Here is a 52,207-nt window from a genome sequence, read left to right as displayed (position 1 = left end):
CGGGGTACTGGGAGGAAGAGTATCCTAGAAATGAAGCTGTAAAGGCTTTAAAATAGGACAAACTGGCGGAGTAAAAAAGGACAGGGGTTATCACAAACTCTCATTAGCAGAGACAGCAATGTTTCGCTATAAATAATTGCTCAGCCCTAAACTTACTCTTCATAATTATAATGCACAAGTTAGTGAATCGCTGGCAAATGTGAAAGCTATGAACAAAGTTATAAGACTCAGTATGCCTGTTCGCCAGCAGATAAATTAAAACTGTAAATAATATTGGGCTTAGTGCGTTATAGGCCTGATTTAATCAATAACACTATTACGACCCTAACACATTCTTGATTGAGGATGGAAAAGGTTTGGAGTGCCGTCATGAGGAAGACTACTACAACAACATTATTTCACGCTGAAAGACACGAAATTTCCATACAATTTGGACGTTACAACCTACTATCGATTGTCACTTGTTACACCTCAGATTGTGCAATCATCTTCCCCTCCTATTGGTTTGACTACTGTTATGAAGACACATCTGTTAAAATTGGTATCACCCCTGAATACCGATATCAAGACTCTTCATTGCCCTCAAATATCTTGTCACTGATGAGAGTTTAATTTGTCATGATTTACGATGAATTAGGGGCTTTACTCTCTACTAGACAAGATCGTTTTACTTGGTTGCCACTAATGAACGTCGATTCAGGTAGGATGATGGCAGACAGTGACGGTTTTGTCAAAACCCGTATAGGTGCTAGAATCGATGTAAGATCCATCAAGGCCTTTATAGTTCATCTGCTGTTTTTGGGTCTTATAAACCTTAGATCAGTCAAGACCACAGTGCGATTGATCAGAAGAATTGAGTGCAAGCTGATTGAGTATTCGCTGCCGTCACAACACGTAATGGCTGCCGTAGCCAAGAAACTTGAAGGAGTCGGATCCATAACACAATCATTTGTTTCATCCGAATATATACTTATAGTGATTATTACCGCTCCCTGCACCTTGCAGGTGCATAGCAGATCAAATCTTCGAAAGAGTACTACACATAATCCTAAGATTAGTAACCATAAAGGAATTAAACCGGAAAAAATGCATATTGTACATGGACTTAAAACACCAAATACATATCCTGTCTTTCGGTATTTACTCTACACTGTTCCACTACAATTTCTCGCTTATGACATTATCTTCATGAAGATAGCTATTCAAACCAAACACATAGTTTTACAAAATTTGTAATGGTGGAATAATTTAATGGCCATTCAATCAATCAGACACTGGCTAAAAAACAGTCAAAACCCTCTAGCTCAATGGCTTTTTCACGCACTAAATGCACTCATACTCATGAGTATACCCGCCCCGAAAGTTATTTTTTTACCACTGTACTATATCACCACATTCTTGATGGTTACATGGACAAACTTAACCAGAACTTTATGGTGGACACCCTTATTTAAAGGCCGTCTACAACATGTCGGGCGAGGTTTGTACCTCTATGGAGGTATACCCTATATCAGTGGTCCATTACACATTTCAATTGGAGAACGATGCCGAATCTCGGGTCAATCCACTTTTTCAGGACGTGCCTATCCCAAGTCAGGGGTCGACGGTGGTAACAAACAACCTAAATTGCTCATCGGCAACAATATCGATATTGGTTGGCAAACCACCATCGCTGTCGGACAAAAAATCGTTATTGGTGACAACGTACGAATCTCTGGTCGTGCTTTCCTTACAGGATACCCAGGTCATCCCATCAATGCGGAAGACCGCGCCGCTGGACTGCCAGAATTAGACTGTCAGATCGGGGATATTATCCTTGAAAAAGATGTCTGGTTAGCAACAGGGGTATCTGTTATGGCGGGAGTTACCATTGGTCATGGAACCATTGTAGCGACAGGTAGTGTGGTAACATCAGATTTACCACCCAATGTACTCGCGGGAGGAATGCCTGCAAAGATAATCCGACGTTTAACCGATGCAGAGATCGAAACTTATGTGGATAAGGTTATTAATACAAGAGGAGTCGATAACACAGAAATAGCAACTAATACAGAGAGGGAAAAATGAGCAGAGACCTTATCGTGTTTGGAGAAGATTGGGGTGGATTACCATCAAGCACCCAACACCTAATCCGTCACCTTGCTGTTAAACGTAAGATTATTTGGATTAACTCTATTGGTCTCCGTCAACCTCACCTGTCAGTACATGACATCATGCGTGTATTGAAAAAGTTATCAGCCAAGACGATCTGTAATAAACCTGCTCAAGAAAAACTAGCACTTCACAATATAACGATCGTTAATCCAATCACTCTCCCAGCACCACGCACATGTTTTAGTCGCGAACTGGCTTCAAACTGGTTAAGCAGACAATTGCTCCCTATAATCAAGAGAGCGAAGTTACGTGATCCAATCATGTGGACATCCTTACCTACAGCCGTTGATGTAGCTGACAAGCTAGGAACGACCTCTTTAGTTTATTATTGTTGTGATGATTTTTCCTCGTTGGCAGGAGTCGATCATAACACTGTCGTGCGCCGCGAAGCAGAATTGGTCGAAAAAGCTGATCTTATTTTAGCCTCTAGCGAAACTCTGGTTTCTCGCTTCCCCCACCAACGTACTAAATTTCTACCACATGGTGTTGATTATACATTATTTTCCATACCAGTATTGAGAGCTCCTGATTTGCCTGACAACCAGCGCCCTATTGCAGGCTTTTATGGTTCCTTATCTGAATGGTTGGATTACAATTTGTTAGATACTATTATTTCAGTGTTACCTTACTGGGATTTCGTTTTCATTGGTTCAGCGTGTAAACGCGCATTACTACTAAAATCGTATAGTAATGTGACGTTACTCGCTCATCGCCCACATCACTTACTACCTAGCTACAGTCAACATTGGACGGTGAGCATGCTTCCCTTCACAAGTAACGCACAAATTAAATCCTGCAACCCATTAAAATTAAGAGAATATCTTGCCACTGGTACTCCTATTATCAGTACCCCTTTCCCTGCCATCACAAGTTATTCCTCATTCGTCTCGATAGTGCAAACTGCCTACGAAATGGTAAGCGCGCTTGAGCAAGTTCGTTTCCAACAGATCCATGAGAAACGCTATGAATCATGCAATAGATTGCGCCGGAAACAGCAGCAAAACGCAGTTAAACTACATACTTGGGAATCCCGTGCGAAAGATTTAGAAAGATGGTTAGATGCCCTATGAACACACTGACGTATAAACTGCTGGTTCTGCTAGATGGAGCTTGGCGGAGACGGTACGTAATTATGTTGCCCATTATCATTTTTCCTCTCATAGGTACGATAATTGGATTGTTAACCCCGAAAGCATTTAATTCACATACCAGTATGTTGATTCAAGAGACATCTAAAATGAATCCATTTCTTGAAGATTTAGCCGTCTCAGCAAAAATGGATGAACGTTTTAGCAGCTTACAAACACTATTACACAGTCGGCACATCCTAGGTAAGGTAGCTTTACAACAAGGGTTTATTACCGAAAAGTCTGAACCAAGACTTATCAATGATACCATAGAAATTCTATCAAATGGCTTAACTATGAGCACCATAGGTAAAGATGTTATTCGGATAGATTATCATTCAAACCAATCTGAGGGTATGAAGGAAACGTTGGAGGACGTAAGCCGTTATGTTATTGATGAACTTTTAGCACCTGAACGTTCATCAATGAAAGATTCCAGTTATTTCTTGTCAGAACACATTAAACTCCGTCGTAAAGACCTCGACAAGGCAGAGGTTGCACTCACAGATTTCAAAAGTAAGCATCCAGAAGGGTTACCAGAACTTCAGATCGCAAACTATTCGCGTATTGAGCAATTGAAGCAACGTCTCTCTGAAAAAGAAGCCGAAATGGCAGGTGCCAAGAAAGGTTTGGGTGGGTTTGATCAACAACTTTCTAGTACCAACCCAGTTATCGGCAGAATTGAAGAGCAGATTGTCAAAATTCGAAGTAAGTTGGCCTTACTCAAAGCACGTTATACCGATCAACACAGTATGGTTAAAGGTGCCATACGTAATCTCAACCATTTAGAGAAGCAAAGAACCAAGCTCCTTGCAAACACTATACTTACGGTAGATAGCAACCAACTCTGGGATATCGCTAGCAGCTCCCACCTTAACACGGAGAATGGATCTCAACCTATGTTGATTTTTCAACTTGAAAACCTCCAACTTGCACGAAGCAGGGTTGACATGCTGCAGGAGGAGACGTCTAGCTTGAGGGGAATAATTAAGGCGTTGGAGTTAAAGACTAATCAATCAGGTGAAAAAGAGCGTAAGATACAAACACTTCAACATGATTTAGGAATAAAACGTAAATTGTTTCACGAATTACTTGAGCGTTATGAAATGGCAAGATTAACCAGTTCACTCGGGGTGTTCGAACAAGATAAACGCATCAAAATAATTGACCGTCCATTTTCTCCTAGTACACCTAGCAATATTTCTTTGATCGTTTTCACGATTTCTGGCCTAATCGGAGGTGTATTACTGGGGTTCAGCACGGCTGTATTACTTGAACTTACCAATACAACAATCCGCCATATTTCAACATTGGAGGCTATTACTAGTTCCCCCGTAATCACCCGTATTCCCCCACTAAAAGATAAATTCACACTTATTGATAGCAATCATTTAGTTATCGAAGGGCATATAAAAGTATTATCTAGTCCAAAAAAGTAAAATGGTATTTCCAAAATGACTTGGATTCCTACTAGGCGATAAATAGGAGAATAAAATGAGAATTCTTCTTATACAAGTGAAGAAAGGAATAAATAATGTTTTTTTTTTACTGTTCACCTTATTATTGATAATTTGCACACCTGCAGTATCTAAAATTCTACTAGAAGAATCTAAATTAAATTCCGTATCTGAAACCACGCTACTACTGATTAAAGGCACCAACCTGTCGGATGCTAACATCACCTTGGTTATTCGAGCAGATGATACTCAGAATCCTAGCTACGCCGATCGCGCCAACTTAGAACGTGTGATCCCTTTTGGTGAGTTTGAATTACATATATCTTTTGCCAGCCTAAGAACCCCGAACGGTCGTCAGCTTAATCTCTCAACACTCCAACAGATCATACTTTTCCCTAGTGAACCTCGACAGGGATTTTCCATAATTTCCGCCAATATTGTAATACCGAAACCCATTGGAGAAAACATTTATGCATGGGATTTAGGGCCTGTCGACAGCGCTATTTGGCCTGGTTTTAAGCCTTTAACCGTCCATACCGGCATGCTAACAGGAAAAATGTTAGATTCCATTGATCGAAGTACGAGAATGCAACTTTCGGATAGCCTGACTATTGATGGAATTCGAGGAATTGATACCGTAGAATTACCCTTACCTGTCGGAAAGTGGCAAATTACACTGTGGTTAAGGGATGCAGGTGAGTGGGAATATCTCCCACACCCTTTACAAAGGGAAATTTACGCCAATGGTCGACGTGTATATGTGCAGAACCGTTCTCCGATGGAGTGGATTGAACATGTTTACCTTGGTCGGCGAGATATCCAAGTGTCACCAGAGAGTAACAGTTGGGAACACTTTGGAAAAAGAATAGATGACCGCATAACTTTCAATGTTGTAAGTGATGGAAAGCCAGTGATACTGCGTTTACGTGGTGATTCAATCGACGCGCAATTTGTTAGTGCCATTTTAGCTGTACCAAGTACCAATCCTATGATCCTTGATATGCTCACTCGCCAACGTAAAGTGTGGTGGAAAAGAAACTGGCCAGTTGAAGATTGGCGTCAATCTTCAACGGGACAACCCAGTCTCAAGGCGACGGCATCGATGCTTTACGCCGTACCTGGCATATCTGTCATTGCAGAGTTTTTATTTCAACAAGGAAATATCCTAGGTGCTCCTTTCATTATGGTGAAAAAACCAAAAAAAAACGGCATTACGATTCCCACCACTGTACATTGGAGCCAATGGCACCTGATTCGCACACACCTGTCATCGACCTTACTTGAAGTCAAAGATACCTACTTACGACATGGACTAATGCCAGAAAATACTGATTTGGCCATGCCAAGACAATTGATGGTTCGCGTGGATGTGCCGCAAGGAATACCTGCAGGAAAATACCAAGGGGAACTGCATATCATGATGCAGGGGAAAAGCTTAAGCGCTCCGTTCAGTGTCAAAATTATACCTGTTACATTGCCAGATCTAACGAAACCCGTCGGTATTTATTTGGAAAAACCTGTTTACTTTGGCTGGTTCGAGACATTATCTTCATTTGGAGAACAAGCGATGATCTGTGATCTTAAGTACCTTAGGAAGCTGGGTTTAACTGGCATTTCTCCCCCATACCCAACACCACACAATGACGAATTGAATGAAGAGTTTGAAACACTTTCTATTTTGTTAAACAAAATGGGATTTTACGCTCCGCTAGCATATGCTCCGGCTAAGCGATTAAGTCAGATACTTGGTTCAAGCAATGCCGCCAATGTGATTGCAAGGCTGGAGATGCAACACAAACAACGTCTTCATAACTCCCCATATTGGTCAATTGCAGATGAACCAAGTAATCCTGGAAATGTTGATCTTTTCAAAGAAATGTACCGAAACTTTTCGTTATTGGCGCCCAGTGCAAAATTAGCCGGACACCTTAACCATGAGGAAGACAAAAAATACCTTCCCATGTTCGATATGATCCTCATCAATGATGGGTTTGGTGCCGACAAAAAGGAAATACAGGATGCACAACAAGATGATCGTAAAGTTTGGCTTTACAACCTGCCTAATCCACGTGCCGCAGCTGGGTTTTATCTCTGGAAATCCGGAGCGGATGGATTCTTAAAATGGCACGGACGCATGCCCACCGCCGACCCCTTCGACCCTACTGATGGTCGAGAAATTGATGTACAATTCCTGTATCCTTCAAAATACCCTTGCCCTAAAGAGCCTGATATTAACATTGTGCTTTATGAAATGATGGAGGGTATCATCGATCACCGTTGGTTACTCTGGTTAGTTAACCAAGCACAATACGACAGCACCGCCAAGTCACTCTTGAATCAATTACGCCGAGAGATCCCTGATGAATGGCAAGTCATGAAGAATGTGGGGAAATATCAACTTAGCACGTGGCGTCAACAAATCATTAACCTCACCCAGTGATTCTCATATAACCTCCTAGAATACAAATAATAGGCAACTACACCCGTTGGATTTATTTTAAACCCAAAATTATCAATTAATTATATATAGGGTATGAATCTTGCTTGAATATAAAACCTGTTTCATCCTAACAAATGTTTATTCATTGTATTTGAGGTAATCTTGAAAACAATCATTCAAGTCGTACAGCATTTAAAAGTCGGTGGGCTTGAAACCATGGTTCTTGGATTATTGCGATTCTCGAACTACAGCCAACAAATGACAATCATCAGCCTAGAAGGGGACAAAGAGTCTGCGATTGAGGCATGGCCTCAATTAGAATATTTTCAAGAACAATTAATTTTTCTCAACAAGCCAGCTGGTTTTTCTCTGGTATTAATTTTTCAATTGCTGCGCATTTTTATTCAACTTCACGCCGATGTCGTACACACACATCATATTGGTCCTTATTTTTACGCTGGGCTGGCCTCTCGCTTAGCACGTATATCACTTATCCATACAGAACATGATGCTTGGCATTACAAAAATAAACGCCATCAATTACTGCAAAGAATTATTAATTTCCTAACAACACCAACAGTAATTGCGGATGCCGATACCGTCGCTAACACATTGAACACCTTAGTCGGAATGAAAAATATTCAAGTCATAAAAAATGGTATAGACATTGACAAGTATATTCCTGGTAACCAAAATAGTGCACGGGAAGAATTGAACTTACTAAAGGACATTAAACTTATCGGTGTTAGTGGCCGATTAGAGGGTGTAAAAGGCCACCATGTTTTAATTGAGGCTATGTCTATATTACCGTCTGATGTTCATCTTGCCATCGCAGGAATCGGTTCGCTTAAGGATGAACTCATCGCGTTATCCACGTCTTTGAAAATCACTGATCGAGTGCATTTTCTGGGATATGTCAACAACATGACCTGCTTTTACCAAGCGTTAGACCTTTTTTGTTTGCCCTCCTATAATGAAGGTTTTCCACTTGCTTCACTCGAAGCACAGGCATGTGATATTCCGACTGCTCTAACGAATGTTGGTGGTGCCATCGAAACGCTTTGTCCAAAAAGTGGCATAGTTCTCAAGGTAGGAGATGCAAAAGACATGGCAGAAAAGATCTTGACATACCTTTACGAAGGCATAGTTACAAGTCCTCGCCAATTTGTTGTATTAAACGCAAACATCCGTACCATGGTAAGCGCCTATGATGCGCTTACGGAAATATCACAATATGGATAACACTTGGATTATTTGGGTTACAGCCGTTAGCACCTACTTGGTGATTTATCATCATCTCGGCTATCCCCTACTACTACGTGTGCTGGTGCGTTACTTTCCTCCTAAGTTGATACCATCACCAACACGCAGTTACAACAATACCGAATCGGATAACCAGCTTTCCAGTATGGTAGTACTGATGCCAGCATATAACGAAGCTAAATGGATTGCAGATAAGATCCGTAATCTCTCATCACTCGATTATCCGAGCAATAAATTGTGCGTGATATTAGCATGTGATGGCTGTACGGATAACACAGCTTACATTGCAAGTGAAACCCTTCGAGAAGTGACTTGTCAACATTTAAAGATGACTATTATCGAGTATGAAGAGAACGAAGGTAAGGTTGCCGTGATTAATAAAATTATGCCTTCGATCGGAGATGATATTGTTGTGATGAGTGATGTATCTGCACTTATTTCTGTTGATGCATTATTGATTGCAGCAACATATTTCATTGACCCTCTTGTCGGTGTAGTGAATGGTCGTTACCAATTACTTTATCCTTCAAAAGGGGAGAAAAAATACTGGGAATATCAGAGTACTCTTCAATACCAAGAAGCCCAACTGGGTTCGACACTTGGGGCACATGGCGCTTTATATTTATTTCGCCGCAGTCTGTTTTCACCTCTTGAAGAAGATACTATTAATGATGACTTTGTACTTCCGACGAAGATCGTAGCACGCGGATACCGTTCAAGTGTTGATAAAGCAATTTGTGCTATTGAACTCGAGCCGACAAATGCTAACCAAAATTTCAAACGTCGTCTTCGAATCGGAGCGGGTAATTATCAGCAATTACTCCGTTTGATGAACTTGCTTCACCCTCAGCACGGTGGCATTGCATTTACCTTCATCTCAGGCAAAGCACTTCGTGTCGTCATGCCTTTCCTAATGTTAACTGCATTACTCGCATGGTTATGGCTAGCACAATACCACATTTTATTTGCTGTCGGAGCTGCGCTACAATCAGTAACCTACATCGTCGTCACATTTTTCGTTGTTTGCAATATCACCCCAAAAAATTCGCTGCTGGCAACACTGTGTTATCTGGTGTCAAGTCATACCGCCAATATGCTTGGTGCTCTTCGATACATTGTTGGTCTTGAAAAAGGTCGCTGGCAGCGGGTCTGTTTACCTACATACAATTCTATTGAGAAAAAAAGATGAATATGCATATTGAGATACCTGAAAATGATCATCACATCTCGTCGCCTCAAAGAAAGATGTAGCAACTATGTATCATAAAAACAGGGTAGACACGCAGCATACATACAGAAAAAGTGACATTAATCCTACCACTGCAACAATAAAACGTGTCTTTGATATTCTGTTTTCAGTTATCGGATTGTGGTTAACACTCCCCCTGTACCCACTTATTTTTATTGCAATAAAACTCGACAGTCCGGGTCCAATCCTTTTTCGTCAAATACGAATTGGACGTGCACTACCCGACCGAAGTTTAATTTTCCATATGATGAAGTTTCGCACCATGCATATCGATGCTGAAAGGGTAACTGGGGCAACATGGGCAACCGAAAGTGATCCGCGTGTAACCAGAATTGGCCGTTTTTTGAGAAAATCTCGATTGGACGAACTACCTCAATTTATCAATGTAATAGTTGGTGACATGTCAATTATTGGCCCACGCCCTGAGCGTCCTAGTTTTTATCAAGAACTAGAAAATGCCATTCCCTACTTTGCTGACCGCACCTATGGAGTTAGACCTGGAATTACAGGTCTAGCCCAAATTAACCAAGGTTATGATACCTGCATTGAAGATGTACGTTCGAAGGTAGGGTTTGACCATTCCTATGCATTATCCCTCTCCTCACTGAGGATGTGGTTCAAAATGGATTGCTACATTATATTTAAAACCATAATGGTCATGGTAAGGGGTCACGGTCAGTGACATAAGCTATGTTCATGAGCCTGCGCTCATAGATCTAGTTCATTTTCCGGCGAGCTACAAACCAGATTATTAATAGAGGTCACCTACAATAATATCTTTCCTTTATCTACTGATCATGAGTGTCTAGCTTGCATAATTCGTTCTCTATTCCTTTTAAAATATTTTAGATGTTACCAAAAGTGTTTTTTCTTACCACGAAACAATGTTATATCCATTATCATATCCCCCTGAATTCAGATAATAACTGCCACAATTATGCGCCTTCCTTAATCTAAAATGCACAGATGTTATATTTTAAACCGCTAGCAAGTACTCTAAAAAACATCGTTAGGAGAGCGATACCCAAGACTCGCTCTAGCACGTGTTCTATCTTGGCAATTTATTCATTACTTATTTCATTGAAGTCAGTTCCCTTGAGTAAACTCTCTTTATCAAACTTTTGGTATGTTCATTCATTCCCTGATCACGTGACCGATAAGGGCTGGCAAAATAAAAATCAACGTCTATGCTTTCAGCAACCTCTTCATGACCTGAGAACGCTGTATAGTTGTTGGACGTGAGGGTTTTTAAGTCATGGAAGGTGGAATTTACAATATCAACCTCAGATCTGTATAAGCAAGCGTTCATGCAGATCTGAGGTTACCTATGTATTAGGTGCTACAGTCTGTTGGTATTTGACACGTTCATGAAAGGGCTAACGCTGAAACAATTAATTGACCAAGCAATGCTCCAGTCACGGATGTTCCTAGCGGACATGGCAGCAGCAGTGGTAGGCACACCTAAAATCTATATATCTCGCAATTATCAGAAAATCTGACTGAGGGTAGAAGCTATGACATAATAATCAACGGTCAGGAAGAGAGAATTATAGGAGAATAACCGACAATCACAGTATCAATACTACGAGAAACTACATTAAAATTTCTGACTGTTAAATTATTCATACCAAAATCATTATGCGACTGATAGTTTTATTTAACCTATCAAATCTCGACTTGGATATTTAATTCATTTCCTATGCGCAATTTGGATTAACTATATTGGACGTTAGCTCATCGATACTGTCAATTGATTAACAGGGTCAATCCAATTTGCACAGGAAATCAGGCTTACACAGAGAGTAATAGAAACTCTCGTTCCCATGAACTTATCACTCGTTTAAAATTTTCCTGTTCGACACGTTTAACGGCGATAAATCCCTTTGCAAATGATTCGCCGAAGTACTCGGCGACTTCATCACAACGCTCCATACGATCTAACGCACTCTCTAAGGTATGTGGCAATGAAGAACTTCTTGGTTCATAACCACGTCCTTGCACTGGAGGTGTCGGTATCAATTTCTTCACCATACCGATGTAACCACAAAGTAAGCTTGTAGCGATGGCTAGATAACAGTTAGCATCCGCACCTGCCAGTCTATTTTCCACACGACGGTTTTGCGGTGAACAACTCGGGACTCGAAGACCACAAGTGCGGTTTTCTTCACCCCATTCCACATTCACTGGTGCTGAAGTACTCGGAAGGAAGCGACGGAAAGAATTAGTGTTAGGTGCAAACATAGGCAACATTTCAGGGATATATGTTTGTAGCCCTGCTATATGACTGAAAAACAGATCTGAACTGGTACCGTCTGCATTAGTAAATACGTTCTTACCTGTTTCTACATCCAAAATACTCTGGTGTAAATGCATGGCGCTACCAGGTTCATTGGTGATAGGTTTCGCCATAAATGTGGCAACAACGTTGTGTTTGAGTGCTGCTTCTCTGAGAGTACGTTTAAAAATAAAAACCTGATCTGCCAATACCAGAGGAGCACCATGGCGAAAATTAATTTCCATCTGTGCCACACCTTCTTCATGGATCAAGGTATCAATAGCTAGACCTTGAGTTTCACACCAGTCATACATATCTTCAAACAAGGGATCAAATTCATTAGCAGCATCAATAGAAAATGACTGACGTCCCGTTTCTGTTCTACCTGAACGACCCACTGGGGGTTTTAAGGGAAGATCTGGATTGTCACTGCATGCAGTGAGATAAAATTCCATTTCCGGTGCGACAATAGGCTTCCAGTTCCGTTCTGCATACAGATTCAGTACTGTTCTCAGTAGATTTCTCGGTGAAAGTTCCAGAGGGTTTCCCATTTTATCGAACGTATTGTGAATAATCTGTGCCGTTTTCTTGATAGTCCAAGGTAATTTATACACTGCTTCGTCATCAGGTCTACAGATAAAATCAATATCGGCTTCGTCAAGCAATGAATAATAAATATCAGCGTCGACATAATCACCAGTAACTGTTTGTAATAAAACACTTTCAGGTAGCCGCATCTCCCAGTCATGAAGAAACTTATCGACGGGAGCAATCTTGCCCCGAGCAATCCCTGATAAATCACTAACAACGCATTCAACTTCTGTTATTTCATTATCCTTCAACCATTTCTTGAGTTTAATCATGTTTTTTCCTCATACATCTTGGATCTATGTCTTCAGGTACTCCCGAATACTTCGAAGATAGCTGAATAAGGAGGATTTTTCGTGATTTCCCACTCAAAATATCTTTATACCTCTAATACAAATCACTTAACTATAGATCTGTATAAGCACGGCTCTTTCAAGCTGTATAATTTTAAGGCTAGATTTCTTTGATTGGAACATATGAGCAATGACTATCTCGATGATAAATAATTTTCTCAATACAAGACGATCCCAAAGCTTCCTCACCTTTTCTTTTGTGTTATAGCTAAATAATTAACCCAAGCTGCGTACTAAGAAATGAACTAAATGCCCAAGTCGCTACCTGATCGTTTGAAATAAACTATTGACTGCACAAGGACTTGGGCAGGAATAATTTAGACGCTGTTTTCGTCGATGTCGCCGACTTCTTCCAGACTTTCCTTCTTGTATGGAAAAAATAACTAATTTCTTCCGGTATCAAATAAAGAAACAAGTCTTTTTGCCTCTCTTGTTAGCGAAGTGATGATGATAGTGATAGCTTTCCATCAATTGGGGTATCGAGACTTTAAAACCTATTACACCCACTTTGCTTGCCGCTACCTCACTAACGAATTGCCTGAAAGAGTTAGTTACATGAGGATACTCAAGCTCATGCAAGGTATTCTGGTTCCGCTTTGTTTATACCTCACTCACCGTCAGGCAAGGACGACAGAAATTGCCTTCGTTGATTCGTCCAAGTTATAGGTTTATCATAACCTACGCATTCTCAGACATTAGGTTTTTAAAGGTACCGCGAAGCGAGGGAAAGGAACGATGGGGTGGTTCTACGGTTTTAAATTACACCTCATTATCAATGACCAAGGTGGCATTATCTCAGTTAAAGTAACGATGGTTAACGTGCAGGATAAAAATCCTGTGTCGGCAATGTCTGACGAGATTTGGGGGTGTTTATACGGAGACAAAGGTTATTTTTATGATCCATTAGAGCGAGAACTTGCAGACAAGGGAGTGACACTGATAACGGGTGTAAAAAACATGAAATCTAAAGTGATTAAACTTTGGAACCACCTAATACTCCGAAAATGATTTATTATTTAACCGTTTTTGACTAACTAAGATATATATCCCAAATCGAGCATTCTCGGTACCGTAATTATATCATCTTTGTGGTCAACTTGCTGTTGGGGTTTATCGCGTATTCATTTCAACTAAAAAAGACGAGCATCAAGAAGACAAGGTTTGATAAGCAAGCGCTTAAGTAGATCTGAGGTTAATTAAACCGATAAGCGAAGAATCTTCAGCAATCAATAATGGTGGATTAAAAATCAGTATTTAATCCACAAACCTAAACTAAAATCTAATATTAATGATATGCTACAAGCATGCTTTTTCATCCTGAAACCACGTGGGTTATCCTCGCTGGCGGACAAGGCCGTCGCATGGGAGGTCGAGATAAAGGACTCATGACCTTTGACGGTAAACCGTTCGTTGAATATGTTTATGAGCGTCTGACAGCTCAAGATGCGACAATTGCCATTAACGCTAACCGGAATCACTCCACGTATGAAAAATACGGTCCTGTATTTGGAGATGTGTTAAAAGGTTTCTTGGGGCCTCTTGGAGGAATACACGCTGCCATGTCATATTGCGACACTGAATGGTTGGGGTTCGTACCCTGTGATTGCCTTAATCTGCCACATAAGATGCTTAAAAAAATGTATCAGTCTATTGGAGAAAGTACTGAAATTGTTGTCGCTCATGATGGTCAATCAGTTCAACCCGTCATAACCATGATGAAGCGCAACCTACTTCAAAGGCTTGAAGCCTTTCTCGAAAACGGTAATCGTAAAATCATATTGATGTATGACTTATGCGATACTAAATTTGTTGATTTCAGCTCAAATTATGATGCCTTTATTAATTTAAACACCCCTGATGAGATAAAGAAATATGGTGAGGCCTGCCTTCAAAGAGGACGTATTGATTTTTAATGCTTTAATGAGTGTTTTCTGAACAGAATGGTGAAGCGTTATAATCACTTCACTAAAAATAACCTAACCTGAACTGCGCATAATAAATGAACTAAATGCCTGAGTCTCGATCTGATCGTTTGAAAAAAACTATTAAATGCATAAGGACTTGGCGTGAAGAACTTAGACGCTGTTTACGTCGATATCAACGCCTTCTGCTAGATTTTTCTCCCTACATGGAAAAAACAACTCATTTCTTCCAGTGTCAAACAAAGAAACAAGCCTTTTGCCTCTTAATTAGCGAAGTGATGAAGATAGTGATAGTTTTACATCAATCGGGGTATCGAGACTTTACAACCTATTACATCCACTTTGTTTGCTGCTACCTCACCAACGAATTTCCTGAATTAGTCAGCTACACACGAATGCTCAATCTTATGCAAGGTGTTTTGGTTCCGCTATGCTCTTACCTCACTCACTGTCAGGCAAGGCCTTCGTTGATTAGTCCAAGCTACCGGTTTGTCATAACTGATGCATTTTCAGACATCAGATTTTAAAGATACCGCGAAGTGAGGAAAAGGAACAATGGAGTGGTTCTACGGCTTCAAATTACACCTTATTATCAATGACTAAGGTAATATTATCTCAGTCAGAGTGACGACGGCTAACGTGGATGATAGAAAGCCTGTATCAGAAATGGTTGACGAACTGTGGGGGTATTTATACGGAGATCAAGTTTATATCTCTGGTCCATTGTAGCGGGAACTTGCAGACAAGAGAGTGACACTCATAACGGGTGTAAAAAAACATGAAACCCAAAGTGATGAAACTTTGGAACTTCCTGATACTCCGGAAACGATTTATTATTGAAACCATTTTTAACCAACTAAAACCTATATCCCAAATCCAGCATTCTCAGCACCGCTGTTGTACCATATTTATGGTTAACTTGTTGGCGGGGCTCATCGAGTATTAATTTTAATCAAAGAAGCCGAGCATTAAGATAACTCGGCTTACTAAAAGCACTTATGCAGATCTGAGGTTGTTTATGAGTCATACACCTCTCCAAACCAAGAGAGGATGCGGAAAGTGTACTTTAGTCTGGCTGACTCTCCGTTATATTGTGCATTTTACCTGACGGAGCGCGCTATTCGACCTATGGTCAACTCCTGATAATTCAGGGTAGTAACGCTTGTTTACTTGGAGAAGAAGAACGTACTACTTTTGCTAATTAGTTTTTTCCACTTTAGACCCTAAGTATCAAAGTTATTATCCGCATTCAGGGGGAGAGTTGATAATTAAATTTTAATGTGACGTTTTCATTTGGAGTCGAGCAACAAGAAAGGATCTCGCCTGTGGCAACGTACGCCACAGTGTTTTTTTGTGACACGGAACCTTTGTTAAGTTTACATCGGCATGCACCACAAACGCCATTGCGACATTGGAATTCTGGTTGTAAGTTAGCAATCTCGAGCTGATCAAGTATAGTCTGGTGGGTATTTCCCACCAGCCTTTTTGTATTCACTGTAATATGGATTTGGCTCATAGTTTAAAATCACCCAGATCGTCAATGTTGACGTCATTGTCGATTTGACCAACCAGATACGAGCTAATTTCTGTTTCTTGCGGTGCTACTTGGACGTTGTCCGAAGAAAGCCAAGCATTGATCCATGGAATAGGGTTTTGAGATGCATCCTTGTAAGCCAGTTTTAAACCAACTGCAGACATACGCAAATTAGTTATGTATTGCACATACTGACACAGTATATCTTTATTTAGACCGATCATTGAACCATCTTTGAATAAGTATCCAGCCCATTCTTTTTCCTGCTCCGCAGCGACTGTGAAAAGGTCAAAACATTTCTGTTCACATTCTTTGGCAATGTCTGCCATTTCCGGATCGTCGTCTCCACTACGCAAAATGTTCAACATGTGCTGTGTACTTGTGAGGTGAAGGGCTTCGTCACGGGCGATAAGCTTGATGATTTTAGCATTACCTTCCATCAACTCTCGTTCTGCGAATGCAAACGAACAAGCAAAGCTGACGTAAAAGCGGATTGCTTCTAGTGCATTTATTGACATTAAGCATACGTAAAGTTTTTTTTTCAGCTTTCGCAATGATACCACCACAGTTTCACCGTTCACTGTGTGTATACCTTCACCCAACCGATGATAATCATTGGTAGCTTGGATTAGTGTGTCATAGTACTGTGCAATGTCGTTCGCACGTTTTATTATATGCTCATTTACCATTATGTCGTCAAAAACGATAGCAGGGTTGTTCACAATGTTACGGATGATGTGGGTGTATGATCGTGAATGAATGGTCTCAGAAAACGACCACGTTTCAATCCACGTTTCTAGCTCAGGGATAGATACTAAGGGTAGTAGTGCAATGTTCGGACTACGCCCTTGGATCGAGTCCAACAAGGTTTGATACTTTAAGTTACTGATAAAAATGTGCTTTTCATGTTCTGGTAATCTGTTATAGTCAATAGAATCTCCTGATAAGTCCACCTCTTCTGGACGCCAAAAGAAGGAAAGTTGCTTTTCTATTAGCTTTTCGAAAATCTCGTATTTCTGCTGATCGTAGCGAGCTATGTTAACTGGTTGGCCAAAGAACATTGGTTCTTCGAGTGCGTTGTTATTTTTTTTCGGAAAAATGCTGTAATCCATTACCGTATATACCGTTTCTAATTAAGCTTCATAGAAGGAGCGAAAAGCTCCCTTTCAAACTCACCCTTAGATTTTACAAGCGCCACCAGCGCAGTCATCATCCTTCGTGGCAAGATCCTTTTGCATATCATCAGCACCGTCACGTGTGTTGTGATAATATAATGTTTTCACACCAAGTTTATAAGCAGTAAGCAGATCCTTGAGAAGGAGTTTCATCGGCACTCTGCCACCTAATTGCTTACTTGGGTCGTAATTAGTGTTGGCAGAAATTGCTTGGTCGATAAACTTCTGCATAATTCCAACTAATTGAAGATAGCCGTCGTTTGAAGGAATACTCCACAATAACTCGTAATTGTCTTTATATTTGTCGTATTCAGGTACAACTTGTTTCAAGATACCATCTTTAGAGGCTTTTATTGAGACATAACCACGAGGTGGTTCGATACCATTAGTCGCATTAGATATTTGTGATGATGTTTCTGATGGCATGAGTGCGGACAGTGTGGAGTTGCGTAATCCGTGCTCAACAATTTCCTTACGAAGTGTCTCCCAATCATAGTGAAGAGGTTCATCACAAATGTCGTCAAGATCACTTTTATAGCTATCAATTGGTAAAATACCTTGCGAATAGGTAGTTTCATTGAACAACGGGCATGGACCTATTTCTTTTGCCAGTCCGACAGATGCTTTCAGTAAGTAGTATTGCATCGCCTCGAAGGTGCGGTGAGTTAGGCTATTCGCACTGCCATCTGAATAGCGAACACCATTTTTAGCGAGATAGTAGGAGAAGTTAATCACACCAATACCTAGTGTACGACGGTTCATGGTTGCTTTACGCGCTGCAGGCAAAGGATAGTCTTGATAATCTAAAAGGGAATCCAATGCACGGATAGTTAGGTCTGCCAATTCTTCTAGTTCATCCAAATTGTTCAGTGCACCCAAGTTGAATGCAGACAATGTGCACAAGGCTATCTCACCGTGGTCGTCTTCAACGTTGGTCAACGGCTTAGTAGGCAATACAATTTCAAGACAAAGGTTTGATTGACGAATCGGTGCTACCTTTGGATCAAATGGGCTATGTGTATTGCAGTGGTCAACGTGCTGAATATAAATACGGCCAGTAGAAGCACGTTCTTGCATAATCAAGGAAAATAACTCAAGGGCCTTTACAGTCTCACGTTGGATAGCACTGTCTTGTTCGTACTGAACGTAGAGACGTTCGAACTCTTCTTGGTTTTGAAAAAATGCGTCATAAAGCTTAGGAACGTCAGATGGTGAAAAGAGCGATACATTCTTTCCTTTTATCAATCGAGTGTACATCAATTTGTTAATTTGTATGCCATAATCCATATGTCGAACACGGTTCTCTTCAACACCACGGTTGTTTTTCAACACAAGTAAGTTTTGAACTTCACGGTGCCAGATAGGATAAAATAGCGTGGCCGCCCCTCCTCGCACACCTCCTTGTGAGCAACATTTTACGGCAGTTTGGAAATGCTTATAAAAGGGGATACAACCTGTATGAAACGCTTCACCACCCCGAATTGGACTCCCCAACGCACGAATACGTCCAGCATTGATGCCAATGCCGGCACGTTGGCTGACGTAGCGAACGATTGCACTGGCAGTTGCATTGATGGAGTCTAAACTGTCATCACACTCAATAAGCACACATGAGCTAAATTGACGAGTCGGGGTGCGTACGGCAGACATAATTGGTGTTGGGAGCGAAATTCTAAACATAGAGACGGCATCGTAGAAACGACGAATGTAATTTATACGGGTTTTTTTAGAGTAATTGGAAAACAAACATGCAGCAACCATTATGTATAAGAACTGAGCGCTCTCATAGATTTCACCAGTAACTCGGTTTTGTACTAGATATTTCCCTTCCAGTTGCTTCACGGCAGCATAAGAAAAGTTCATATCACGCCAGTGATCAATGTAGCCGTCAAGGATATTGAATTCTTCTTCAGTGTAATCTTCAGCCAGATGCTTATCATATTTTCCTTTATCGATCATGTTACGGACGTGGTCTACAAGCTTTGGTGGGTTAAATTGACCATAAGCTTTTTTGCGTAAGTGAAAAATAGCAAGACGTGCAGCAAGATATTGATAGTCAGGCGTCTGTTCTGAAATCAAGTCAGCGGCTGCTTTGATAATGGTTTCATGAATATCCTCCGTTTTTATACCGTCATAAAATTGAATATGTGAACAGAGTTCAAGTTGTGAAACTGATACATTATTGAGGCCTTCCGCAGCCCAAGTAATCACACGATGTATTTTATCCAGATCAATATTTTCCTTAACACCACTACGTTTTTGAACAGTAATTGGTTGGTTCATTTGTATTGTTCCTAGTGTATATATGCTTGAAGACGTCTTATTGAAAGTTTCATTGTTCTTAAGGGGATTTTGATCAATGTAAAACTAACGAATTAGGTATAAAACACTACATATGGTGTCTTTATCTAAATAAGATAACAAGATAGTGGGGATTTAGAGATAATGCAAGTTATCTGTAATACCTCAAGTTTAAGAGATCGTGGGGATGATACATACATTCTTAGTGCTTACTCAGCATGTATACTTAAGAAGGTAACTGCATAGCATAGTTAAAAGAAATAATATTTCTGTCATAAAGACTAAAGAATAGATTTATGTTATTTGAGGTCATATATTCCATAGATTTTACTTTGTGAAAAATGTCTGTTTCTGCATGGTGATCACCATATACTATAGTTGACGTTAAATATCGTTTTTGCCAGCATACAAAAACGGTTAAAGAGTATGTTATCGACCAAGGTCGTCACCAACGCTATCGTTGCCCGTCATGTTACTGAATCTTCCAACTTGAATATACACATACGGCTTGTCAGGAGGGAATAAAAGAACAAATTATTGAACTTGCATGAATAATGAGGGTATCTGCGACTTTTCTCGAATGTTACACATCAGCATTAAGGCATTTGTCTGGACTCTAAAAACTTACACCCCACTACCCTGATGTGTCACCACATTCCCTCTTGATGTACAGGAAGTGGTGCTTATCTGCCAAGTAGGTGAACAATAGTCTTTCGTACATAACAAAAATCTTGATGCTTGCCTTTTTTGGTTGAAATGAATACGCGATGAGCCCCGCCAGCAAGTTGACAGTAAAACTGATACAGCTACGGTGCTGAGAATGCTAGATTAGGGATATGTTTTTTAGTTAGTCAAAAACGGTCTCAATAATAAATCGTTTCCGGAGTATCAGGCGGTTCCAACGTTTCATCACTTTTGGTTTCAAATTCTATTTTACACCAGTTCTACGTGTCACTCCCCTGTCTGCAAGTTCCCGTTTCAATGGGTCAGAGATATAACCTTTATCTTCGTATAAACACCATCAAATCTCTTCAACCATTTCCGACACAGGCTTTTATCATCCATGTTAGCATTGGTCACTTTGACTGAGATAATACCACCTTGATCATTGATCATGAGGTATAATTTTAAGTCGTAGAAACAGCCCATCATTCCTTTTTATTGCTTTTCGGTACTTTAAAAACCTGATGTCTGAGAATGCGTAGGTTATGATAAACCTATAACTTGGACGAATCAACGAAGGTAATTTCTGTCGGCTTTGCCTGACGGTGAGTGAGGTAAGAGCAAAGCGAAACCAGAATATTTTGCATGAGCTTGAGTATCCTCGTGTAACTAACTCATTCAGGAAATTCATTGGTGAGGTAGCGGCAAACAAAGTGGGTGTAATAGGTTTTGAAGTCTCGATATCCCAACTGATGGAAAGCTATCACTATCGTCATCACTTCGCTAACGGAAAAGCGAAAAGGCTTATTTCTTTGACACCGGAAGAAATTAGGTGTTTTTCCCATGCTGGGAGGAAAGTCTGGTAGAAGTTGTCGACATCGACGAAAATAACATCTAAGTTATCCATGCTTTAGTCCTTATGTAGGTAATCGTTTTTTAAACGCTCAGATCGCGACTTGAGCATTTAGTTCATTTATTATGCGCACCTCAGGTTAAGTAATAAGTACCTCTTAGTTATCGAAATTAATTGTCCAGTATTTCTATTAGTACCAGAAGTGCACCAGCACCACCAAATTCTAAGGGTGCTTGGTGAAACGCTAATACATCAGGGTGCTGAGCAAGCCACAGCGGTGTTTTTTGCTTTAAAATATATTTACCAATACCGTGCATGACGCAAGCGCAGCTAATTTTTTCTTTGATGCATTCGGTGATGAGTCTGCTGAGTTCGCATTTTGCTTCAATTTGACTTAGACCATGGAGGTCAAGAAATATGTCAGGGATGTAAAGACCGCGTCGTAGTCGTTTTACTTCATATTTTGGGATGTCAATACGTGTATATTGAGTGGGAACATTTTTTTTTAGTAGTGGTTCAAACTCGTCAGAAAAATAAAACGTCTGGTCACTTGAAGATGAATCACAAAGCTTTTTTTTAGATTGTGCAGTTGTTTTGCGTTTTGGCGGATTGATGGTATCCTGCTGTAGTTTTCTCACATCTTTCACTGCCTCGTGGAACACCGAAAAATTATCGTCCGTGGTCGGGGTTTTCTTATTCATAAATCAATTCCAAATATTGTTGTTGCATTGTACTCGAAAAATGGTCAATGTCTTTATATAGTCAAAATTCGGCGTTCCGTGTGGTTGTGTAAGGATATTTCTCCAATGTTTCGTAGCCTATGAAGGCTGTTTACGAGGATGATATGACAATAGGTGAGGGCGACCTAGGGTAATGGGGGCCATTTGGATAAGATTATTGTTGATGAAGTTGTCAATGAACTGCGTACGCTGCAAGATATGCTACGTTGGACGGTAAGTCGTTTCAATGCTGCGGAGTTGTTTTACGGTCACGGAACGGATAATTCTTGGGATGAAGCGATACAATTGGTATTACCAACCCTTTATCTTCCTATTGATGCGACAACTGAACTCTGCAACTCCCGCCTGACAACAAGTGAGCGTCTCCGCATCGTTGATCGTGTCATTCGTCGCATACATGAGCGTACTCCGGTGGCTTACCTGACGAATAAAGCGTACTTTTATGGTCTGGAATTTTTCGTAGATGAGCGTGTACTTGTGCCACGTTCACCCATCAGTGAATTGATCAAAAATCGTTTCGAACCGCTGCTTACTGTTGAGCCGAATCGTATTATGGATCTATGTACGGGTAGCGGTTGTATCGGCATCGCGTGTGCCTTTATATTCCCCAACGCAGAAGTGGCTTTGGTGGACATATCTGCGCAAGCGTTAGAAGTGGCGGAAATCAATATCCAAGATCATGGTTTGGCACATAAAGTATGCTCATTACGTTCAGATTTGTTTCGCAACCTTCCAGAAGGTAAATATGACTTGATTGTTTCTAATCCACCATATGTGGATGAAGAAAACATGAGCACATTACCAGAAGAGTTGCGGAATGAACCAAGATTAGGCTTTGCGGCAGGCAGTGATGGTCTGAAATTGATGCGCCGCATAATTGCGAATGCCTCGGATTATCTAACTGAACAGGGTGTACTTATCTGCGAAGTTGGTAATTCCATGGTTCATGTAAAAAAACAATATCCAAAACTGCCGTTGACATGGTTGGAGTTCGAAAAGGAGGGTAATGGCGTGTTTACTATGACGTACCAAGATCTGGTGAGTGTGGCTGATGAGTTTTCTACCTATAAAGATTAAATAACCAGCGTGGTATAATTGGTATAAAAAGACTAAGATTTCTCTAGTCCATCTTTTTTCTGATCCTTTTTGTTTTTTCTGGTTTTGCTATTATTGAAGCTTATATACATATCAGAAATGGAATCTACAATTATTGTAGGCTTTTTCCTATGAAACCTGGTTATGTTTCATTATTTGGTAGGTATGGACGGCTTGCGATAAGCTGTTAGGAAAATAAACTGAGGAAGAGATGGCAGGTAACGCTATTGGTCAAATTTTTAGGGTAACTACATTTGGGGAAAGTCATGGACTTTCGTTGGGCTGTATTGTGGATGGTTGTCCTCCTGGACTCGACTTATCTGAAGCAGATTTACAAATTGATTTAAATCGACGTCGTCCTGGTCGATCTAAATACACGACACAACGTCATGAATCTGATGTAGTTAAATTACTGTCTGGGGTATTTGAGGGAAAGACTACAGGTACCTCGATTGGTTTAATCGTCGAGAATACAGATCAACGTTCGCAAGATTACTTAAAAATTAAAGATCGATTCCGCCCAGGTCATGCGGATTATACCTACTATCAGAAATATGGTATTCGAGACTATCGTGGAGGTGGTCGTTCATCCGCTCGTGAAACGGTAATGCGTGTTGCTGCTGGTGGTATTGCAAAAAAATATCTCAAGCAAGAGATTGGGATTGAAGTTCGTGCATGCTTGTCACAAATGGGTGATATCTCAGTAGAGAACTTTGATTGGGATCAAATCGAACAAAACCCATTTTTTTGCCCAGACGTGACCAAACTGGATGCGTTGGACGCGTTGATCCGTTCATTGAAAAGAAACGGAGACTCAATCGGTGCGAAGCTGACAGTGGTAGCAAGTAATGTACCTGTTGGTTTAGGTGAGCCAGTGTTTGATCGATTGGATGCAGATATTGCTTATGCTTTGATGGGTATCAACGCGGTGAAAGGCGTGGAGCTTGGGGATGGTTTTGGTGTGGTAAATCAATACGGAAGTCAACATCGTGATGAATTGACACAGCAAGGTTTCAAGTCAAATCACTCAGGTGGCATTTTGGGTGGTATCTCATCCGGACAAGATATTATTGCACACCTAGCACTGAAACCGACCTCGAGTATTAAAATTCCATGTGATACCATAAATGTAGATGGGGAAACGGTAAAAGTAGTCACGCAGGGTCGTCATGATCCTTGTGTTGGTATTCGTGCTGTTCCCATTGCTGAGGCGATGGTCGCAATAGTATTGATGGATCACTTGTTGCGACATCGTGCACAAAACTCTGGTGTATCGATAACTCCACGAAGGATCTAGCTTTGCTAAAGCTGCGGTGGAACTAACACTCTTAACCTCTCTGTTTATTTAAGTGAAACCTTACATTCAGTAATCGTTCACCAGAGGTAGCTTGACTCGGTGTTTATGAGATTAAACATGTTGAGATAGAATTATTTGAGGATCACCGATGACACTACATCGCTAATGACATCCAATACAGACAGCCCACGTTTCCACCACTCACAAAACACGTAAACGGAACTGTTTTCCTAGGTGATAGCTGGTACCGAAGCAGATCTTACGCATGATGACGCTACCACGAATACACCGCTCAGCTTTATTATTACTCAACAGTACGCCTTCATGATGAAGGAAAACCAAAGTCCTTGTTCGTACTTCAAGATATAAGCAGACCTTCCAGCATACCGAGATGTTGGTACCTGCTCGCCTTTTCTTAGCCAAGCCGAAAGGTTTTTCCTAAGACGAGATCTTTCTCACCGCCACTGAGGAACTAGACCCATCGAGAAACCGCTTCCCCATTTCGTTTGTGTGTTGTTTAATCTATATTAACCTGAGCTGCGCATAAGAAATGAACTAAATGCCTAAATCGCACTCTGATTGTTTGAAATAAATTATTGATGCACAAGGAGTTGGGCATGAATAACTTAGTTGCCGTTTTCGATGACTTCTGCCAGACTTTCCTTTCTTCATGGGAAACATACCTAATTTCTTCCGGTATTAAATAAAGAAACAATCATTCTCGCCTCTCAGTTAGCGAAGTAATGACGATAGTGATAGCTTTCCATCAATCTGGATATTGATACTTCAAAATCTATTACATCCATTTTATTTGCCACTATCATTACCAATGAATTTCCTAAATTAGTTAGTTACACGAGGATACTTAAGCTCATTCAAGGTATTCTGGTTCCGCTTTGCTCTTACCTCACTCACCGTCAGGCAAGGCCAAAAGGGATTGCCTTCGTTAATTCGTCTAAGCTACAAGTTTGTCATAATCAACGCATTCTCAGACATCAGGTTTTTAAAGGTACTGCGAAGCGAGGAAAAGGAACGATGGGGCGGTTCTACGGTTTCAAATTACACCTCATTATCAATGACCAAGGTGGCATTATCTCAATCAAAGTGACGACGTCTAACAGTGGATGATAGAAAGCCTATATCGGTAATGTCTGATGAGCTTTGGGGGTGTTTATACGGAGATAAAGGTTATTTCTATGCTCCATTTAATCGGGAACGTGTAAACAAGGGAGTGACACTGATAACGGGTGTAAAAAAACATGAAACCCAAAGTGATGAAACTTTGGAACTGCCTGATACTCCGGAAACGATTTATTATTGAAATGGTTTTTAACCAACTAAAATATATATCCCAAATCCAGCATTCTCAGTACCGTAGTTGTATCAGCTTTATGGTCAACTTGTTGGCCGAGCTTATCGCGTATTCATTTCAACCAAAGAACCCGAGCATTAAGATGACTCGGTTTGATAAGCAAGCGCTTATGCAGATATGAGGTTAATCTAAGAAGTGGAAGCTTGAAAATACTTTTCACCATCAGTGCCATTTCAATCTCGATATTCTAAAATAGAAACCCACTCCCACGATGATCTTGATATTTTAGACAATGCCATGTCTTAATGGTAATGTCGTCTATTCAAAAAGTTTTTTGGTCACGGTTTACTAATGGTTGATTATGTTGTTTCCAAGTACTGATCTTGTGCTTTGGCTTTCCTTTTCTTTTCCCATCATCACCTCCCGCTTAACTCCATGATGATTTGATAGGAGGAATTACGATTAGTTTAGATATTTGGGAAACAACACCCCTGAAATCCGATGTGTCTCCCAAGAAGGCAGGAAAATCCGACAGAAATCGTCGACATAGTGAAAACAGCATCTAAATTATTCATGCGAAGGTTATTTTGCAACTGATGATTTAATTCAAACGATGCAGATTGCAACTTGAGTATTTACTTCATTTTTTATGTGCAGCTCAGGTTGCAAAGGAAGTAGGTGCAGTACTCTCAATCTAAAAGTTACTCAAGTTACTAGAAATAAAAGGCTGTTTGATCACCCTCGATGTGATAGGGTGCCAGCGAGAACTTACTAAAACCATTGTATAGCATGATACTGGATCATCTTATAGCTGAAAAAGGGAACCAAAAACGCTTTTAGCTGATTTTTGCGAAATGCTTGTGTTCAAAAAAACTCACTCAGTCTGATAGCAATATATTTATAAATTAAGATAGATCACGTGGACGCCTACAGACGTGACTTCACCCAGTCAGCGCTATTCTCCACGACCTCGATGAGGTTAGATATGATTGAAGTGGTATAAAACCTGTAGGTTTAGGAGTATGTTGTCGACAAATATAGGTGAGCCTGTTAAATAAACCTGCATTTATTATGCACATCCGCTCTGCGGTACTGATCCTGAAGCAATTTACCCATGCTGCTCGTCTACACGGGTCAGTTGGAAATCAACTTCATTGGAACTGGATGTTGAAATGAAAGAAAATAACCACTGCATGTAGTGAGAAAAATACGCAGAAGTCCTGTTTGGAGTGAGGCACGTAGCATTGAACCTACTAAACCCTACTAAATGTAGTAACCGATTTTGAGGCGGAAAGAAAAAGAAAAGAAAGAAAGGTGGCGAGAAACTAAAGATATCTTTCATTAGTCCTTACTGGGTAAGCTGCTTCCTAATCCTTTCCTGTAGGCTATGACACCATGAAACACCTACAGGATACTATTGATGAAGTGCAGTTGCATATTCGGTAAATACGGCACATGCTGCATGGTCTTTTTCTAGGTTTGTTAAAAATTGTGGAAATCCTCGCAGTTGATGAAATGTAGCTGATGGATGGATGCGTCTAAATTTGATGCTAAAAATGATTCGCAACATTGCTATACTACAAGGAAATTCAGGGCTTTGACAAAGCTATCTTCTACAAAAATAAATCGGTATCTGTTGAAGGACTGCCATCGTGTAGGTAACTGGTTTTGTTGTAAGAGTACATAACGGATCTCTTCCAATTTATTGGTGTTATTGGTGCTTGAAAAGTGAACATCATTAAAATGCTATGATACTGGTACCCCGATTCATTCTAATGAATTCTGGCATGGTCCCTAAGTGGGTGAGTTACCGGCTAACCTCTATTTATTTCTTCATTAGTTTACTCGTAAATCTTACATTGAAGCGTCTTGAAGTTACAGAATTATACGTGTGTAGTATGGTGTTTATGGACTATGCCTAATGTTCTTGGCGGTGTGGCGAAGTGACAGGGGATAAAATTTTAATCACATATACAACCTAGTAACTAGACGGGATTAACTCTTTCTGAGTATTCATGGTCAATAATACAGCAACCTTATGGGATTAGAAAGGTATAGCAGAATCGTGTTAATTGTCTGAATGAATAGCGTGATGAAAGCTGACCACCTTGCAACTTTAAAACCGTTATCATCGGTGCAATTGGAAGTATAGGAACAAATGATGAAACGAGCTGTAATTACAGGGATGGGAATTATTTCCAGCATAGGTAATAATATTAAAGAAGTGCTGGAGTCATTGAAATCTGGTAAATCAGGGATCAGTTTTTCCCAAGAATTCGCAGATATGAAACTACGTAGTAATGTTTGGGGTTATTTAAAACTGAATCCAGTTGATCATATTGATCGTAAAAAGTTTCGTTTTATGGGTGATGCTGCAGGCTTCGTCTACTTGGCGATGAAACAGGCCATTGAAGATGCGGGTCTCACTAATGATCAGGTTTCAAATGAGCGAACAGGTTTGGTGGCAGGTTCAGGGGGTGCATCGTCAATGAACCAAGTAGCCGCAGTTGATATACTGCGTAAAAAAGGTGTTAAGCGTGTTGGTCCTTACATGGTGCCACGTACTATGTCATCGACGGTATCAGCGTGCTTGGCAACACCATTTAAAATCCGCGGTGTTAACTATACCATGAGTTCTGCTTGTGCTACATCTGCACATTGTATTGGCCATGCGTTAGAGCTGATACAATTAGATAAACAAGACGTGGTATTCGCGGGTGGTGGTGAAGAGCTGGATTGGTCGTTGACCATGATGTTTGATGGCATGGGAGCGTTGTCTAGTAAATATAATGACAATCCAGAAAAAGCGTCTCGTACTTATGACATTGCCCGTGATGGTTTTGTTATATCCGGTGGTGGTGGCATGATGGTCATTGAGGAGCTGGAACACGCGTTGGCACGTGGAGCTAAAATCCACGGTGAGATTGTGGGCTATGGCGCAACATCTGATGGGTATGACATGGTTGCACCGTCGGGTGAAGGTGCGATTCGTTGCATGAAAATGGCGATGAAACACCTAGATTGCGAAGTTGATTATATCAACACACATGGTACATCGACCCCTGTTGGGGATGCAAAAGAATTGGGTGCGATTCAGGAAGTATTTGATAATAAAAAAAGCCCAGCTATTTCTGCGACTAAAGCAATGACTGGTCACTCTCTGGGTGCCGCAGGCGTTCATGAAACAGTTTACTCGACGCTTATGCTTAATAATGGTTTTGTTGCACCAAGCATCAATATTGATAATTTAGATCCTGCGGCAAATGGTTTAGATATTGTAACTGAAATGCGTGAGCAAGAGTTAAGAACAGTGATGTCCAATAGCTTTGGTTTTGGTGGTACTAACGCCACTCTAGTGATAAAAAAATACGAGAGATAAACGATTTAAGATCCTATAATATTTTCGGGATATTGGTAATACATAATAATAGTGAATGCGTATCCATCCGAATGAGAGTCGCTCTTACCACGTCTAACTTTGGTTTTATCAATCTCGTGCGGGTTCTGTGGCTTTTCCTCGCCGAGGAAAGCCACAATAAATGATATAAAATACATGTGGATTTATTCGTGAACATTCTGATTGATGAAAATATGCCCTATGCCGCTGAACTTTTTAGCAAGTTTGGTACGGTAACAAGGAAATCAGGGCGAACATTGATGACTGAGGATTTAGTGGATGTCGATGCACTCATGATTCGTTCGGTGACAAAGGTAGACGAGGCGCTGTTAAAAAAAGCACCCCGCCTTCGCTTTGTAGGAACGGCAACTTCAGGTACTGATCATCTGAATACTAATTTGTTAGCGGAGAGAGGGATTCACTGGACGGCTGCACCAGGATGTAATAAAGCCAGCGTGGCTGAATATGTGATTAGTTCCCTGTTAGTATTAAGTCAACAGCAAGATTTTAATCTCACTGACCGGAAAGTCGGCATTGTCGGTGCGGGGCAAGTGGGTAGCTATTTATCGACTTGCTTAGTTGCATTGAACATACCGTATCTTCTTTGTGACCCAATTAAGAGGAGAGAAGGGGACATGCGTGAGTTCCACTCTCTTCAAACTTTACTCTCTGAATGCGATGTGATCACACTACATATCCCAATAACCACATCTGGCGCCTTTCCAACGTATCACCTCATTTCTCAAAAAGAACTAACTGCACTTAAGGCGGATGCTATTTTAATTAATACAGCCCGTGGTTCTGTAGTTGATAACTATGCGCTCAAAGTAGCGTTGCTAGAAAAGACATTCATGGTAGTGCTGGATGTGTTTGAGTCAGAGCCAGAAATCGATCTCAAGTTGCTGCCGTTGCTCGCCTTTGCAACACCTCACATCGCGGGTCATAGCTTGGAAGGTAAAGCTCGTGGCACCACCATGATTTACAACGCATACTGTGATTTCTTAGGACATGCTGAAGAACATATTAATACCATATCGTTACTACCCCTTGCTCCTATTTCAAAGGTTATACTGAGTAAAGAATGGAATATGGCCGATTTGATGGTATTGTGTCAGTTAGTGTATGATATACGACGTGATGATAGCAAATTTCGTCGTGCAATGACGGATGTAAGAGTTCAGTGCATAGGGTTTGATCACTTGCGTAAAAATTACTGGGAGAGACGAGAATATAGTGCAATTACAGTAGCAGGTAATGTCTCGTTTGGGGTGGAGTTATTAGCTAAATTAGGTTTTACCGTAAGGATATAAACATGACAAAAAAATTCAATGCTGGTTTTGATGTTGCTGTGTTGGGTGCAACTGGCATTGTTGGACGCACGATTGTTGAAGTGTTAGAAGAACGTAAATTCCCTGTGTGTAATCTTTACTTACTGGCAAATGAGTACAACGCTGGTGAAACCTTCCGTTTCAACGGCAAAAGTGTCTGCGTAAAAAACGTCGAAGACTTCGATTGGAGTCAGGTTCAGGTGGGGCTGTTCACTGCAGGCGCGGAAGTCTCTGGTCGTTGGGCGCAGATTGCCGTGGAAGAAGGTGTGATTGTGATCGATGACTCGTCACGTTTCCGTTATGACCCTGACATTCCGCTTGTTATAACAGAAGTTAATCCTGAAGTAATTGCCGATTTTCGTAATCGAAACATCATCGCGATCCCGAATTGTTTAACGATTCAAATGATGGTGGCATTAAAGCCCATTTACGATTTAGTGGGAATTGAGCGTATTAACGTGGCGACTTACCAGTCAGTGTCTGGTTCTGGGAAAAAAGGCATCGATGAACTGGCCTGTCAAACGGTGAAACTGCTTAGCGGTCAAGATGTTGAAACGAATACCTATAAAAAGCAAATTGCATTTAACTGCTTACCCCATATCGATAAGTTGATGAACAACGGTTACACCAAAGAAGAAATGAAAATGGTGTGGGAAACGCAGAAAATTTTGGGTAATGAAAATATTGCGATAAATCCAACCTGTGTTCGTGTTCCTGTTTTTCATGGCTATGCAGAAGCAGTGCATATTGAATGTCGACAACCACTGGATGCGATAGAAGCGATAGATCTGCTGTCCCGTGCTAAAGGTGTAGAAGTGTTCGCTAACGAAGACTATCCAACTCAAGTAATAAATGGGGTTGGAAAAGACAATGTAATGATCGGTCGCGTGCGTAAAGACATTAGCCATCCAAATGGGTTGAACCTTTGGATCGTGGCGGACAATATTCGTAAGGGTGCCGCAACAAATAGTGTGCAAATTGCAGAAATCCTTGTTCGGAATTATTTATAACTTGATTCACATTAGTACATGGACAACAAACAACAATTCCGTACTATAGAAGCGATACTGGTGATCTAGTGCGGTTTGTGTGGATTACAAAATACATTTTTCTCTCTATCCCACTATAATTTCTAGTCAGGCTTCCGATATAGTTAGGGAAATGCTCATCAAACCTATAATTTTATTATTCTGCTGTGAGGAATGTGGACAGTGTTTGAAGCAGATATTAATAACGCTATGAAGCTAATCTTTTTGCCATCATATTATTATGGTCTGCTCGGTAAAATACTCCCCATATCCTCTTTATTGGTGGGTCTTATCTCCTCTTTGCCTGTTCATTCTATGATTCGTATCATCGGCCCCCCAGACGAAATGTCAGCAACTCGTTCATTGGAACTGCTTTCAAGTGCTAGGGAAACAACATCTAGAACACGACAAACCGTCGGACCTACACGCGAATCAGATACATTGTGGTCTCTTGCAACGCGCTATCAGCCAAGTGATTCTGTTACTGTTTATCAGATGTTAGGTGCGATATTTCGTTTAAATTTAAATGCATTTGATGATGCAAATCTTCATGGGTTGGTTCTTGGAAGTAATTTGATTATGCCTACATTGGCTGAAATTCACCGTGAATACACTGACGATATAAAAGATCGACTTCAGATAGATAAAACCCGTAAAGATGCGCATCGTCTGGTTAAACTCACCTTGAGTGAACAAGTGTTAGAGGCTGTTATACCTAAACTTAGACAAAAAGAAATTCTGATGGCGACAATTCCTTCCTCCGGTGACGTGAAAGTTGCAACAATGGGAACGATTGATAAAATATCACCTAGCGTAAAAGTGGCACTAGAGAAAGTGGTTGATGCGGGTGACATGAAAGAGTCGATTACACCAATCAAATCTGATATATCCGTAGCGCAGGATCAGATTCAACAATCTGATTTGCAAAGGGGTAAGTTGGTTGAAGTTAATCATATCCTACAAATCCGTCTGGCTGAAGCTCAAAATGAACTCTTGAATCTAAAAAATGAAATCAAGGAAGATCAAACTCTTACAAAGGAAATACGTGAATTATTAGATACGCAACGTTTACATCAGTTTCAGATAGAAATGAAAGATAAATCAATGTTTGGAACCTTGATGAGTAGTCCATTTATATTGGCAATAAGTGCCACTGTTCCAGCTTTGTTAGTAATTTGTGCGGCCTCCTTCATTATCATGCGTCGTCGGAAAGACAACGCTGTTTATGAACCTAAAAGTCTGGATGGCGAAGCATCAAAAGATATGTCTATAAGCATGGTGCCAGAACTCCAAAACGAAACTGATGAACTGGTGTTTGAAGAGGATGAGCTTGAAGTCACAGATGACACTGATGCTAACGATCTGTTTGGTGAGAGTAGTCTGGTTAATCCTGATTTGGATGATATTAATTTGTCAGGTTCCCTCGCGTTATCTGCTGAGACTGAAGAATTTGATTCTTCATTCGACGGAGATTCTGACATCAACGCTTTGTTAGATGTTGAAAAAAAACCGAAAGGAAAAATCGGTCTAGGGGACATGGAGCTCACGCTCAATAAAATAGCTTCTAGCGAAGAAACGCAATTGAACCCAAATGAGTCCCCTGCTGCACGATGGGAGGAATCTCTAAATGAAGGTGTTGATCGCGCTGTTGATGATGCTAAAAATATACTAGGTGAATCTGATACATTTGTTGATGAATCAATTGATGCGAATAGTGTAGATAAAAAAGTTATCGGTGAAATTCTAGAAGAGGAAGACCTTGATCTGAGTGGTACGGATGTATTGCTTGATGAGTTACTAAGTGAAGGTGATGGGCATGACCTTGAAGATGAAAGTGCACTTCTTAAAAAAGTGTCTGAAGCGGCTTTGTTAGGTGATGATATTCTGTCTCTTGATGATTTAGATAATCAAGAAACTGTGTCTGAGACATTAAATAAAGATGCTAATCTTACCCACGGATTTTCCAATCTGTTAAATGAATCGGTGGAAAAAGATATGTCAAATTCTGTATCAATGACCGAAGCGACAAATGAGCCCAATGATCGGGTAGAAGATGATGCCCTCAATGGTTCTTTAGAAGAACCATGTGAGCTTGATGAGGCGATTCCTGTTATTGAACAAGCAGAATCTTCACAGCTATCGTCATCACACTCATTAACAAAACAATTATCGTCCAATGAACAGTTAGTTCTAGAAGATGAAGCGTACCAAGTGGCTGGACTTGATATGGAAACCTTATTGTCTGATCCGATTGAAGATGAGTCTTGTCGATTGGAAGGTTTTGAACCCAAAAACTGGGATCTCCCAGAAGACGAGAATGATATTTGGCGTGCAAAACAAATGCTTGAACCTGAATTGGAAAGTGAAGACTGGTCGGATCAACCTGAAGTGTCGGGTAATGAAATTAAGTCAATTAACTTGGATGAGGATCATGAAGATTTACTGGCTGAAGAAGAAAGTGAGTTAGATGGACAGTCTTCGTCAAATGATGTGTATATCAGCATTGAAGAGTTGATGAAAGACGAGGATTCTAAAAAAAAAGACGTAGATTCGGTTCTAATGAATTTGAAGGTTAGACTCGAAGAGTTACCGGATGTGTTGAGTGATGTTTCAGTGGTTGATATGGACAACGGTGGAGAGTCAGCGAAAAACATGGATATCGCGAGAGCCTATTTGGAAATGAATGACATAGATGGTGCGCTGCAAATTCTGCAAAAAATGATGCAAGGGGATGATTCAAACTTGAAAAATGAAGCCGAAGAAATGATAAGAAATCTTAACTAAACATATTTTCTAGTGTATCTAGATTTGGTTTTCAACTGAGTAGTTAACCTAATATCTGCATAAGTGCTTGCTTATCAAACCGAGTCATCTTGATACTCGACTTCTGTGATTGAGATTGAAATTAATACGCGAATGAGCCCAGCCAGTAAGTTGACAGTAAAACTAATACAGCTACGGTGCTGAGAATGCTAGATTTGGGATATGTTTTTAGTTAGTCAAAAACGGTCTCAATAATAAATCGTTTTCGGAGCATCAGGCGGTCCTAAAGTTTCATCACTTTGGGTTTTAAATTCTATTTCACACCAGTTCTAAGTGTTACTCCCCTGTCTGCAAGTTCCCGTTTCAATGGATTAGAGATATAACCTTTATCTTCGTATAAACACCGCCAAAGCTCTTCAACCATTTCCGACACAGGCTTTTTATCATCTAGGTTATCCTTGGTTACTTTGACTGAGATAATACCACTTTGATCATTGATCATGAGGTGTAATTTGAAGTCGTAAAACCAACCCGTCGTTCCTTTTTCTCGCTTTTAGGTACTTTAAAAACCTGATGTCTGAGAATGCGTAGGTTGTGACAAACCTATAGCTTGGATGAATCAACGAAGGCAATTTCTGTCGGCCTTGCCTGACGGTGAGTGAGGTAAGAGCAAAGCAGAACCAGAATACCTTGCATGAGCTTGAGCATTCGCGTGTAGCTGATTAATTTAGAAAATTCGTTGGTGAGGTAGCGGAAAACAAACTAGATGTAATAGGTGTTAAAGTCTCGATACACCGATTGATAAAAAGCTATCACTATCGTTGTCATTTTGCTAACTAAGAGGCGAGAAGGCTTGTTTCTTTGTTTGACATCGAAAGAAATTAGGTATTTTTCCATGCAGGGAGGAAAGTCTAGCAGAAGTCGTCGCCATCGACGAAAACAGCATCTAACTTATTCATATCTAAGTCCTTATGCAGTCTAATAGATTATTTTTAAACGCTTAAATTGCGACTTTGGCATTTAGTTCATTTCTTATGCGTAGTTCAGGTTAGGTTAGTTAGTCACTGAGATATCGATCGGGATCCCAATCATTTTGGGGTAATAGATGAACAAAAGATCTTTGATCTTCTGGTTTTTTATTTGCTTGCTCGCTTGCGATTATTCGTCGATAGGTCTTGAGCGATTTTAGGTAAATAAACACCATTATTACTATACCTTTTTAGCTCTAGGTATACTAAGGAACTATGGCACTTGATGGTATTTACCATAGCGGAGATTGGAATTTCCGATTTTAAACTGTCTGCGATCTGGTATCTTTTTCTTGTGGCCAACTAATAATGATTCATAGTAGTACTAGTTGTTCCCTTAGAAAGAATAGTCTACTACTTTCTGTAGTTAATTTCTTTCGATAGACTATAAATATCGTAGTTATCACCTGAATTTAGGGATCAAAGCATTTCTTTGTAAGGGTAGTCAGCTCCATTAGAAATGGATAAAACCGACTATGCCGTAAGTAAACTCTTCCTCCGTGAGGGCATTGGTGCGCCTATCTCGGCATTAGATCTCTATGAAATAGACTTATTATCACTATGAGAATTTGCTTTGAACTGAACGCAGTTATGACCCTTTAAATCGAGCATCTTCAAGTTGTTTTGATCTATGTGTGATGAGGATTTAACACCAGAGTTTACAATGAAAATAGGAAGTTACAGACTGTTAGTGCTACAATATGTGGTCTATGATCCTTTTCTCAGAAAGCTATTGGTAGTGATACCATGTTTATGGATGCGACCATGACTTTACAAGTTTTACTACATTAGCTAGTTTTTATTCCAAAGTCATTAAACTAGTTTTATGTTAGGATTCCTTGTATAAAGCATGGTGAATTGCCTTTTCTCCTTACCTAGGTTTAAACAATCGACACCTTCATAAAGGTAGGTGAAAATTTACATTTCAAGTGGCTTTGTTCTATATCAGGTTTAATATTAATTCATATAAATGATAGATAGTTACAGGGAAGAGTCTGCTATTTTGATCTCAATTGTTGATTTTACTGCGTGTAAAATGCATTTATTGAATTGGAATTTTTGGTAGAGTAGGTGAATGAGTGGCCAGAGCTTATGCTGCTGAAATTTAAAGTAGTAAAGGTATAATACATTGTTTCAAATTGATGAATGAGTTAGATCAAATAGAGACAAAAAGAATGAGAATTGCGCTAGGTGTGGAATATGATGGTACCCAGTATTGCGGTTGGCAACGACAACGAAATGAATCTACTGTGCAGGAACAACTTGAAAAAGTGTTGTCAAAAATAGCGAATGAGCCTATAGAAGTAAAATGTGCGGGAAGAACGGATGCAGGAGTGCATGGTACTGGCCAAGTCGTTCACTTTGATGTGAATAACGACCGAGACCTTTTCGCATGGACTATGGGAGTGAATACTTATTTACCTGATAGCATCGCCGTGCGGTGGGCAAAAGTAGTACCAGATGTTTTCCACGCTCGCTTTTCTGCAACGGCACGTCGATATCGTTACATCATTTTTAACAGTGTACTCCGATCAGGAATTCTAAGTCACGGGGTTAGCCATTATCATGGTGATATAGATGAAACACTAATGGATAAAGCAGCAAAGTACCTATTGAGAGAAAATGATTTTACCTCATTTCGTGCCTCACAGTGTCAATCAAAAAGCCCTTGGCGCAGTATTCATCATTTAAATGTGACTCGACTAGGTTCATTGGTGATCCTTGATATCAAAGCCAATGGGTTTGTTCATCACATGGTGAGGAATATCACGGGAAGTTTGATAGCAGTGGGACTAAAAGAGCAAAAACCTGAATGGATAAAATGGTTGCTGGAAATGAAAGATCGAAAACTAGCGGGAGTAACGGCAAAAGCGGAAGGGCTTTATCTTGTTGAAGTAGAGTACCCAGATGAATTCTGCCTGCCAAGTTTGCCAGTAGGTCCACTCTTTCTACCTGATTTTAAATCTTAATATTTTAAAATATGTAATAGCGTTATGGATCAGTATATGTTCAGGTAACCTTATACAAAAAGTGGGTTGTTGCCTGTTTTATACCAGATCATGCAGGGGTGTGAAGTCAGGAAGGATAATGGTCTTTACTATCGTTATAAAAATAAGGAAAAGAAGTAATATTAGTTCTTTATCCAAGTTATTAACCGCAAATTTGCATAAGTAAATACTTATGCAGATTTGAGGTTAACTCAGGAAATTTGTTGGTGAAGTAGTGGCAAATAAAATGGATGTAATAGGTTTTTAAATCTTGATACCCTGATTGATGGAAAGCTATCACTATAGTCATCACTTCGCTAATGGAGAGGTGAAAAAGTTTGTTTTTTTGTTTGAAATCGGAAGAAATTAGGTGTTTTCCCATGCAGGGATGCAAGTCTAGCAAAAGTCGTCGACATCGATGAAAACAGCGTCTAAGTTATTCATGCACAAGTCCTTATGCAGTCAATAGTTTTTTTCAAACGATCAAAGCACAACTTGGATATTTAGTTCATTTTTCATGCGCAGCTTAGGTTAATTATGAAGAGTGAATTTAGGGATGAGTAACTGTTTATAGAAAAATATTGCTATCTCTGCTAATGAGCGTTTGTGATAACTCCTGTCCTCCTTCCACTCTGCCAGTTTATCCTCTTTCAACGCCTTTACAGCTTCATTTCTAGGATCTTTTTCCTCCCAAAATCCCACATCTGTTCTAGGTGGAATACTGGGCGTTATTTCTCTACTTTTCAGTACGTGGTGACATACTCTTGTATCAAAGGATCCATCAGCACTGACTGGCTGTATCTTACGTCGTAATAGGTTACGTAATATAGGTAAAACCTCATTGTCACCCACAGAAACTAGGCTAACTTCTGCAGCAATAACTTCATGAGTAGACACATCAACGGCAAGATGAAGTTTGCACCAGATACATCACTTCTCCTTCCCGTATGTCCGCCTTTTCCATTTATTTTCGCCGCAGATTTTTAGGTCTGTAGTATCAATAACGGTAAGCATTCACCAGAGGTGGCTTGACTAGGTCTTTATGAGATTAAACACATCGGGATAGGATTGCTTGCGGATTACCTATGACACTACATCGCTAATGACATCCAATGCAAACAGCCCACGTTTCTTACAGGTGTCCACCACGGACAGAACACGTGAACGGAACTGTTTTTCTCGGTGAAAGCTTGTACCGAAGCAGATTTTTAGCACGATGACGCTGCTAAGAATACACTGATCAGTTTCATTATTGGTCAACGATACGCCTTTATGATAAAGGAAAACCAAGAGTCCCTGTTCGTGCTTCAAGATATAGGTACACCTTCCAGCATACCGAAATGTTGGAACCTGTTCGCCTTTTTTAGCCAAGCCGAAAGGTTTTTCTTAAGACGAGATATTCGTCGTCACCACTCAATGTCGGTAATTTTTCCTTACTCATAGCAGTGCTGAATTTGAAATACCGTATGGCAGAATAGAATAAGACATTTGCCAATATGAGACGTTAAACCTCCATCGCTGTACTCCGATATTTGTTGTAAATTGCGGGTGACATGTGCCCACCAGAACTGGTGGCGTGTAGGATCCAACCAGTTATAACTACCACATTGGTCGGTTATTACTATCGCGTAGCACTGTTTATCCAGTATTGCTTTTGCAGTTTCTTCATGATGACGATAACGAATGGTTTGATATATTACATCACTGCCACTGAGGAGCCAGACCCATCTGGTAGCTGCTTCCACATTTGGTTTTTGCATTGTTTCATCTATATGAATAACAGCAGATTATTTCACATGGTAATGCAACGACGTTAACATACTACTGACGCGTCCTTGGGCTTCACTAATTAGTCTGATAGAAAAATACGTACCGTATCGATCCATAAAAAGGTGCTGTATTTTGCGGATAATCAGGTGATACTAGCTAGACAAAACAGCAATGTGGCTAAGCAGCCTAGGATCTAACTGACTTGATGGGGCGTCATCGGGCAAATTGGCTCGGACGGTATGGTTACAGTACTGGCACCGACCATGGAATAACTGATATTCAGTAAGATCCAACGATGCTTTGGGTAACTGAAAGACTTCATTTCGATGGGTAGACTCCGTGTTCAGAACAATATTCCCACCGCATTGGGTGCAGCAGGTATCTGGCTGATAACACATAATGAAATCAGTTTCTTTGACTTTGCTTACTGGTCTTTTGTGTTCCTCAGGGCTAGGCCTAGCACCCACCTGATTTCGGCTGCAAGGGTGTTGAGCTTTTTTACGCGTCCCTCGTTGCTGGGGAGTTTGGTGACGGGGAGCGTGATGAGTTCCGTTAACTAGCAGACAACCTACCTTCGTGCTTACGAAACTTGTTCCATAGTTCACGGATAAATACGTTGGCTTGCTCGGAGCCCAATTGTTCCACCGTGGGTGGTTAAGTTCCAAAATACTTCTTTTTATGAAGCTACTTTTGCAGGCTGAAAAGATCACTCAATAGGCAATTGTCAATCGGGAGATGATCATCACTTACTGCTTTTTAATGGGGGAGTGGTGAACGATTATCAATAACGACGTGAGTGATCGCTTCTCGACTCGGCAAACGATGCTTAACTTTTACGGTTTCCGATCGCATTACTAATGCAAGTGTATGTAGGGGATTTCAGCGGGACATTAATCAACATAAAAATTGAATTTAGAAAGCCTTCTAATCCACGAAGTGGGAGCTTGAAAATACCTTTCACCATTAGTGCCATTTCAGTCTAGGTGTCCGAAAATATAAACCGACGGCTACGATGACCATGATACATTAAATAATGCTATGCCTTAATGGCAGCGGTGTCTATGCAAAAAGTGACTGAGCCTCGGTTTACTAATGCTTGATTATATTATTTCTAATCTTGTGCTTTACTTTTCCCATCATCACCTCCCGCTTAACTCTATGATGATCTGATCGTAGGAATTTCGATTAGTTCAGATATTTGGGAAACAAGGCTGAGTGGAGTAGTGTGTATCGACGATTTAATCTTTGGTCTAAAAAAGAAATTTTAGGAAGACTTTCCAAAGCGTTATTTAAAATGGATGACTTCTAATTGGTCTTTATTGAAGGTTCAATTGTACGAGCACATCAACACAGGACTGAGACATTGACTAAAATTATAAGCAAATAGGAAAAAACTGTGGCGGTAATTTGATAAAGATTCATCTTGCCGTAGATAGTGATGAATTGCCTATTTACTTCTAGTTATCAAAAGGATAAAAATACGATGGTGTTCATTCATAATGTCTTTTAGACCACTTTTCTGAAATCAATAAAATAGTTTCTGATAAAGGCTATGACAACGCGTCATTCAGAAAACATGTAAAGTTTAGAGATGGGAAACATGTCATGGATAAGTGCAATTATGGGCGAAATATAGACAAAAGTGGTATAAACTAGTTTCTGTATAAATACCGTACTTACTAGTAGGTAGTAGGAAATGCTTTTTGGTGAGTTAAATAATATCGTTTAGATCATAACTAGATATGACAAGCTGGGAAGAAACCACGTTATCAGGCTATCACTGGCATTTATGTTAATGTGGTTGTCTTGTTGAATGAGTTTGGTATAGCAAAGATCGACATCTCCTAATAAGTTATGTTCTAATCCTTAATTGAATTAGTAGCTAATTATAGGCAATTTGCTGCATACGGTTGATTTTTGATCTTGTGCAACCTCTTCTCACGAGGGCAGAGTCCGCCAAGTTTAGCAGGCACGTGTTCCAAATAAAAAGGTCGTTTATGAGCTGGCTTGAAAAAATTCTGACAAAAAGTAGCATCGGTTCTTCGCGTAAAGCTTCTATCCCAGAAGGTGTATGGACTAAGTGTTCCTCCTGCGACCAAGTGCTTTACCAAGCCGAATTAGAGCGTAACCTGCACGTATGTCCTAAATGTGGACATCATATGCGAATGCGTGGTCGGCGTCGTCTCGAAACATTCCTCGATAAGAGTGAACTTATTGAATTGGGAACTGAGTTGAAACCAAAAGACCTGCTCAAATTTCGTGATTCCAAAAAATACAAAGATCGCCTTTCTATCGCGCAAAAAGTAAGCGGTGAAAGCGATGCGTTAATCGTCATGAAAGGGCATCTGCTTGGTATTCCAGTTGTGGCTAGTGCTTTCGAGTTCTCCTTCATGGGGGGATCAATGGGTTCGGTGGTAGGAACTCGTTTTGTTCGAGCGGTTGAACAAGCCATGAAAGATAATTGTGGTTTTGTGAGTTTCTCCACCAGTGGGGGAGCTCGTATGCAAGAAGCGCTGATGTCACTGATGCAAATGGCAAAAACTAGTGCTGCACTTGAGCGTCTTGCAAACAAAGGCCTACCGTTTATCTCCGTATTGACGGATCCCACCTTTGGTGGTGTAACGGCGAGCCTTGCTATGTTAGGTGATATCAATATTGGTGAACCAAAGGCAATAATTGGCTTTGCGGGTCAGCGCGTTATTGAACAAACTGTTCGTGAAAAGTTACCTGAAGGCTTTCAGCGTAGTGAATTTCTGTTAGAGCATGGTGCAATTGACATGATCGTTGACCGTCGTGAATTACGTCAACGTATTGGTGGACTGTTAGCAAAAATGACTGGATTTGAATCTCGATTGATTGTGTCAGTCGAAGAATCGCTGGCAACTGAAGAAATAAAAAGCTCGGTTGTTGACGGTAACCAGTAATCTGAACTCTTCGGACTCTATTATAGTCTTTGGATACTGGATAGTTATGGATTTAAAGCCTCTAATTCTAAACTGAAAAGAATACTTTATGGTTGTCTCTATGTTTTCGCTAATATGATTGAAGTATTATAAGGTGTAGTAGATTACTGATGTCAGAAGATATTCTTCCACATGCTCAATCACCACTTTCTGAATGGTTGAGTTATTTAGATGTGCTTCATACCAACGGCATTGATTTAGGTTTAGATCGTGTTGGTATGGTGGCGAAAAAAGGTTGTTTAACGAAACCTGCACCAACAGTAATAACAGTTGCTGGAACTAATGGAAAGGGATCAACCTGCACCATTATTGAGGCCATATTGCTGCATGCTGGCTATAAAACTGGGATGTATAACTCGCCGCACCTAATTAACTACAATGAACGTGTACGTATTAACGGTAAAGAGCTGAATGATGAAAGACACACAGAGGCCTTCGCTGTAATTGAAGTATTACGAGGGGAGATTAGTTTAAGTTTTTTTGAGTTTTGTACGCTTGCGGCACTGTGGTTATTTTTAGCAAATCAAGTAGATGTAGTTATCTTGGAAGTTGGTCTCGGTGGTCGACTAGATGCTACTAATGTGGTTGATCACGATGTAACTGTAATCACAAGCCTTTCCATAGATCATGTTGATTGGTTAGGCGATGACATTGAAGTTATTGGATTCGAAAAAGCAGGAATCTTCCGTTCACATAAACCTGCCGTCTGTGGTCAACCAGAACCACCTGCAAGTGTGTCTGAGTGTGCTCATAATATTGATGCACCATTACATCAAGTTGGTTACCAGTTTAATTACCAGCAAGAAGGCAATGTTTGGCATTGGCAGTGCGGGGCGTTTTATTTGAAGGATCTTCCAATTCCAAATCTACCGTTGCCGAATGCCGCGACAGCCTTAATGGCGTTGGAGCTGTCAGATCTTGATGTAACGGATAAGCATATTGTTGAGGGACTGAGCAATGTTAAACTTGCTGGTAGAATGCAAAAGGTGTCTGATTCACCGTTAGTGCTTCTCGATGTGGCACATAATCCGCAATCTGCAGCCTATCTAGCATCACAAATCACTGCACGTAAGCAAGAAGGTGTTGTTAAGGTACATGCAGTAGTAGGCATGATGCGAGACAAGGATATTGTATCCACGCTTGAAGAAATGAAGCAAGTAGTAGATGTTTGGTATCCTGCATCACTCTGTGGACCTCGTGCCGCCGATGCTTCAATGCTTGCCAAGCATCTCTCACAACCAACAATTTGTTACAAATCACCGACTGATGCTTTCGAAGCTGCGAAAGCATCAGTCGGCTTGAAGCGTGAAATTGTGATTGTATTTGGTTCTTTTTTTACCGTCGGTGAAATTGCCGATCTCATTTCGAAAACGGAGTGATCGTGGCAACGCAGTTCCAAAATCGTCTAGTGGGCACACTTGTCTTGGTGTCACTCTGTGTGATATTTCTCCCCGATGTTTTTGACGGAAAGAAATCTCATTTTCAGAGAAACTACGAGGCTATTCCGCTTCGTAAAGAATCTGATACCGAGTTGCTTAACGTGCTTGTAGAACCAACAAAAGACTTTAATTATGAGCTAGTTACTACTATTGAAAGGCATAATCCGCTTGATCATCTTACTACAGAGATAACGACAATTGACTATACTGTCAACTCGGAACAGGACTATCAATACTCCGCGTGGATTATTCGCCTCGGCACATTTCGTAATATCGATAACGCAAGGAACTTGGTTTCTAGGCTTCGAAGTAAAGGCTATCCAGCACAGCTGATGCCTAGAGACTTGGAACAAGGTGAGCTTGCTCGTGTCGAGGTAGGACCTAATGTGTCGAAAGATAAATTAGCAGCAATGACGACAGATCTGGAGTCTTTGACCGGATTGAAAGGTCAACTGCTTAAGTTTAATCCAATTAACCCTTAAAAAATAGGTTTAAACGACTTTGTTCTGTTAAGATATATTTGAATTGATTAGATGATAAAAACATGAATTGGATTGATTACGTCATTCTAGGAGTGATTGGTTTTTCTGTGTTGGTGAGTTCCTTCCGTGGATTTGTAAAAGAAGCTTTGTCAGTGGTAATTTGGTTTGGTGCCTTTTTTATTGCTAGCAATTTTTATACTCAATTAGCGGCTTACTTCACTAACATTCAGGACGAAATGATTAGAAATGGAGTAGCGATAACTACGCTGTTTATTGTCACCTTGGTTGTTGGTGCAGTTTCGAATTATGTTATAGCACAATTGGTTCAGAAAACCGGTTTATCGGGAACTGACCGGGTACTGGGTATCGTGTTTGGGGGAGTTCGAGGAGTGCTGATTGTGGTCGCACTTCTGTTCTTGCTGGATGTGTTTACTCGGATGTCCGGTTCCATTGACTGGAAGCAATCGTTATTAGTGCCTAAATTTAGGATTATTAACGAGTGGTTCTTACCGTATGTAGAGCCAAGCTCTAGCTTTTTACCCAAGGTGACATGGGGTTCCCTCTAGTAGGGTAGTAGGGTAGTAGGGCAATAGGGCAAGGAACAGAAAACATGTGTGGGATTGTCGGAATTGTGGGTGTAACCCCAGTTAATCAGTTGATTTATGATGCATTGACAGTACTTCAACATCGAGGCCAAGACGCCGCAGGAATTAGTACCATTGCTGATAACCGCTTCTATCTAAGAAAAGCTAATGGTTTGGTTAAAGATGTTTTCCAACTAGAAGACATGAAGTGCTTACAAGGGACCGTTGGAATAGGGCATGTGCGCTATCCTACTGCAGGAAGCTCTAGTGCTTCTGAAGCGCAACCTTTTTATGTCAACTCCCCCTATGGTATAACACTTGCTCACAATGGAAATCTGACGAATACTCAACAACTTCGTGAATCTCTTTTTATTCAAGACCGTCGCCACCTAAACACCACCTCTGATTCTGAAGTTCTGCTTAATGTATTGGCACACCAAATGGATAGTACTAGATCACATCCAGTGACTGAAGAAGATGTGTTTGATTCGGTTAAAGCAGTACATAAGCAAGTGTTGGGTGCGTATGCTGTGGTCGCGATGATAATTGGATACGGTTTGATGGGATTTAGAGATCCGAATGGTATTCGTCCACTTTGCTTAGGAAAACGTATAGTAAATAATCGAGACGAGTACATGTTGGCCTCTGAATCTGTTGCGCTGGATGCCGTAGGTTTTTCTTTTGTGCGCGATGTGTCACCAGGTGAGGCGGTGTATATCACAATTGACGGTCAATTGTTTACTCGGCAATGTGCCGAAGCTCCGTCTCTTTCTCCGTGTCTTTTTGAATTTGTATATTTTGCACGCCCTGATTCGTTCATGGATAAAATTTCCGTTTATGCTGCACGTGTAAATATGGGTAAAAAGCTAGGTGCGAAGATTCGTCGGAAATGGGGTAACTTGAACATTGATGTAGTTATTCCAATCCCTGAGACATCGTGTGATGTTGCGTTGGAGATTGCTCAGGTTCTGGAGAAACCGTATCGACAAGGGTTTGTCAAAAACCGCTATGTTGGGCGCACGTTCATCATGCCTGGTCAGCAACTACGCCGCAAATCCGTACGTCGTAAACTCAATGCGATTTGCTCTGAGTTTAAAGGGAAATCTGTGCTGTTGGTAGATGATTCCATTGTACGTGGAACAACGTCTGGACAAATCATTGAAATGGCAAGAGATGCTGGGGCAAATCAAGTGTATATGGCATCGGCTGCACCAGAAATTCGTTTCCCTAACGTCTATGGTATTGATATGCCATGTGCTAGTGAACTTATTGCGCATGGTCGAGATGTAAATGAGATAGGAAAACTTATTGGCGCAGACGGTCTAATTTTTCAAGATTTATCCGATTTGGAGGATGCGGTACGCGAAGGTAATCCAGATGTGAAGCTTTTCGAGAGTTCAGTGTTTAGTGGCTATTATGTTACTAAAGGTATCAACCAAGAGTATTTGGGATATCTGGAAAATATGAGAAATGATGACGTAAAGTCGATTAGTGATCAGCAAGAAAAAGATTTTTATCTTCGAGAATTATAATGGAAAATACTCGATTTCAGAGGTTATCAGTGCGTTCAGTTCGAGGCAAGTTCTTATAGAAATTAATCAGTCTATTTCACGGAGATTTGATGACGAAATATGTGTACCGATGCCCTCCCGTAGCATCGAGTTTACTGACGGCGCTCTCTGTGTTATCCTTTTTTGATGGGCTCATTACACCTACAAATAGATGCATGGATCATGGATAGAATGATAATTCTCTGAAATCTGCATCTTCAAGTTATTTGGGTATAAGGGCATGTTCCTTAGACCTACCAAGTTTTATGTGGTATGCATCGCGATGAATCTGACAAACATATTCTTGCATACTAATATTCAAGATCCAATGCATGGATTCTACGCTAAAATGCTCTCTGATTGCGGTACCTAATTGTGGTGTTAACGCTGTTGGGATGATGTAATAACGATAAATCTAACTTTGACTGCTTGCTTTTAACTGCGTGGCAGTTATCAACCATAACGATGCTTTCTAGCTTGCTTCAAGCCGAAGATTTCCGGCTAATTCTTTGACGCTGAGGAGATGGTAAGCCTTAGATTAAACACGTCCTCTTTGCCTCGCCATTTGGTACTTATCCTTAGTCGATAGGGGCGTGATGACAGGGAGTAAAGGCGTCATCTATCGCTTCCGATAAGTTACCTTAATTTTACTGATCATAAATAGTCAATGCACTTATTGAGGAGATCTTTGGCAAGCTTAATCTGATATGCCATAACTTCAATGATTATGATAGCACCTCGCAAATCTGGAATCTTTATAAGGGTAGGAATAGCGGTAATTTCATTGCTTTTGTTGTCAGTTCTCACCTGTTTCAATACCAACTGATTGGCACATGAATAGGTACTGACTATATGGATAATACTCTGTGAGTTTTTCTATCACAGGAATCACGTAAGGTTTTTGTCATATATTTAATAAGTTGATTATGATTTAAAGAGCCGTTGTTTCCCAATTATCTGAACTAATTGAAATTCCTACGATTAGATCATCATGGAGTTAAGCGGGAGGTGATGATGTGACAAGCCACGCAAAAGATCAGCAACTGGAAACAATATAATCAGGCATGAGTAAACCGAGGCTCAGTGATTTTTTGGAAACAGAGATTGAAACATCACTGATGGTAAAAGGTATTTTCAAGCTCCCACTTCGTGGGTTAAAAGGCTTTCTCCCTTCGGTTCTTACGTTGATGTCAGCTCCGCTGAAATGCCCTACATATACTTGCATTAGTAAACGTTCGAATACCGTAGGCGTTACGTACAGTTTTCCGAATCTAGGAACTATCGTCCACATTGTTATTGATGTCACAGGCCTCAAGGTATACGGTGAAAGTGAATGGAAAACGTGTAAACAGGGTAAGGAGAAATGGCGTATCTGGCGCAAACATCATCTTACCGTTGATGTTTCTATTCATGAGGTTATTGTTGCAGAAGTTAGCCTAGTTTCTATGGGTGACAATGAGGTTTTACCTACATGTCTTAACCCATTAAGACGAAGGATACAGCAAGTCAGTGTTGATGGAGCCTATGACACAAAAGCATGTTACCACGTACTCAAAAACCAAGGAATAACGCCCAGTATTCTACCTCGAAGCAAAGCGAGGTACGAGGAAGAAGGGCATCCTAGAAATAAATCTATAAAGGCATTGAAAGAGGATGAACAGACGGAGTAGAAAAAGGACAGGGGTTATCACAAACGCGCATCGCATTAGTAGAGATAGCAATTTTTCGCTATAAACGGTTGCTCAGCCCTAAACTCACTTTTCGTGATTACACAACTAAAGTTGGTAAAACTCTAGCAAATGTGAAAGCAATGGACAAAGTTAAAAGACTCGGTATGCCTGTTCACCAGTAGACAAATTAAGACTGTAAAGAAGATTGGGATCAGTGCGTTATCAGCCTAATTTAATCAACAACGCCATTACTTAAATGTTCTGTGCAATTGGAAGATACTACACTGGCTTGTCTCATAAAATGGACGTAGAATAGAGTTATTTATTCAATAAATTAAAGGGTTCGTCAGTATGACGGGCAGCCAGATATCTACTACTGCAGATATAATCTGTCTTAATAGGATTGATAATCCTGAAAAAATTTATTTTCTAGACGGAAACCAACTTATTGAATATACGACCTAGAATACAACCAAACTATGAAGCCTCTCATGATTTATCACACATCACTTCTCCTGTTGTTTAGTGCAAAGAGCGAATAAATATCTATGTTTCAACCAATCCTATTTTTATTGAATACCAAACGTCAGAATAAACGGATTATTAGCCTTATATATGATATATGTGCTATCGTATTTTCTCTATACTTAGCTATTGCGCTAAGAACTGATACTCTTGTTTTTCAAATAGGTAAATCAGATATTGCTTGTTTGGTGGTTACTACTTCAGTGACTATTTTTTGTTTTATCAGACTAGGTATGTATCGTGCAGTTTTAAGATATATGATATTACCAGCTATCGGACATATTTTCTTTGCAATAATTTTATCAGCGGTAACTATTGCATTAAGTGGATTCTTTTTTCAAACTTTCGTACCTAGAAGCGTACCTTTTATCTATGCTGGGTTGGCAATCCTAACCATAGGTGTCCCAAGAGTTTTAATAAAAACACTCTATTATCATTATTATAAACGGCAAAAACCCAATGTATTCATTTATGGTGCTGGTGCCACTGGTCGTGATTTGGCCTACGCCCTTATTCAGGGAGATGAATATCATCCAGTTGTATTTTTAGATGACGATAGCAAAAAAGTTGGTCAAATATTGACAGGTGTCCGGATTCATCATTCTTCAGAATTTGATAAACTTCGTACCTTGTATCAACCTATAAAGCTGCTTCTAGCAATTACTAATATTAATAAAGGCGAACGTTTAAGATTAGTTGAGCACTTATCGAGTTTACCTATTGAAGTACAATCTGTTCCGTCAGTCGAAGACATTGCAGCAGGAAAGGCATCAGCAACAGATCTTAGAGACCTAGATATTTCAGACTTGCTTGGTAGGGCTCCTATTGAACCAAATATAGAATTATTAACAAAGAATATTGATGGGAAAAGTGTATTAGTAACTGGTGCGGGTGGATCCATCGGATCTGAGCTGTGTCGACAAATTATAATACTTCATCCATGTACGTTAGTTCTTTTTGAACTAAATGAATTTAATCTATATACAATTCATCAAGAGCTAATTTCTATAAAAAACCATTTTAAAATAGATACTGATATTATTGCTATGCTTGGTTCTGTTGAAAAAGAGAAACTATTAACAAGATTAATGGAAACCAACAAAATTGAAACCGTTTACCATGCTGCTGCCTACAAACACGTTCCTATTGTAGAAAATAATATTATAGAGGGAATTCAGAATAATGTATTTGGCACACTAGCTTGTGCAAATGCAGCAATCACTTCAGGTGTGAGTAACTTTACACTCATTTCCACCGATAAAGCGGTGCGTCCGACGAATGTAATGGGTGCAAGTAAACGAATGGCAGAACTTGTTCTTCAAGCTCTTGCCGATAAAGAAACCGATACTACTTTAACTATGGTAAGGTTTGGTAATGTATTGGGCTCATCCGGTTCTGTTGTACCCCTGTTTAAGGAACAAATCAGAAAGGGTGGACCCGTCACTGTAACTCATCCAGATATTACGCGTTATTTTATGCTTATCTCTGAAGCTGCTCAACTCGTAATACAAGCAGGTGCTATGGGTAAGAACGGCCAAGTATTTGTTCTTGATATGGGAGAAGCAGTTAAAATTATTGATTTAGCAAAACGTATGATAAATCTAATGGGATTGATGTCGCATATTGAAGGCAGCAATGATGAAGGAGATATTGAAATTAAATTTACGGGGCTTAGATCAGGGGAAAAGTTATATGAGGAATTATTAATTGGGAACAATGTATTGGGTTCTTCCCATCCAAAGGTTATGACAGCATGTGAGGATAAGCTAAGCTGGGATGAGATGGAGAAAACTCTAACATTACTTAAGAAGTATTGTCGTGATTTTAATGAAGAAGAAATAAAAAATGTCTTGCTCAGTCTACCCATAGGTTACACTAACAATGCCTCACTTCAGTAATAAAATTATTTTAGGTTTCCATAAGATATAAAGAGGGGATTGTTTCCCAAATATCTGAACTAATCGCAATTCCTGCAATTAGATTATCATCGAGTTAAGAGAGAGGTGATGATGGGAAAAATCAAGCAAAAGATCAGCAACTGGAAATAATATAATAAAGCATTAGTAAACCGTGTCGCAGTAATTTTTTAGATAGACAACACTGCCATTAAGGCATGGCATTGTCTAAAGCATCCCGGTCGTGGGTTTATATTTTTGGATACCTCAATTGAAACAGCACTGAAGGTGAAAGGTATTTTTAAGCTCTCTACTTCATGGATTAGAAGGCTTTCTCAATTCGGTTCTTACGGTGATGAATGTCCCGATGAAATCCCCTATATACACTTGCATTAGTAAGTATTCGAAAACCGTAGAAGTTAAGTACCGTTTGCCAAGTCAAGGAGCTGTCATCCACGTTGTTATTGATGCCACAAGCCTAAAGGTATGCGGCGAAGGTGAATGGAAAATGCGAAATGATCAACAGTCTAAAAACGGTCAGCAGTCGCCTGATCAGAAAAGAATATTCTAATCACATGGTTAAGTATTATTGGAAACCTGCGCTGTGGTCTCGTGCGTATTGCTTAATCACAGACGGTGGCGCTCCCTTAGATATTTTAACAAATTATATTGCAAATCAAGATCGCCAGAAATAATCTAGCTCTGGTATCCATCCCCACATAAATCAAAGATTATAGATAGGGAATTCCGCAGGACTCGTTAAAAACGAGTTTATGATATTAAGCTTTCAATCTCCAGAAGACGCTATCAATTGTGATATTTTTGCTGCTATTGTCCAACAAACGGCTACAAAAATATTTCTTCCTAACCCTAATGCTGAGTTTGATGTTTACTAAAAGTGTAAGGTAACAAGAGGGGAGTTTCATAAGTTAAAAGCATTAGACAAAGCTTCTTGAACGTTCTTAGTTAAACAAATCTAATACTAATTGTTTTGCAAAGTTGGATTTATTCGGATTTGATGATCACCTCCCAATCATTTCAGGTACAGATAAACGATGAGATAAACATGGATCTAGAAATTGTTAATCGCAAAGATTTGCGTGTAGAATTAAACATGTAAGTTGTGTAGATTCCTCTAATGCTCGGTACATTACGAATCGGTGATGATAACTAGAGCACAAAAAATATAAATCAGTAACAGCAATAGAAAGTTTATTGCTCTTTTTTATAACCGACCTAGAAGCGCACCCGCAATATATCCGATGCCCAATCCGTAGGTATTTGGTAAGTCCCCGTTTGGGAAAAAATATAGTGTTTAAAACCGATTGTTGTTATAAAAGAAAGTCGATACTCATAGTTTGTGCAAAGACAATATAAGAACGTAATACGTTTCCCTCGCTCACTCCGGATAACCGATAACACTGACCCGCATAGACACTTAATTCGCATTGCTTCCCTCTATATATTGGGATAGCATATGCATGCGTTTTAACCGCCGTTAAGCATAATTTGGGGGTTAAGTAGTCTGGCAATTCAACAACTGATTCTTTAAGCGAAAAAGAATTACCTTTGGTAACATCCATTTTTTGGTTGCTCTTTATCATGTTGGAAAATTTTGCGGGGAAAACTTTTGTTTGGAATAGATTGAGTTGATTTTTGCCGAGAATTTTTTTGTAAAGTGCACTAGACATGTCCTTTTTCCTTTTGTTCCAGAAATGAGAGCATTTTCGGGATTTATTGCATCTTTCTGCAGTTTTTATAGAAGATTGCGGTCAGATCCGTTGGATCTTTGGATCTCGTTTAGCAATATCGCCGTAAACCCTCGCCCAATGCGGGCGGGGATATAAGCAATATCGCCGTAAACCCTCGCCCAATGCGGGCGGGGATATAAGGCGAACTCCCGTAGGGAGTTAAAATGCTCAATTCAGTGTGGATTGACTGTTCACGTAAGCTTTTAACGTCTCTATTGTTGCACCTCCGGCAGTGCAAGCAAAATAAG

31 protein-coding genes and 12 pseudogenes are annotated in these 52,207 nt (G+C 40.2%); 29 read left to right on the top strand and 14 right to left on the bottom strand.

Annotation, left to right across the window (positions count from 1 at the left end):
* The 8 genes and pseudogenes from BTN49_RS17945 to BTN49_RS07555 all read left to right on the top strand — a co-directional run.
* Positions 1-259: pseudogene (locus BTN49_RS17945) on the top strand (IS5/IS1182 family transposase); the annotation flags it as partial.
* Positions 260-1,251: 992 nt separating this feature from the next.
* The gene (locus BTN49_RS07585; RefSeq protein ID WP_097356673.1) at positions 1,252-2,067 is read left to right on the top strand and encodes an acyltransferase; all 816 of its coding nucleotides are present in this window, start codon (positions 1,252-1,254) and stop codon (positions 2,065-2,067) included.
* Positions 2,064-3,224, top strand: coding sequence for a glycosyltransferase family protein (locus BTN49_RS07580; protein WP_097356672.1), 1,161 nt, complete (start codon positions 2,064-2,066; stop codon positions 3,222-3,224). The genes BTN49_RS07585 and BTN49_RS07580 overlap by 4 nt, the downstream gene beginning before the upstream one ends.
* Positions 3,221-4,720, top strand: coding sequence for a GumC family protein (locus tag BTN49_RS07575; protein WP_097356671.1), 1,500 nt, complete (start codon positions 3,221-3,223; stop codon positions 4,718-4,720). Before BTN49_RS07580 ends, BTN49_RS07575 begins: the two co-directional genes overlap by 4 nt.
* A gap of 55 nt (positions 4,721-4,775) precedes the next feature.
* A complete protein-coding gene (locus tag BTN49_RS07570) occupies positions 4,776-7,178 on the top strand; it encodes a hypothetical protein (RefSeq protein ID WP_190319275.1) in 2,403 nt (800 codons plus the stop codon).
* A gap of 162 nt (positions 7,179-7,340) precedes the next feature.
* Positions 7,341-8,420 carry a glycosyltransferase gene (locus tag BTN49_RS07565; protein WP_097356670.1) on the top strand — a complete coding sequence of 360 codons (1,080 nt, stop codon included), beginning with the start codon at positions 7,341-7,343 and terminating at the stop codon, positions 8,418-8,420.
* Positions 8,386-9,630 (top strand): glycosyltransferase family 2 protein, encoded by a 1,245-nt coding sequence (locus BTN49_RS07560; protein ID WP_223823825.1) that lies wholly within the window; start codon positions 8,386-8,388, stop codon positions 9,628-9,630. The genes BTN49_RS07565 and BTN49_RS07560 overlap by 35 nt, the downstream gene beginning before the upstream one ends.
* Positions 9,631-9,697: 67 nt before the next feature.
* Entirely contained in the window at positions 9,698-10,372 is a 675-nt protein-coding gene (locus tag BTN49_RS07555) for a sugar transferase (RefSeq protein WP_097356668.1), read from the top strand.
* A 1,109-nt stretch (positions 10,373-11,481) separates the two neighbouring features.
* On the opposite strand, the gene BTN49_RS07550 is transcribed toward BTN49_RS07555, so the two are convergent.
* A complete protein-coding gene (locus BTN49_RS07550; protein WP_097356667.1) occupies positions 11,482-12,828 on the bottom strand; it encodes a glutamine synthetase family protein in 1,347 nt (448 codons plus the stop codon).
* A gap of 380 nt (positions 12,829-13,208) precedes the next feature.
* On the opposite strand from BTN49_RS07550, the pseudogene BTN49_RS22275 reads away from it, so the two are divergent.
* The 3 genes and pseudogenes from BTN49_RS22275 to BTN49_RS22270 form a co-directional block, all read left to right on the top strand.
* Positions 13,209-14,090, top strand: a pseudogene (locus BTN49_RS22275) (IS982 family transposase).
* A 120-nt stretch (positions 14,091-14,210) separates the two neighbouring features.
* The gene (gene mobA, locus BTN49_RS07540) at positions 14,211-14,819 is read left to right on the top strand and encodes a molybdenum cofactor guanylyltransferase MobA (protein WP_097356666.1); all 609 of its coding nucleotides are present in this window, start codon (positions 14,211-14,213) and stop codon (positions 14,817-14,819) included.
* Positions 14,820-15,020: 201 nt separating this feature from the next.
* A pseudogene (locus BTN49_RS22270) lies at positions 15,021-15,819 on the top strand (IS982 family transposase); the annotation flags it as partial.
* A 258-nt stretch (positions 15,820-16,077) separates the two neighbouring features.
* Here the strand turns inward: BTN49_RS22270 and BTN49_RS07530 are convergent.
* The 5 genes and pseudogenes from BTN49_RS07530 to smrB all read right to left on the bottom strand — a co-directional run bounded on the left by BTN49_RS07530 (position 16,078) and on the right by smrB (position 22,055).
* A complete protein-coding gene (locus BTN49_RS07530; RefSeq protein WP_097356665.1) occupies positions 16,078-16,344 on the bottom strand; it encodes a 2Fe-2S iron-sulfur cluster-binding protein in 267 nt (88 codons plus the stop codon).
* Complete coding sequence (nrdB, locus tag BTN49_RS07525; RefSeq protein WP_097356664.1) at positions 16,341-17,474, bottom strand: class Ia ribonucleoside-diphosphate reductase subunit beta; 1,134 nt, start codon at positions 17,472-17,474, stop codon at positions 16,341-16,343. The genes BTN49_RS07530 and nrdB overlap by 4 nt, the downstream gene beginning before the upstream one ends.
* A gap of 66 nt (positions 17,475-17,540) precedes the next feature.
* A complete protein-coding gene (gene nrdA, locus BTN49_RS07520; protein WP_097356663.1) occupies positions 17,541-19,820 on the bottom strand; it encodes a class 1a ribonucleoside-diphosphate reductase subunit alpha in 2,280 nt (759 codons plus the stop codon).
* 745 nt (positions 19,821-20,565) lie between these two features.
* A pseudogene (locus BTN49_RS22265) lies at positions 20,566-21,408 on the bottom strand (IS982 family transposase); the annotation flags it as partial.
* A 116-nt stretch (positions 21,409-21,524) separates the two neighbouring features.
* Positions 21,525-22,055 (bottom strand): endonuclease SmrB, encoded by a 531-nt coding sequence (smrB, locus tag BTN49_RS07510; RefSeq protein WP_097356662.1) that lies wholly within the window; start codon positions 22,053-22,055, stop codon positions 21,525-21,527.
* Positions 22,056-22,238: 183 nt separating this feature from the next.
* Here smrB and prmB point away from each other — a divergent pair, with 183 nt between their 5' ends.
* Both prmB and aroC read left to right on the top strand, forming a co-directional pair.
* Positions 22,239-23,171 carry a 50S ribosomal protein L3 N(5)-glutamine methyltransferase gene (prmB, locus tag BTN49_RS07505; protein WP_097356661.1) on the top strand — a complete coding sequence of 311 codons (933 nt, stop codon included), beginning with the start codon at positions 22,239-22,241 and terminating at the stop codon, positions 23,169-23,171.
* Between the two features lie 229 nt (positions 23,172-23,400).
* Entirely contained in the window at positions 23,401-24,486 is a 1,086-nt protein-coding gene (gene aroC, locus BTN49_RS07500; protein ID WP_097356660.1) for a chorismate synthase, read from the top strand.
* A gap of 204 nt (positions 24,487-24,690) precedes the next feature.
* Here aroC and BTN49_RS13155 read toward each other — a convergent pair.
* Positions 24,691-24,932 (bottom strand): annotated as a pseudogene (locus BTN49_RS13155) (IS66 family transposase); the annotation flags it as partial.
* Between the two features lie 319 nt (positions 24,933-25,251).
* Here BTN49_RS13155 and BTN49_RS19675 point away from each other — a divergent pair.
* From BTN49_RS19675 to BTN49_RS07475, 6 genes and pseudogenes are all read left to right on the top strand, one after another.
* Positions 25,252-25,614: a transposase gene (locus BTN49_RS19675; RefSeq protein WP_199399473.1), complete on the top strand. Its 363-nt coding sequence runs from the start codon at positions 25,252-25,254 to the stop codon at positions 25,612-25,614.
* A 19-nt stretch (positions 25,615-25,633) separates the two neighbouring features.
* A pseudogene (locus tag BTN49_RS15750) lies at positions 25,634-25,979 on the top strand (transposase).
* 1,980 nt (positions 25,980-27,959) lie between these two features.
* On the top strand, positions 27,960-29,177 hold the full coding sequence (gene fabB / locus BTN49_RS07490) for a beta-ketoacyl-ACP synthase I (RefSeq protein ID WP_097356659.1): 1,218 nt from the start codon (positions 27,960-27,962) through the stop codon (positions 29,175-29,177).
* A gap of 188 nt (positions 29,178-29,365) precedes the next feature.
* On the top strand, positions 29,366-30,505 hold the full coding sequence (locus tag BTN49_RS07485) for a 4-phosphoerythronate dehydrogenase (protein WP_097356675.1): 1,140 nt from the start codon (positions 29,366-29,368) through the stop codon (positions 30,503-30,505).
* 2 nt (positions 30,506-30,507) lie between these two features.
* Positions 30,508-31,533 (top strand): aspartate-semialdehyde dehydrogenase, encoded by a 1,026-nt coding sequence (locus tag BTN49_RS07480; protein WP_097356658.1) that lies wholly within the window; start codon positions 30,508-30,510, stop codon positions 31,531-31,533.
* A 201-nt stretch (positions 31,534-31,734) separates the two neighbouring features.
* Positions 31,735-34,335, top strand: coding sequence for a FimV/HubP family polar landmark protein (locus BTN49_RS07475; protein ID WP_423248249.1), 2,601 nt, complete (start codon positions 31,735-31,737; stop codon positions 34,333-34,335).
* Positions 34,336-34,378: 43 nt separating this feature from the next.
* Here the strand turns inward: BTN49_RS07475 and BTN49_RS22260 are convergent.
* Positions 34,379-35,273 (bottom strand): annotated as a pseudogene (locus BTN49_RS22260) (IS982 family transposase).
* Positions 35,274-36,517: 1,244 nt separating this feature from the next.
* Between BTN49_RS22260 and truA the strand changes: the two are divergent.
* The gene (gene truA / locus BTN49_RS07465) at positions 36,518-37,312 is read left to right on the top strand and encodes a tRNA pseudouridine(38-40) synthase TruA (RefSeq protein ID WP_097356656.1); all 795 of its coding nucleotides are present in this window, start codon (positions 36,518-36,520) and stop codon (positions 37,310-37,312) included.
* Positions 37,313-37,493: 181 nt separating this feature from the next.
* On the opposite strand, the gene BTN49_RS13150 is transcribed toward truA, so the two are convergent.
* The 4 genes and pseudogenes from BTN49_RS13150 to BTN49_RS17930 all read right to left on the bottom strand — a co-directional run.
* Entirely contained in the window at positions 37,494-37,712 is a 219-nt protein-coding gene (locus BTN49_RS13150; protein ID WP_146679271.1) for a hypothetical protein, read from the bottom strand.
* A 149-nt stretch (positions 37,713-37,861) separates the two neighbouring features.
* Positions 37,862-38,257, bottom strand: coding sequence for a transposase (locus BTN49_RS07460; protein ID WP_097356655.1), 396 nt, complete (start codon positions 38,255-38,257; stop codon positions 37,862-37,864).
* A 156-nt stretch (positions 38,258-38,413) separates the two neighbouring features.
* Positions 38,414-39,745 (bottom strand): annotated as a pseudogene (gene tnpC / locus BTN49_RS07455) (IS66 family transposase).
* A gap of 135 nt (positions 39,746-39,880) precedes the next feature.
* Positions 39,881-40,237: pseudogene (locus tag BTN49_RS17930) on the bottom strand (transposase); the annotation flags it as partial.
* Between the two features lie 860 nt (positions 40,238-41,097).
* On the opposite strand from BTN49_RS17930, the gene accD reads away from it, so the two are divergent.
* From accD to BTN49_RS20830, 9 genes and pseudogenes are all read left to right on the top strand, one after another.
* Positions 41,098-42,024: an acetyl-CoA carboxylase, carboxyltransferase subunit beta gene (gene accD / locus BTN49_RS07445; RefSeq protein WP_097356653.1), complete on the top strand. Its 927-nt coding sequence runs from the start codon at positions 41,098-41,100 to the stop codon at positions 42,022-42,024.
* A gap of 149 nt (positions 42,025-42,173) precedes the next feature.
* Entirely contained in the window at positions 42,174-43,442 is a 1,269-nt protein-coding gene (folC, locus tag BTN49_RS07440; protein ID WP_097356652.1) for a bifunctional tetrahydrofolate synthase/dihydrofolate synthase, read from the top strand.
* Between the two features lie 2 nt (positions 43,443-43,444).
* Positions 43,445-43,984 carry an SPOR domain-containing protein gene (locus BTN49_RS07435; protein WP_097356651.1) on the top strand — a complete coding sequence of 180 codons (540 nt, stop codon included), beginning with the start codon at positions 43,445-43,447 and terminating at the stop codon, positions 43,982-43,984.
* A 62-nt stretch (positions 43,985-44,046) separates the two neighbouring features.
* Positions 44,047-44,550 (top strand): CvpA family protein, encoded by a 504-nt coding sequence (locus tag BTN49_RS07430; protein ID WP_097356650.1) that lies wholly within the window; start codon positions 44,047-44,049, stop codon positions 44,548-44,550.
* Positions 44,551-44,594: 44 nt separating this feature from the next.
* On the top strand, positions 44,595-46,100 hold the full coding sequence (gene purF / locus BTN49_RS07425) for an amidophosphoribosyltransferase (RefSeq protein ID WP_097356649.1): 1,506 nt from the start codon (positions 44,595-44,597) through the stop codon (positions 46,098-46,100).
* Between the two features lie 1,053 nt (positions 46,101-47,153).
* Positions 47,154-47,970: pseudogene (locus tag BTN49_RS07420) on the top strand (IS5 family transposase).
* Positions 47,971-48,336: 366 nt separating this feature from the next.
* Positions 48,337-50,211 carry a polysaccharide biosynthesis protein gene (locus BTN49_RS07415; protein ID WP_097356648.1) on the top strand — a complete coding sequence of 625 codons (1,875 nt, stop codon included), beginning with the start codon at positions 48,337-48,339 and terminating at the stop codon, positions 50,209-50,211.
* 111 nt (positions 50,212-50,322) lie between these two features.
* A pseudogene (locus BTN49_RS17925) lies at positions 50,323-50,740 on the top strand (transposase); the annotation flags it as partial.
* Complete coding sequence (locus BTN49_RS20830; RefSeq protein ID WP_097356646.1) at positions 50,724-50,903, top strand: transposase; 180 nt, start codon at positions 50,724-50,726, stop codon at positions 50,901-50,903. The pseudogene BTN49_RS17925 and the gene BTN49_RS20830, both read left to right, overlap by 17 nt.
* 636 nt (positions 50,904-51,539) lie before the next feature.
* Here the strand turns inward: BTN49_RS20830 and BTN49_RS07395 are convergent.
* Both BTN49_RS07395 and BTN49_RS13145 read right to left on the bottom strand, forming a co-directional pair.
* The gene (locus BTN49_RS07395; protein WP_097356645.1) at positions 51,540-51,899 is read right to left on the bottom strand and encodes a hypothetical protein; all 360 of its coding nucleotides are present in this window, start codon (positions 51,897-51,899) and stop codon (positions 51,540-51,542) included.
* A 228-nt stretch (positions 51,900-52,127) separates the two neighbouring features.
* Positions 52,128-52,207 (bottom strand): annotated as a pseudogene (locus tag BTN49_RS13145) (IS200/IS605 family transposase); the annotation flags it as partial.

This window comes from Candidatus Enterovibrio escicola, from assembly GCF_002464935.1.
Lineage (GTDB): Bacteria > Pseudomonadota > Gammaproteobacteria > Enterobacterales > Vibrionaceae > Enterovibrio > Enterovibrio escicola.
Note: the sequence above shows the minus strand (reverse complement) of the source record. Positions and strands in the feature narration are given on the sequence as shown.

Excerpts from the sequence above, each read along its gene's own strand:
- BTN49_RS07585 (WP_097356673.1), top strand. The coding sequence starts at position 1,252 with ATGGCCATTCAATCAATCAGACACTGGCTAAAAAACAGTCAAAACCCT.
- BTN49_RS07580 (WP_097356672.1), top strand. The coding sequence starts at position 2,064 with ATGAGCAGAGACCTTATCGTGTTTGGAGAAGATTGGGGTGGATTACCA.
- BTN49_RS07575 (WP_097356671.1), top strand. The coding sequence starts at position 3,221 with ATGAACACACTGACGTATAAACTGCTGGTTCTGCTAGATGGAGCTTGG.
- BTN49_RS07570 (WP_190319275.1), top strand. The coding sequence starts at position 4,776 with ATGAGAATTCTTCTTATACAAGTGAAGAAAGGAATAAATAATGTTTTT.
- BTN49_RS07560 (WP_223823825.1), top strand. The coding sequence starts at position 8,386 with ATGATGCGCTTACGGAAATATCACAATATGGATAACACTTGGATTATT.
- BTN49_RS07555 (WP_097356668.1), top strand. The coding sequence starts at position 9,698 with ATGTATCATAAAAACAGGGTAGACACGCAGCATACATACAGAAAAAGT.
- BTN49_RS07550 (WP_097356667.1), bottom strand. The coding sequence starts at position 12,828 with ATGATTAAACTCAAGAAATGGTTGAAGGATAATGAAATAACAGAAGTT.
- mobA (WP_097356666.1), top strand. The coding sequence starts at position 14,211 with ATGCTTTTTCATCCTGAAACCACGTGGGTTATCCTCGCTGGCGGACAA.
- BTN49_RS07530 (WP_097356665.1), bottom strand. The coding sequence starts at position 16,344 with ATGAGCCAAATCCATATTACAGTGAATACAAAAAGGCTGGTGGGAAAT.
- nrdB (WP_097356664.1), bottom strand. The coding sequence starts at position 17,474 with ATGGATTACAGCATTTTTCCGAAAAAAAATAACAACGCACTCGAAGAA.
- nrdA (WP_097356663.1), bottom strand. The coding sequence starts at position 19,820 with ATGAACCAACCAATTACTGTTCAAAAACGTAGTGGTGTTAAGGAAAAT.
- smrB (WP_097356662.1), bottom strand. The coding sequence starts at position 22,055 with ATGAATAAGAAAACCCCGACCACGGACGATAATTTTTCGGTGTTCCAC.
- aroC (WP_097356660.1), top strand. The coding sequence starts at position 23,401 with ATGGCAGGTAACGCTATTGGTCAAATTTTTAGGGTAACTACATTTGGG.
- fabB (WP_097356659.1), top strand. The coding sequence starts at position 27,960 with ATGAAACGAGCTGTAATTACAGGGATGGGAATTATTTCCAGCATAGGT.
- BTN49_RS07480 (WP_097356658.1), top strand. The coding sequence starts at position 30,508 with ATGACAAAAAAATTCAATGCTGGTTTTGATGTTGCTGTGTTGGGTGCA.
- truA (WP_097356656.1), top strand. The coding sequence starts at position 36,518 with ATGAGAATTGCGCTAGGTGTGGAATATGATGGTACCCAGTATTGCGGT.
- BTN49_RS13150 (WP_146679271.1), bottom strand. The coding sequence starts at position 37,712 with ATGGGAAAACACCTAATTTCTTCCGATTTCAAACAAAAAAACAAACTT.
- accD (WP_097356653.1), top strand. The coding sequence starts at position 41,098 with ATGAGCTGGCTTGAAAAAATTCTGACAAAAAGTAGCATCGGTTCTTCG.
- folC (WP_097356652.1), top strand. The coding sequence starts at position 42,174 with ATGTCAGAAGATATTCTTCCACATGCTCAATCACCACTTTCTGAATGG.
- BTN49_RS07430 (WP_097356650.1), top strand. The coding sequence starts at position 44,047 with ATGAATTGGATTGATTACGTCATTCTAGGAGTGATTGGTTTTTCTGTG.
- purF (WP_097356649.1), top strand. The coding sequence starts at position 44,595 with ATGTGTGGGATTGTCGGAATTGTGGGTGTAACCCCAGTTAATCAGTTG.
- BTN49_RS07415 (WP_097356648.1), top strand. The coding sequence starts at position 48,337 with ATGTTTCAACCAATCCTATTTTTATTGAATACCAAACGTCAGAATAAA.
- BTN49_RS20830 (WP_097356646.1), top strand. The coding sequence starts at position 50,724 with ATGATCAACAGTCTAAAAACGGTCAGCAGTCGCCTGATCAGAAAAGAA.
- BTN49_RS07395 (WP_097356645.1), bottom strand. The coding sequence starts at position 51,899 with ATGTCTAGTGCACTTTACAAAAAAATTCTCGGCAAAAATCAACTCAAT.